52 protein-coding genes and 1 riboswitch (2 of these 53 running past the window's edge) are annotated in these 56,381 nt (G+C 72.8%); of the genes, 33 read left to right on the plus strand and 19 right to left on the minus strand.

Annotated elements, in window-relative coordinates:
• From ACIA8O_RS14655 to ACIA8O_RS14680, 6 genes are all read left to right on the plus strand, one after another.
• Positions 1-722: the 3' portion of a TauD/TfdA dioxygenase family protein gene (locus ACIA8O_RS14655; RefSeq protein WP_396294089.1), read on the plus strand. It extends 241 nt beyond the left edge of the window; only the last 722 of its 963 coding nucleotides appear in the window; its start codon lies off the left edge, out of view; it ends in the stop codon at positions 720-722.
• A gap of 114 nt (positions 723-836) precedes the next feature.
• Positions 837-2,399 (plus strand): ABC transporter substrate-binding protein, encoded by a 1,563-nt coding sequence (locus tag ACIA8O_RS14660; protein ID WP_396294090.1) that lies wholly within the window; start codon positions 837-839, stop codon positions 2,397-2,399.
• 3 nt (positions 2,400-2,402) lie between these two features.
• Positions 2,403-3,347, plus strand: coding sequence for an ABC transporter permease (locus tag ACIA8O_RS14665; protein ID WP_396294091.1), 945 nt, complete (start codon positions 2,403-2,405; stop codon positions 3,345-3,347).
• Between the two features lie 4 nt (positions 3,348-3,351).
• Complete coding sequence (locus tag ACIA8O_RS14670; RefSeq protein ID WP_396294092.1) at positions 3,352-4,188, plus strand: ABC transporter permease; 837 nt, start codon at positions 3,352-3,354, stop codon at positions 4,186-4,188.
• Positions 4,185-5,798 carry an ABC transporter ATP-binding protein gene (locus ACIA8O_RS14675; RefSeq protein WP_396294094.1) on the plus strand — a complete coding sequence of 538 codons (1,614 nt, stop codon included), beginning with the start codon at positions 4,185-4,187 and terminating at the stop codon, positions 5,796-5,798. The genes ACIA8O_RS14670 and ACIA8O_RS14675 overlap by 4 nt, the downstream gene beginning before the upstream one ends.
• On the plus strand, positions 5,795-8,116 hold the full coding sequence (locus ACIA8O_RS14680; RefSeq protein ID WP_396294095.1) for an arylsulfatase: 2,322 nt from the start codon (positions 5,795-5,797) through the stop codon (positions 8,114-8,116). Before ACIA8O_RS14675 ends, ACIA8O_RS14680 begins: the two co-directional genes overlap by 4 nt.
• A gap of 58 nt (positions 8,117-8,174) precedes the next feature.
• Here the strand turns inward: ACIA8O_RS14680 and ACIA8O_RS14685 are convergent, their stop codons facing one another.
• Entirely contained in the window at positions 8,175-8,504 is a 330-nt protein-coding gene (locus ACIA8O_RS14685) for a MoaF-related domain-containing protein (protein WP_396294096.1), read from the minus strand.
• A 102-nt stretch (positions 8,505-8,606) separates the two neighbouring features.
• Entirely contained in the window at positions 8,607-11,933 is a 3,327-nt protein-coding gene (locus ACIA8O_RS14690) for a carbohydrate binding domain-containing protein (protein WP_396294098.1), read from the minus strand.
• Between the two features lie 225 nt (positions 11,934-12,158).
• On the opposite strand from ACIA8O_RS14690, the gene ACIA8O_RS14695 reads away from it, so the two are divergent.
• Both ACIA8O_RS14695 and ACIA8O_RS14700 read left to right on the plus strand, forming a co-directional pair.
• Positions 12,159-12,599: a GNAT family N-acetyltransferase gene (locus tag ACIA8O_RS14695; protein ID WP_396294099.1), complete on the plus strand. Its 441-nt coding sequence runs from the start codon at positions 12,159-12,161 to the stop codon at positions 12,597-12,599.
• Positions 12,596-13,471 carry a hypothetical protein gene (locus ACIA8O_RS14700; protein WP_396294101.1) on the plus strand — a complete coding sequence of 292 codons (876 nt, stop codon included), beginning with the start codon at positions 12,596-12,598 and terminating at the stop codon, positions 13,469-13,471. Before ACIA8O_RS14695 ends, ACIA8O_RS14700 begins: the two co-directional genes overlap by 4 nt.
• A 58-nt stretch (positions 13,472-13,529) precedes the next feature.
• Here ACIA8O_RS14700 and ACIA8O_RS14705 read toward each other — a convergent pair whose 3' ends face one another.
• The gene (locus tag ACIA8O_RS14705) at positions 13,530-13,925 is read right to left on the minus strand and encodes a ribonuclease domain-containing protein (protein WP_396294102.1); all 396 of its coding nucleotides are present in this window, start codon (positions 13,923-13,925) and stop codon (positions 13,530-13,532) included.
• 203 nt (positions 13,926-14,128) lie between these two features.
• Between ACIA8O_RS14705 and ACIA8O_RS14710 the strand changes: the two genes are divergently transcribed.
• From ACIA8O_RS14710 to ACIA8O_RS14725, 4 genes are all read left to right on the plus strand, one after another.
• Positions 14,129-15,367, plus strand: a complete 1,239-nt coding sequence (locus ACIA8O_RS14710; protein ID WP_396294104.1) for an esterase/lipase family protein — start codon at positions 14,129-14,131, stop codon at positions 15,365-15,367.
• A 53-nt stretch (positions 15,368-15,420) separates the two neighbouring features.
• Positions 15,421-15,576 (plus strand): hypothetical protein, encoded by a 156-nt coding sequence (locus ACIA8O_RS14715; protein WP_396294105.1) that lies wholly within the window; start codon positions 15,421-15,423, stop codon positions 15,574-15,576.
• Entirely contained in the window at positions 15,576-16,037 is a 462-nt protein-coding gene (locus ACIA8O_RS14720) for a hypothetical protein (RefSeq protein WP_396294106.1), read from the plus strand. The genes ACIA8O_RS14715 and ACIA8O_RS14720 overlap by 1 nt, the downstream gene beginning before the upstream one ends.
• Before the next feature lie 187 nt (positions 16,038-16,224).
• Positions 16,225-16,392: riboswitch (cyclic di-AMP (ydaO/yuaA leader) on the plus strand.
• A 6-nt stretch (positions 16,393-16,398) separates the two neighbouring features.
• On the plus strand, positions 16,399-17,622 hold the full coding sequence (locus ACIA8O_RS14725) for a hypothetical protein (RefSeq protein ID WP_396294107.1): 1,224 nt from the start codon (positions 16,399-16,401) through the stop codon (positions 17,620-17,622).
• A gap of 1 nt (position 17,623) precedes the next feature.
• On the opposite strand, the gene ACIA8O_RS14730 is transcribed toward ACIA8O_RS14725, so the two are convergent.
• Positions 17,624-18,103, minus strand: a complete 480-nt coding sequence (locus tag ACIA8O_RS14730) for a hypothetical protein (RefSeq protein WP_396294108.1) — start codon at positions 18,101-18,103, stop codon at positions 17,624-17,626.
• 81 nt (positions 18,104-18,184) lie between these two features.
• On the opposite strand from ACIA8O_RS14730, the gene ACIA8O_RS14735 reads away from it, so the two are divergent.
• On the plus strand, positions 18,185-18,502 hold the full coding sequence (locus tag ACIA8O_RS14735; protein ID WP_396294109.1) for a hypothetical protein: 318 nt from the start codon (positions 18,185-18,187) through the stop codon (positions 18,500-18,502).
• 23 nt (positions 18,503-18,525) lie between these two features.
• On the opposite strand, the gene ACIA8O_RS14740 is transcribed toward ACIA8O_RS14735, so the two are convergent.
• Complete coding sequence (locus ACIA8O_RS14740) at positions 18,526-19,320, minus strand: IclR family transcriptional regulator (RefSeq protein ID WP_396294110.1); 795 nt, start codon at positions 19,318-19,320, stop codon at positions 18,526-18,528.
• A gap of 189 nt (positions 19,321-19,509) precedes the next feature.
• Here ACIA8O_RS14740 and aceB point away from each other — a divergent pair, with 189 nt between their 5' ends.
• The gene (aceB, locus tag ACIA8O_RS14745; RefSeq protein WP_396294111.1) at positions 19,510-21,162 is read left to right on the plus strand and encodes a malate synthase A; all 1,653 of its coding nucleotides are present in this window, start codon (positions 19,510-19,512) and stop codon (positions 21,160-21,162) included.
• Positions 21,163-21,296: 134 nt separating this feature from the next.
• A complete protein-coding gene (locus ACIA8O_RS14750; RefSeq protein WP_396294112.1) occupies positions 21,297-21,683 on the plus strand; it encodes a gamma-glutamylcyclotransferase in 387 nt (128 codons plus the stop codon).
• Here the strand turns inward: ACIA8O_RS14750 and ACIA8O_RS14755 are convergent.
• The 11 genes from ACIA8O_RS14755 to ACIA8O_RS14805 form a co-directional block, all read right to left on the minus strand.
• Positions 21,661-22,572 carry a hypothetical protein gene (locus ACIA8O_RS14755; protein WP_396294113.1) on the minus strand — a complete coding sequence of 304 codons (912 nt, stop codon included), beginning with the start codon at positions 22,570-22,572 and terminating at the stop codon, positions 21,661-21,663. The genes ACIA8O_RS14750 and ACIA8O_RS14755 overlap by 23 nt on opposite strands.
• A 24-nt stretch (positions 22,573-22,596) precedes the next feature.
• Complete coding sequence (locus ACIA8O_RS14760) at positions 22,597-24,906, minus strand: PE-PPE domain-containing protein (protein WP_396294115.1); 2,310 nt, start codon at positions 24,904-24,906, stop codon at positions 22,597-22,599.
• Positions 24,907-24,964: 58 nt separating this feature from the next.
• Positions 24,965-25,648, minus strand: a complete 684-nt coding sequence (locus ACIA8O_RS14765; protein WP_396294116.1) for a response regulator transcription factor — start codon at positions 25,646-25,648, stop codon at positions 24,965-24,967.
• A 9-nt stretch (positions 25,649-25,657) separates the two neighbouring features.
• On the minus strand, positions 25,658-27,172 hold the full coding sequence (locus tag ACIA8O_RS14770; RefSeq protein WP_396294117.1) for a sensor histidine kinase: 1,515 nt from the start codon (positions 27,170-27,172) through the stop codon (positions 25,658-25,660).
• A 153-nt stretch (positions 27,173-27,325) separates the two neighbouring features.
• Complete coding sequence (locus ACIA8O_RS14775) at positions 27,326-28,708, minus strand: 8-oxoguanine deaminase (RefSeq protein WP_396294118.1); 1,383 nt, start codon at positions 28,706-28,708, stop codon at positions 27,326-27,328.
• Positions 28,709-28,768: 60 nt separating this feature from the next.
• A complete protein-coding gene (locus tag ACIA8O_RS14780; protein WP_396294120.1) occupies positions 28,769-30,232 on the minus strand; it encodes a nucleobase:cation symporter-2 family protein in 1,464 nt (487 codons plus the stop codon).
• Between the two features lie 264 nt (positions 30,233-30,496).
• Entirely contained in the window at positions 30,497-31,417 is a 921-nt protein-coding gene (gene pucL / locus ACIA8O_RS14785) for a factor-independent urate hydroxylase (RefSeq protein WP_396294121.1), read from the minus strand.
• Positions 31,418-31,445: 28 nt separating this feature from the next.
• A complete protein-coding gene (gene uraH / locus ACIA8O_RS14790) occupies positions 31,446-31,781 on the minus strand; it encodes a hydroxyisourate hydrolase (protein ID WP_345280250.1) in 336 nt (111 codons plus the stop codon).
• 40 nt (positions 31,782-31,821) lie between these two features.
• On the minus strand, positions 31,822-32,334 hold the full coding sequence (gene uraD, locus ACIA8O_RS14795; RefSeq protein ID WP_396294123.1) for a 2-oxo-4-hydroxy-4-carboxy-5-ureidoimidazoline decarboxylase: 513 nt from the start codon (positions 32,332-32,334) through the stop codon (positions 31,822-31,824).
• Positions 32,335-32,551: 217 nt separating this feature from the next.
• Positions 32,552-32,929: a helix-turn-helix domain-containing protein gene (locus ACIA8O_RS14800; RefSeq protein ID WP_396294124.1), complete on the minus strand. Its 378-nt coding sequence runs from the start codon at positions 32,927-32,929 to the stop codon at positions 32,552-32,554.
• On the minus strand, positions 32,926-33,180 hold the full coding sequence (locus ACIA8O_RS14805; protein ID WP_396294263.1) for a thiamine-binding protein: 255 nt from the start codon (positions 33,178-33,180) through the stop codon (positions 32,926-32,928). The genes ACIA8O_RS14800 and ACIA8O_RS14805 overlap by 4 nt, the downstream gene beginning before the upstream one ends.
• Positions 33,181-33,630: 450 nt before the next feature.
• Between ACIA8O_RS14805 and ACIA8O_RS14810 the strand changes: the two genes are divergently transcribed.
• The 8 genes from ACIA8O_RS14810 to ACIA8O_RS14845 all read left to right on the plus strand — a co-directional run bounded on the left by ACIA8O_RS14810 (position 33,631) and on the right by ACIA8O_RS14845 (position 43,848).
• A complete protein-coding gene (locus tag ACIA8O_RS14810; RefSeq protein ID WP_396294125.1) occupies positions 33,631-34,467 on the plus strand; it encodes a TIM barrel protein in 837 nt (278 codons plus the stop codon).
• Between the two features lie 224 nt (positions 34,468-34,691).
• Positions 34,692-35,579 carry a 2-hydroxy-3-oxopropionate reductase gene (locus ACIA8O_RS14815; RefSeq protein WP_396294126.1) on the plus strand — a complete coding sequence of 296 codons (888 nt, stop codon included), beginning with the start codon at positions 34,692-34,694 and terminating at the stop codon, positions 35,577-35,579.
• 305 nt (positions 35,580-35,884) lie between these two features.
• Positions 35,885-37,009: a glycerate kinase gene (locus ACIA8O_RS14820; RefSeq protein ID WP_396294127.1), complete on the plus strand. Its 1,125-nt coding sequence runs from the start codon at positions 35,885-35,887 to the stop codon at positions 37,007-37,009.
• Positions 37,010-37,134: 125 nt separating this feature from the next.
• Complete coding sequence (gene allB / locus ACIA8O_RS14825; RefSeq protein ID WP_396294128.1) at positions 37,135-38,517, plus strand: allantoinase AllB; 1,383 nt, start codon at positions 37,135-37,137, stop codon at positions 38,515-38,517.
• Entirely contained in the window at positions 38,514-39,779 is a 1,266-nt protein-coding gene (gene alc / locus ACIA8O_RS14830) for an allantoicase (RefSeq protein ID WP_396294129.1), read from the plus strand. Before allB ends, alc begins: the two co-directional genes overlap by 4 nt.
• Before the next feature lie 152 nt (positions 39,780-39,931).
• Positions 39,932-41,395 (plus strand): catalase, encoded by a 1,464-nt coding sequence (locus tag ACIA8O_RS14835; protein WP_396294130.1) that lies wholly within the window; start codon positions 39,932-39,934, stop codon positions 41,393-41,395.
• A gap of 115 nt (positions 41,396-41,510) precedes the next feature.
• The gene (locus ACIA8O_RS14840; protein WP_396294131.1) at positions 41,511-42,617 is read left to right on the plus strand and encodes a hypothetical protein; all 1,107 of its coding nucleotides are present in this window, start codon (positions 41,511-41,513) and stop codon (positions 42,615-42,617) included.
• 28 nt (positions 42,618-42,645) lie between these two features.
• Positions 42,646-43,848 carry an Ig-like domain-containing protein gene (locus ACIA8O_RS14845; protein ID WP_396294132.1) on the plus strand — a complete coding sequence of 401 codons (1,203 nt, stop codon included), beginning with the start codon at positions 42,646-42,648 and terminating at the stop codon, positions 43,846-43,848.
• A 7-nt stretch (positions 43,849-43,855) separates the two neighbouring features.
• Here ACIA8O_RS14845 and ACIA8O_RS14850 read toward each other — a convergent pair whose 3' ends face one another.
• On the minus strand, positions 43,856-44,752 hold the full coding sequence (locus ACIA8O_RS14850) for a hypothetical protein (RefSeq protein ID WP_396294133.1): 897 nt from the start codon (positions 44,750-44,752) through the stop codon (positions 43,856-43,858).
• On the minus strand, positions 44,749-45,786 hold the full coding sequence (locus ACIA8O_RS14855) for an SPFH domain-containing protein (protein ID WP_396294134.1): 1,038 nt from the start codon (positions 45,784-45,786) through the stop codon (positions 44,749-44,751). Before ACIA8O_RS14855 ends, ACIA8O_RS14850 begins: the two co-directional genes overlap by 4 nt.
• Before the next feature lie 187 nt (positions 45,787-45,973).
• Between ACIA8O_RS14855 and ACIA8O_RS14860 the strand changes: the two genes are divergently transcribed.
• The 5 genes from ACIA8O_RS14860 to ACIA8O_RS14880 all read left to right on the plus strand — a co-directional run bounded on the left by ACIA8O_RS14860 (position 45,974) and on the right by ACIA8O_RS14880 (position 50,111).
• Positions 45,974-46,732 carry an IclR family transcriptional regulator gene (locus ACIA8O_RS14860; RefSeq protein WP_396294135.1) on the plus strand — a complete coding sequence of 253 codons (759 nt, stop codon included), beginning with the start codon at positions 45,974-45,976 and terminating at the stop codon, positions 46,730-46,732.
• Between the two features lie 166 nt (positions 46,733-46,898).
• Positions 46,899-47,438, plus strand: a complete 540-nt coding sequence (locus ACIA8O_RS14865; RefSeq protein WP_396294136.1) for an EF-hand domain-containing protein — start codon at positions 46,899-46,901, stop codon at positions 47,436-47,438.
• The gene (locus ACIA8O_RS14870; protein WP_396294137.1) at positions 47,435-48,538 is read left to right on the plus strand and encodes an isocitrate/isopropylmalate family dehydrogenase; all 1,104 of its coding nucleotides are present in this window, start codon (positions 47,435-47,437) and stop codon (positions 48,536-48,538) included. Before ACIA8O_RS14865 ends, ACIA8O_RS14870 begins: the two co-directional genes overlap by 4 nt.
• Positions 48,535-49,209, plus strand: a complete 675-nt coding sequence (locus tag ACIA8O_RS14875) for a cysteine hydrolase family protein (RefSeq protein ID WP_396294138.1) — start codon at positions 48,535-48,537, stop codon at positions 49,207-49,209. The genes ACIA8O_RS14870 and ACIA8O_RS14875 overlap by 4 nt, the downstream gene beginning before the upstream one ends.
• Positions 49,206-50,111: an SAM-dependent methyltransferase gene (locus ACIA8O_RS14880; RefSeq protein WP_396294139.1), complete on the plus strand. Its 906-nt coding sequence runs from the start codon at positions 49,206-49,208 to the stop codon at positions 50,109-50,111. Before ACIA8O_RS14875 ends, ACIA8O_RS14880 begins: the two co-directional genes overlap by 4 nt.
• 20 nt (positions 50,112-50,131) lie before the next feature.
• Here ACIA8O_RS14880 and ACIA8O_RS14885 read toward each other — a convergent pair whose 3' ends face one another.
• On the minus strand, positions 50,132-51,094 hold the full coding sequence (locus ACIA8O_RS14885) for a DUF6528 family protein (protein WP_396294140.1): 963 nt from the start codon (positions 51,092-51,094) through the stop codon (positions 50,132-50,134).
• A 205-nt stretch (positions 51,095-51,299) separates the two neighbouring features.
• Between ACIA8O_RS14885 and ACIA8O_RS14890 the strand changes: the two genes are divergently transcribed.
• The 5 genes from ACIA8O_RS14890 to ACIA8O_RS14910 form a co-directional block, all read left to right on the plus strand.
• Positions 51,300-52,193, plus strand: a complete 894-nt coding sequence (locus tag ACIA8O_RS14890) for a metal-dependent hydrolase (RefSeq protein ID WP_396294141.1) — start codon at positions 51,300-51,302, stop codon at positions 52,191-52,193.
• 301 nt (positions 52,194-52,494) lie between these two features.
• Positions 52,495-53,577, plus strand: coding sequence for a PDR/VanB family oxidoreductase (locus ACIA8O_RS14895; protein ID WP_396294143.1), 1,083 nt, complete (start codon positions 52,495-52,497; stop codon positions 53,575-53,577).
• Positions 53,574-54,431, plus strand: a complete 858-nt coding sequence (locus tag ACIA8O_RS14900; RefSeq protein ID WP_396294144.1) for a M24 family metallopeptidase — start codon at positions 53,574-53,576, stop codon at positions 54,429-54,431. The genes ACIA8O_RS14895 and ACIA8O_RS14900 overlap by 4 nt, the downstream gene beginning before the upstream one ends.
• Positions 54,428-56,143, plus strand: coding sequence for an SDR family oxidoreductase (locus tag ACIA8O_RS14905; protein ID WP_396294145.1), 1,716 nt, complete (start codon positions 54,428-54,430; stop codon positions 56,141-56,143). The genes ACIA8O_RS14900 and ACIA8O_RS14905 overlap by 4 nt, the downstream gene beginning before the upstream one ends.
• A 221-nt stretch (positions 56,144-56,364) precedes the next feature.
• Positions 56,365-56,381: the start of a hypothetical protein gene (locus tag ACIA8O_RS14910; protein ID WP_396294146.1), read on the plus strand. 535 nt of this gene lie beyond the right edge of the window; only the first 17 of its 552 coding nucleotides appear in the window; its start codon is at positions 56,365-56,367; the stop codon falls past the right edge of the window.

Raw genomic sequence — 56,381 nt, forward strand, 5'->3', positions numbered from 1 at the left:
CGGACGGCCGGTACATCTTCGAGCTGGACGCCACCAAGGGCGTGCGCGCCAACAACTGGCACACCGACGTCACCTTCGTGCCCTCCTACCCGAAGGCCTCCATCCTGCGCTCGCTGGAGCTGCCCCCGGCCGGCGGCTCCACCGTCTGGGCCAACACGGTGGCCGCGTACGAGGACCTGCCCGCCCCGCTGAAGGCGCTGGCCGAGAGCCTGCGGGCCGTCCACACCAACGACTACGACTACGCGGCCTCGCTGGCGCTCACCTCGGAGCTGGCGGACAACAAGGAGGTGGCCGAGCTGTTCCGCTCGGTCTTCGTCTCCACCGCCTTCAAGACCGAGCACCCGCTGGTGCGGGTCCACCCGGTGACGGGGGAGAAGGCCCTGCTGCTCGGCGCCTTCGCGCAGAAGATCGTCGGTGTCTCGGGTGCCGACAGCCGTGCGTTGATCACCCTCTTCCAGCGCTACGTCGAGCGCCTGGAGAACACCGTCCGCTGGGACTGGTCGGTCGGCGACGTGGTGATCTGGGACAACCGCGCCACCCAGCACTACGCCGTCAACGACTACGGCGACGAGCCGCGCCTGGTCCGCCGGATCACCCTGGACGGCGACCTGCCGGTCGGCCCGGACGGCGTGCCGAGCCGCCTGCTGGAGCCCGCCGACCCGCCGGCCGTGGCCGGTCTGGTCCCCGCCGAGCAGCTCGAAGCGGCCGCGCTCAAGTCCTGAACCCCACAAGGGTCCTGACGCCGTGACGGCGGCGGCTCCTGGCCGCCGTCGTTACTTTCGGCACCGAAAAAACAACCCCCCCACAAAGCCATCCCCAATGAAGGACATGGAACGATGACCACGCTCTCCCGCCGCTCCCTCCTGCGCGGCTCCGTCGCCGCGGCCGGCCTGCTCTCGCTGGCGGCCTGCCGCTCGGCGGCCGAGAGCGCGAGCACCGCCGCCTCCCCGTCGGGGGGTCCGCGCCGCGGCGGCACCCTCGCCATCGCCACCACCATCGACTTCACCCCGAGCCTGCTCTTCGCCCAGAGCGCCAACACCCTGGTGCAGCGCCTGGTCTTCAACACCCTGACCCGCTACGACGACCAGCTCAAGCCGCAGCCCGAGCTGGCCACCTCCTGGCAGCTGGCCGCCGACGGCAAGGGCATCACCTTCAAGCTCCGCGACGACGTCACCTTCCACAACGGCCGCAAGTTCACCGCCGACGACGTCATCTTCGCCGTCAAGAACCTCCAGAACCCGGTCCGCTCGGCCCAGTTGAGGAGCACGGCGGCCACCGTCACCGAGTTCACCAAGAACGGCGACCACGAGCTCACGCTCACCCTGGCCCACCCGGTCTCCAACCTCTTCGACCTCTTCGAGTTCATGATCATCACGGACTCGGCCACCGTCGAGGACGCCGTCGCGGGCAAGGCGCTGGTCGGCACCGGCCCGTTCGTCTTCGGCAAGCGAACCCCCGGCTCCTCGATCACCTTCACCCGCAACGAGAAGTACTGGAACCCGGGCCGCCCCTACCTGGACGGCGTGGAAATCCGGGTCATCCCGCAGGCCGACTCGCTGGTGGCCTCCCTGAAGACCGGTCAGAGCCACCTCTCCTACCACGTGCCCGGCAAGGACCTGGCCGCCCTCAAGGCCTCCGGCCAGTTCCAGCTCAAGCCCTACGACACCGGCTCCGGCGCCTACTACGTCGGCGTCAACGTCACCGCCGACCACGTGAAGGACAAGCGGGTCCGCCAGGCCATCTCCTGGGCGGTGGACCGCGAGCGGCTGGTCCAGCAGGCCCTCGGCGGCTACGGACTGCCCTCCGCGGCCCCGTGGCCCAAGTCCTCGCCCGCCTACAGCGACGCGAACGCCACCAAGTACCGCCACGACCCGGCGAAGGCCAAGGCGCTGCTCGCGGAGGCCGGGGTCTCCGGCATCACCCTGCCGTTCGCGCACTCCAACACCCCGGACGGCACCGCCTTCGCCCAGATCATCCAGCACGACCTCAAGCAGGTCGGCATCGAGACCGTGCTCCAGCCGACCGACTCACCGACCATGCAGAAGCAGCTGATCTCCCAGACCATGCCCGCGCTCTGGACCCTCGGCCACGGCTTCGCCCAGCTCCACCCCGCCACCCTGGCGGTCAGCGCCTACCCGTTCAACGAGGCCAAGAACAGCTCGCACTTCTCCTCGCCCGCCTACACCGACATCGTGCAGCGCGCCTGGAAGCGCCCCGACGCCGACAGCCCCGAGGCCAAGGCGCTCTACCAGCAGATCACCGACGTCCTGCTGGACGAGGAGTTCGTCATCGACCTGGCCATCGGCGGCCAGATCGAGGTGGCCGGACCCAAGGTGCGCGGCGCCACGCTCAACAAGTTCACCTACCTCAACCTCGACGACGCCTACCTGACGGCCTGACGGATGCGTACCTTCCTGCTGAGGCGGCTGCCCTCCGGGCTGCTGGTGCTGGCGGCCGCCTCCTTCCTGATCTTCTCCATCCTCCGGCTGATCCCCGGCGACCCGGCCACCAGCCTGGCCGGGCCGGACGCCGGCCCCGAGGCGGTCGCGGCCATCCGCGCCCGCCTCGGGCTGGACCAGCCCTTCCTCTCCCAGTACCTGAGCTGGCTCGGCGACCTGGTCACCGGCCACCTCGGCCCCAGCTACGCGATCGGCGGCGAGGTCGCCACCCTGATCGGCGACGGCCTCGGCGCCACCGTCGAACTCACCCTCGGCGCACTGCTGTTGGTCGCCCTGATCGGCCTGCCGCTCGGAGTGCTCGGCGCCACCGCGCGCCGCGGCCCGGTGGCCGCCGCGGTCCGGGCCTTCACCACCACGGTGCTGGCCGTGCCGCCCTTCGTCACCGGCGTGCTGCTGGTGCTGGTCTTCGCGGTGACGCTCCGCCTGCTCCCGGCCGGCGGCCACGAGTCGATCCTCGACCAGCCCGACATCGGCCTGCAGTACCTGCTGCTGCCCGCCCTCTGCCTCGCCCTGCCCAGCGCCGCCGTGCTGGCCCGCTACCTCAAGGACGGCCTGGAGCGGGCCCTGGCCGAGGACTACGTCCGCACCGCCACCGCGCTCGGCGTCTCCCGGCGCCGGATCGTCTGGCGGCACGCGCTGCCCAACGCCCTGCCGCCCGCCGTCACCGTGCTCGGCCTCCAGGTCGGCCAACTCCTCGGCGGCGCCGTCCTGGTGGAGGCCATCTTCGCCTGGCCCGGCCTCGGCCAGCTCGCCGAGCAGGGGGTGCTGCGCCGCGACTACCCCGTGGTGCAGGACCTGCTCCTGCTGCTCGTCGCCGTCTACGTCGCGGTCCAGCTGCTCACCGACCTGGTGTACACGTGGCTGGACCCCCGGATCAGGTGGGAGTGACCCGATGACCACCCTCTCCTTCGCGCCCCGCCGCAGCTTCCTCCCGGCGGGCCTGCACACCCTCCGGGGCGCCACCGGCCTCGCCCTGGTCGGGCTGGTCGTGCTGGCCGGGCTGCTGGCCCCGCTGCTCACCGACGCCGACCCGCTGGCCCAGAGCGGCCTGGCCCTGGCCGGGCCGAGCGGGGCCCATCCCTTCGGGACCGACGACCTCGGCCGGGACCTGTTCAGCCGGGTGCTGCACGGCATCCGGGCCGATCTGCTGATCAGTCTGATCGCCGTCCCGGCCGGCGCCGTGCTCGGCTGCTCGCTGGCCCTGCTGGCCGCCACCTCGCGCGGCGTCGACGTCGCCGTCCAGCGGGTCTTCGACCTGCTGCTCGCCTTCCCCGGCCTGATCCTGGCGCTGGCCGTCACGGCCGTCCTCGGCCCCGGCCGCTGGCCGGTGGTGATCGTCATCGCGCTGGCCGAGATCCCGGGCTTCGGACGGCAGTTGCGGGCCGGCATCCTGGTCCAGCGCGAGCGCGAGTACGCCCTGGCGGCCCGGCTCGGCGGCGCCTCGAAGGCCCGGGTTCTGCTGCGCCACGTCCTGCCCAACGCCACCGACCCGCTGATCGTGCAGGCGGCCATCGCCTTCTCGCTGGCGGTCTTCATCGAGGGCGCGATGAGCTTCCTCGGGGTGGGCCTGCGGCCCCCGGAGCCCTCGCTCGGCGGCATCCTCAGCCAGTCGATGGCCTACCTGTCCAGCCACCCGACCTTCGCCGCCGCGCCGTTGGTCGTGGTCACCGCCCTGGTGCTCGGCTTCACGCTGATCGCGGAGGCACTGAACGAAGGGATCCGACGATGACGGCGGTACTGCCGGAGACCACGGTCGCCACCGTGCTCCACGTCACCGACCTGCGGGTCGAGTTCGACGGGGCGGAGGCCGTCTCCGGGGTCTCCTTCGAGCTCGGGGCCGGGGAGACGCTCGGCATCGTCGGCGAGTCCGGCTCCGGGAAGTCCACCACCGCGCTGGCGCTGCTGCGGATGCTGCCCGCCGGCGGGCGGGTCTCCGGCGGCTCGATCGAACTGGGCGGGCAGGACCTGGCACAGCTGGACGAGCCGGAGCTGCGCGGGCTGCGCGGCCGCCGGATCGCGATGATCTTCCAGGATCCGATGTCCTCGCTCAACCCCGTGCTCACTGTGGGCCGCCAGCTGGACGAGGCCCTGCGGGCGCACGGCCGGTACACCGCGAAGGACCAACGGGCCTCCCGTGCGGCCGAGTTGCTCGACCTGGTCGGCATCCCGGACGCGGCCGGCCGGCTGCGCGACTTCCCGCACCAGTTCTCCGGCGGCCAGCGCCAGCGCATCATGATCGCCCTCGCGCTGGCCGGTGACCCCGAGGTGCTGGTGGCCGACGAGCCGACCACCGCCCTCGACCCCACCGTGCAGCGGCAGATCCTCCTCCTGTTGGAGCGGATCAACCGCGAGCGCGGCACCGTCCTGGTCCTGATCAGCCACGACCTCGGCGTGATCGCCCAGACCTGCCGCCGGGTCCTGGTGATGCACCGGGGCACGGTGGTCGAGCACGGCTCCACCGAGGAGGTCCTGAACCAGCCCCGACAGCCCTACACCCAGCAGCTGTTGGCAGCCGTCCCGCGTCTCGACGCCCCCTCCACCGCCGCCGCCAACTCCACCCCCGGCCCCGAGCCGCTGCTCACCGTCCGGGAGGTCACCAAGACCTACGGGCCGCGCCGCCGCCGGGCCACCGCCCTGGCCGGGGTCAGCCTGGAGCTGCACCCCGGCGAGACCCTCGGCCTGGTCGGCGAGTCCGGCTCCGGCAAGTCCACCCTGGCCCGGGCCCTGGTGCAGGCCCACGCGCCCAGCACCGGCACCATCACCTACCGCGGTGAGGAGCTGACCCGCTCCAGGGCCGCCCGCCGCGAGGTCCAACTGGTCTTCCAGGACCCGTACTCCTCGCTCAACCCCCGGATGACGGTCGGTCAGATCCTGGCCGAGCCGCTGATCGCGCACCGCCTCGGCACCGCCGCCGAACGGGCCGAGCGGGTGGGCGAGCTGCTCGCCCAGGTCGGGCTGGACCCCTCCGCCGCCGAGCGGCACCCGCGTGCCTTCTCCGGCGGCCAGCGCCAACGGATCGGCATCGCCCGGGCGTTGGCCCCCAACCCCTCGGTGCTGATCTGCGACGAACCGGTCTCCGCCCTGGACGTCTCGGTCCAGGCCCAGGTGCTGGAGCTGCTCTCCGGCCTCCAGCGCGAACTGGGCCTGGCCGTCCTCTTCATCGCCCACGACCTCGCCGTGGTGCGGCAGGTGAGCCACCGGATCGCCGTGATGCACCGGGGCCGGATCGTCGAGACCGGCCCCGCCGACCGGGTCGTCACCGACCCGCAGGACCCGTACACCGCCGAACTGCTCGCCGCCGTACCGCACCTGACCCACCATGACCGGAGTGCCGCATGACCACCACCCGCCGTGACCCGTACGCCGGCTTCCCCGGCACCGTCGGCCGCACCTTCGGCGAGTCCACCGCCGCCTGGCCGCCCCGCCGCAGGGCCCGCACCGGGGCGCCGAACGTCGTGGTCGTCCTGGTCGACGACCTCGGGTACAGCGACATCGGCCCGTTCGGCGCCGAGGTGCCCACCCCGACGCTGGACCGGCTGGCCGGGAACGGCGTCAAGCTGGCCAACTACCACACCATGCCGCTCTGCTCTCCGGCCCGCGCCGCGCTGCTCACCGGCCTCAATCCGCACCGGGTCGGCTACTCCTTCGTGGCCAATGCCGACCCGGGCTTCCCCGGCTACGGCATGGAGGTGGCCGGGGACATCCCCACCCTGGCCGAGCTGCTGCACGACAGCGGCTACGCCACCTACGCCGTCGGCAAGTGGCACCTCACCCGGGACTCCGCCTCCAACGCGGCGAACGACCGGTCCAACTGGCCGCTGCAGAAGGGATTCGACCAGTACTACGGCGTACTGGAGGGCCTGACCAGCCTGTTCCACCCGCACCAACTGGTGCGCGACAACAGCCCCCTGGACATCGACGAGTTCCCCGAGGGCTACTACTACACCGACGACATCACCGACCAGGCCATCTCGATGGTCAAGTCGCTGCGCGCCCACGACGCCGAGAAGCCCTTCTTCCTCTACCTGGCCCACAACGCCGTGCACGGCCCGCTCCAGGCCAAGCCCGAGGACCTGGCCCGCCACCGCGGCCGCTACGACCAGGGGTGGGACGAGCTGCGCGCCGAACGCTTCGCCCGGCAGCTGGCCGCCGGGCACTTCCCGGACGGAACCCGGCTGCCGGAGCGCAACGGCGAGGCCGGGTACGACGTCCGTCCGTGGGACGAACTGACCGAGCCGGAACGGAAGTTGTACGCCCGCTACATGGAGGTCTACGCGGCCATGGTCGACAACGTCGACCAGAACCTGGGCCGGCTCACCGATACCCTGGCCGCGCTCGGCGAGCTGGACAACACCATCATCCTGTTCACCTCCGACAACGGCGGCACCGGCGAGGGCGGCGCCGAGGGCACCCGCAGCTACTTCAGCCGCTTCGTCCACCACCCGGCCCTGCCGGCCGACTGGAACCCGGACGTGGAGCGGGAGGTGGAGCTGATCGGCGGCCCGCGGAGCCTGGTGCACTACCCGCGCGGCTGGGGCATGGCCTCCAACACCCCCTTCCGCCTCTACAAGGGCCAGACCCACGCCGGCGGCGTCCGGGTGCCCTTCGTGCTCTCCTGGCCGGCCGGGCTGCCCCGGGCCGAGGGCGACGGCGGCGTCCGGCAGCAGTACCAGTACGTCACCGACGTGCTGCCGACCATCCTCGAACTCGCGGGCGTGGAGCGGCCGGTGGAGCGTCACCGGCAGACCGTGCAGGAGTTGGACGGCGTCTCCTTCGCCTCCGTGCTGCGCACCCCGGAGGCGGACTCCACCCACACCGAGCAGTACTGCGAGATGACCGGGAACCGCAGCTACTACCGCGACGGCTGGAAGCTGGTCACCCTGCACCGCCCGGGCAGCCCGTACGACGACGGCGAGTGGGCGCTGTACGACCTGCGCACCGACCCGACCGAGACCACCGACGTGTCGGCCGAATACCCGGAGGTGGTCAAGGAGTTGGCCGAGGCCTGGGAGGACGCCGCCTGGCGCAACGGGGTCTTCCCGCTGGCCGACCGCTCCGGCGGCCTGGCCCTGCGCCATCCGGAGGACGCCGCGCTGCGCGCGCCGCTCACCCTGCTGGCCGGCACCCCCGAGCTGGAGCGCTACCGCTCCTCCCGGCTGATCGCCTTCCGCTCCTTCGAGGTGGCGGCCGAGCTCGCCGAGCACCGCGAGGGCGACCAGGGCGTCCTGGTCTCGCACGGCGACCAGGGCGGCGGCTACAGCCTCTACGTGGAGGACGGCTCGCTCCGGCTGGCCTACAACCAGTACGGCGAGCTGTTCGAAGCCGACGGCGGCCCGCTGGCGCCGGGCGCCCGGACGGTCGGTCTGCGGGCGCACGCCGTGGCCGACCTCAAGTGGGAGTTCGAGCTGCTGGTGGACGGCGAGGTGACGGGTCGTCTGGGCCCGGTCCACCAGCTGATCGGGATGGCCCCGTTCCAGGGCATCAGCGTCGGCGTCGACCGCAAGTCCCCGGTCTCCTGGCCGGTGTACGAGCGCCACCGCGGCTTCCGCTACAGCGGCCGGCTGCACGCGGTGACCTACCTGCCGGGTGCTCCGGCGCCCTACGACCCGGAGACGGTGGCCACCGCGCTCAAGGAGGCGGCCGCCGCCTTCGAGTGAGTCGGTCGGTGGGTCAGGACCCCGGGGTTCAGGAATCCAGAGATCAGGACCCCAGGGCTCAGGACTCCGGGGTGAGCGAGCCGGTGTGCAGCTCGCCGACCCGGCCGCCCTCGCCCTCGTAGGTCCAGAAGGCACGCACCGTCAGCCGCGCCAGGTCCATCACGTGGCTGACGGTGATGCCGCCCTTCTCGGTCCAGCTGACGAAGTAGACCGAGGGGGCCACCTCGGCCACGTGCAGGGCGACGTCCTCCCACTGGCCGGCCGACTCGCCGAGGCCCTCCCAGCGCAGCCGGGTGCCGTCCGCCGAGTACGTGTTGCGGAAGGCGGCGCCGTTGTCGACCTGGAACAGGTAGGTGTGTCCGGCGAAGGCGGGCAGGGGCGCGGTCATCTCGGGAGGCGTCCTCGTCTGGTGGTTACGGCTGACGGGTGGCTACGGACGGCGAGCCGTCCGTAGCCACCAACCTATCGGACCACCGGCCCGGAATGCCGACTACTTCAGGTACGGGCCGTCCGTGCCGACCTTCCCCGGAGCGGCGTTGGCCCCGCCCAGGTCCAGCACGTAGACCCGCAGGTTGCCCTTGCCGGAGGCGGCCACGGCGAGGGTGCCGTTGGTGACGTTCTTCACGTCCCCGGTGACGGCGTCCTTGTACGTGCCGTTCGGGATCCCGGTGAAGGTGGCGGCGTTGGTGACCGCGACCAGCGCGAAGCTGTCCGTGCCGTTCGCGGTGTACCGGCGCTTGAAGGCCATGTCCCCGGAGACCCCCTGGGTGGAGTACTGGCCCAGTTGGAGGGCGGGCACCGCGCGGCGGATCTGGTTCAGCCGCTGGAGCTGCTTGACCAGCGGCTGCTGCAGGGTGGTGGCCACCGGCCCGGAGGCGGAGGAGACCACCGAGAACTGGCTCGCCGTCACCTCACCGGCCACCTTGTCCCCGTAGTACGCCCGTCCGGTGCCGGCCAGCGGGCAGGTCGGGCCGCAGTCGATCTGCTTCCCGGCCTGGAACTCGATCTCCGAGCCGTAGTAGAGGGTGGGGATGCCCCGGAAGGTCCACATCAGCGCCATGTTCTCGGCCCAGGCGTCGGTGCCGCCGGCGTAGCGGGTGCTCGACTTGTTCGGGCCGAAGTCGTGGCTGTCCACGTAGACCACGTTGTAGGTGGCGTCGTTGGTGGAGTCGTCGCTGTCCTTGCCGTTGTTGAAGGCGTTGGACGCGTCACCGAAGTTCATGTGCATCCGCATGTCGATGATGTTCATGCCGGAGGACTTCGAGTGGTCGGGCGCGTGGTACTCGTTGCCGTTGAGCACCGCGTTCGTGGAGGTCGGCTGGTTGCCGGTGCCCATGGTGTTCTCGTAGGCGAACTGGTCGAGCGCGGCCTGCACGTCGTCCGAGGTGTACTCCCGGCGCTCCTTCCAGGTGAAGAACTGCGCCGAGTGGTTGACGGACCCCCGGTTCCACTTGTCGTTCACGAAGGCGCCGACCTCGCCGAAGACGAAGAAGTCGTTCGCCTTCTCCGGGCCGAACTTCCGCGCGACCCCCTCCTGGATGGCCGGCAGGAAGCGGCGGTTCCAGGTGACCCGGGGGATGTGCACGGCGGTGTCGATCCGGAAGCCGTCCACGCCCATGCCGATGTACTTGTCGTAGGCCCCGATCAGGTACTGCTGCACCACCGGGTTCTCGGTGTTGAAGTCGGCCAGGTCCTCGTGCAGCCAGCAGGAGCGGGAGTCCTCGCCCTCCCAGTTCCCGATCCAGCAGGCGTGGTAGAGCGCCTTGGGGAACATCCCGGTGGTGGCGCCCGGCCACTGGCAGGTGTAGATGGTGTAGCCCTCGGGGCTCTTGGCGCCGGTCGGCTTTCCCCAGTTGAGACAGGTGTTGCCGCTGGGCTCGGCCGTCGACCAGAGGTCGCCGTTGTAGTACGACTTCCCCGAGACCGGGTCGACGGTCAGACCGTCGTACTCGAAGCCGGAGTTGGGCGCGTCGTAGTACCAGCTCCACTGGCTGTCCCGGACGCCGTAGACGGTCGGGGTGAACAGGCCCTTGGCGCCCCAGCGGGAGCTGTGGTTGTAGACCACGTCCTGGTAGATCTTGATGCCCTTGGCGTGCGCGGCGTTGATCAGGTCCTGGTAGGAGGCGCCGGCCGACTCCAGCCGCGGGTCGACCTTGTAGAAGTCGTAGCCGTGGTACCCGTGGAAGTCGTAGTCGGAGCGGTTGAGCACCACCGGCGTGATCCAGATCGCCGAGAAGCCGAGCGCCTTGACGTAGTCCAGCTTCTGCACCAGGCCCTTGAAGTCGCCCCGGAACATCGGGTCGCCGTTGGCCGCGTTGCCCGACTTCACGTCCTGGCTGCCGCCCCGGTTGTTGGAGCTGTCGCCGTCGTTGAAGCGGGCGGTGAGCACGAAGTAGATCGGGTCCTTGCGCGGGTCCCCGCCGAGCGGGGAACCGGCGGCGGGGGCGGGCTCGGCGGTGCCGGTGGTGGCGCAGGCGGGCGGGGCGGAGGCGGCGGAGAGGTTGCCCGCCGCGTCCTTGGCCCTGACGGTCCAGCAGTAGGAGGTGGTGGGCTCCAGACCGCTCTGCGAGTACACCGTGGAGGTGGTGTCGACCACGGAGCTGCCCTTGGTGCCGCCGGTCCGGGTGACCTGGTACCCCGTCACCCCGCGGTCGTCGGTGGCCGGGCTCCAGGTGAGCACGGTGGCGGTGTTGGTGGCGGAGGCGCTGACGCCGGTGGGGGCGGAGGGCGCGGTGGTGTCGGGCGGGGTGGCGGCGCAGGGGTCGGCGGCGCCGGTGGTGACGGTCTGGTCCTTGACGGTGTTGTTGCCGCCGCGGAGCTGGTAGTTGACGCCGTTGTTGTTGTCCCAGACGCCGTTGCCGTTGTTGAACACCGCCTGCCAGGAGGTGGCGGGGCCGAGGCCGACGGTGCGCTTGACCCAGCCGGTGCAGGCCGCCGTCATGCCGGTGCCGGGGGAGGTGGTCCAGGTGCCGCCGGCGGGGGCCCAGTGCAGGTTGACGGTGGACCAGCCGACGCTGGTGGTCGAGTACCAGACGGTGGCCTCGGTGGCGGGCGTCGGGCTCGGGCTCGGCGTGGGCGTCGGCGTCGGCGTGGGTGTCGGCTCCGGGGTGGTGGTGCCGCAGGGGTCGGAGTGGGCGACGGCGCCGTCCTTGACGGTGATCGAGCCCGTCCCCAGCTGGTAGTTGGCGCCGCCGTTGTTGTCCCAGGTGCCGGAGCCGTTGGTGAAGGTCGCCTGCCAGGTGGCGGCGTACCCGAGGGCCACGGTCTGCTTCACCCAGCCGGTGCAGGCGGCGGTCATCGCCGTGCCGGGTGCGGTGGTCCAACTCCCGCCCGCGGGCGCCCAGTGCACGTAGTAGGCGGGCCAGTTGCGGCTGGTGGTGGAGTAGAACACGGTCGCCGTGGTGGGGGTGGCGGCCGCGCACGGGTCGGTGGTGGTGACGGTGCCGGACGAGACGGCGCTGATGCCGCCGGTGAGTTGGTAGTTGGCGCCGCCCCGGCTGTCCCAACTGCCCGAGCCGTTGGTGAAGGTGGCCTGGAGGCCGGTGGCGGCGCCGAGGTCGACGCTCTTCCTGAACCACCCGGAGCAGGCCGCCTCCATGGCGCTGCCGGGCGGGGTGGTCCAACTCCCGCCGGTGGGGGCCCAGTGCAGGTAGACGCTGCTCCAGGTGGTGGCGGGCTTGTAGTACACGGTCGCGGTGGTGGCCGCGTTGGCGGTGAGCGCCGGCAGCAGGGTGGCCAACAGCCCTGCCACGACGGCCAGTACGGCGGCCAGCGGACGGCGGGATCTCCGGCGGTGGCGTGCGACTTCACGGTCCACGGAGGGACTCCTCGAATGCCTGACGGGTGGGGGAGGAAGCGCCCCCTCCGGCGACGGCACAGGGGTGGGGCCCTGCGGCGCACGCCACCGCGCGGAGTTGACGCTCCGTCTTGCGCAAGGTTCTGCAAGATGTTTCAGGAGGGTACTCGTCTGTAAATCCCCCGTAAAGGCCCGACGTCAGGTCCGGCTTCCGGCGGGCGATGCCGCCGCGATAGCGTGCCGATCATGGTGGACTGGAGCCTTCGGCAGGCGTCGGTGTCGGACGTCGAGGCGGTGGCCGAGCTGCGCGCGACGGTGTTGCGGCCGGATCTGGAACGGCTCGGCCGGTACGACCCGCAGCGGGTCCGGCAGCGGCTCCGCGACGGATTCGACCCGGACCACACCTGGGTGGTCGAGGTGGACGGCGCGTTCGCCGGCTGCGTGGCCCTGCGCCCGGCCGAGGACTGCCACTGGCTGGAGCACTTCTACCTGGACCCGCACCACCAGGGGGCCGGCATCGGTTCGGGCGTGCTGCGGCGGCTCCTGGAGCGCTGCGACCGTACCCGTACTCCGGTCCGCCTGAACGTCCTGCAGGGCAGCCCGGCCCAACGGCTCTACGAGCGCCACGGGTTCACCGTCGAGGCCGAGGACCCGGTGGACGTCTTCATGGCGCGGGAGCTGCCGTGAACGCGTCGGTGCGGGGGTGGTGGGCCGAGGTGTGGCCGCAGGTGGCGGAGGTGTGGGTGCTGACGGGGGGCGAAGGGTCGGAGGTCGATGCGCCGGAGCGGGAGTTGCTCGCCGTGATCGAGGATCCGGTGGAGCTCGCGGAGCTGCGGAGGCTCACCACGGCCGGCCGGTTCGACGACGGCATCTGCCGGTGCCACGGCGGCCTGACGCTCGGTCTGCGCGGCGCCGACGGCGAGGGGTTGGGCCGGGCGAGCGTGCACGGGACCGACCGGATCTCCTGGGAGCGGTCCAGGTTCGGCGACGACCTGACGATCGGCGACCCGCTCGGCCTGGGGATGCTGCTGGCGCGGCACGGCCTCGGGGGCTGGCTGACGCACTTCGTCGGCGAGCTGGTCGGACCGCTGGGCCTTCGGGAGGGGCGTCCGCAGTACCGGCAGGCGGGCTCCGGGGCGAGCGGGTCGCGCCTGTTGGCCGCACGGCGGGTGCCGCCGTGCCTGCGGCCGTACTTGACGGGGGTCTCCGGCATCGAGGCCGGGAAGCTCCCCGAGGAGGAGGTCTCCCGGCTGCGGGCGGTCCTCGCCGCCGAGCATCCGGACGGTGGCGAACGGGCCCGGCTGCTCCTCGCCTGGCTGGGCCGGCTGACCTGGCCGATCGAGGCGGAGCACGGTGAGGGACTGCTGGTCCGCCGTCTGCTGGAGGGCCTGGATCCGGTCGCCGCCGCCGCCGCTGCCGATGCCGTAGTGGTGGCCGGCGGGACGGTGGACGGGTACACCGCGATGGGGTTGCTCTGCTGGGCCCGCGGGCGTCGTCACGTGGACGGGCTCGCCGGGCTGGTCGGTCCGGTCCTGGCCCGGTACCCGCGCCGCAGGTGACGCGCGGCCGTCCGCCCCCGGGGAAGTGGGGCGGACGGCCGTGGCGCGAACGTCCGTGTCAGCAGCCGAAGTTGACCTTGCGGAAGGTCGCGTAGTGGTCCGCGGTGTAGTAGTCCTCGTGGTAGACCCTGCCGGTGACGATGCGGCGGGCGCCGCGGGTCGAGGAGCCCGGCGTCTTCACGGTGTACTCGTGGTAGTAGCCGGTGGTCTGCTGGGGCAGGACGCCCTCGCGGTTCTGGAAGACGGTGCCGTCCTGGCTGTACGGGAACGGACCGCCCTGGTCGATCAGCTTGACGGTGGTGCGGCCCTCGGGCGGGAGGGCGGTGTAGCAGATGCTCCCGCTGACGGCGGCGGAGGCGTCGGTGGCGAACACGGCGGTGGGGGCGAGGGTGAGCAGACCGACGGCGGCGACGGAGGCGGCACGGGTCTTCAACGCGCGTAGAGTGATTCGCATGTCCTTCAGTCTGAGGGCTTGTCAGGTCCCGGAGGAAGCGCTGTGGAAACACTTCACTCGCAAGTAACTCCCCATGAACGCAGGTTACTTGTGGATTGACGCCATGCGGCGGACGTGCCGGATGTGTGACCGTCACATGGGGGCGCGGTACGGTCGGCCCTACGGTGGCCGGGCCGCATTCCCCCCACCCGCTGGAGACCGCCGTGAGACGTGTCCTCGTCCTGCTGCTCAGCTGCGCCGCACTGGCGCTGGGACTCGGTCCGGCGGTCGCCGCGACCCCCGCGTACCTGAGACTGGAGGCGACGTACACCGCCCCCGGCAACGGCTGGGCCAAGGTGGAGCGTTGGTACGACACCACCACCGGCTTCCGCGCCGAGCAGTTCCCCGCCGACGGCCGCGGTGACCAGGACGGCGCCCGGGTCACGTACTTCGGCGGGGTGAAGCGCCCCTCCTCGGCCCGCTTCCTGCTCTACTCCGCCTCCGGCTGGGACGGCGGCGCCAAGTCCGCCGTGCTGCTGGTGCACGGGGCCAACGACAACGCGGACCGGGCCTGGGCGAACCCCGCCGAGAGCGGCAACTGCGGTGCGGCGAGCTGTCCTTCGACCGGCCTGGCGCAGCAGCTGGCCGCCGCCGGCCACCGGGTCTTCGCGATCGGCTTCGCCCACAAGCACGGTGACAACCTGATGCAGGCACAGGCCGTCGGCGACGCGATCGCGGTGATCCGGGACCGCCTCGGGGTGGCGCAGGTCGACCTGGTGTCCTGGAGCAAGGGCGAGGTGGCGGCCCGGAGTTGGGTCTCCTCGGTCCGGCCGTCCTGGGGGCGGGCCTACCCCGGCGACGTCCGCCGCCTGGTCACCCTCGGCGGTCCGAACGGCGGCCTCGACTACGTCTACGCGCACGGCTGGAGCTTCTCGCTGGCCACCTGGCCCGCCTGCGGCGGCACGGCCAACGCGCCCTCCCCGCACCTCTGGATGACCTGCTACGGCACCTACACCTCCCAGCCCTGCCTGGGCGTGCTGCCGGTCAACGGCTCCGACTGCTTCCCCGGCCAGCGCCAACTGCTCGCCCGCTGGGACGGGAGGTACGGCGTGGACCAGCTCACCCAGGACTGGTGGACCACCTACTACGGCGGCCAGGGCTACTACACCTCCGGCCAGGGCATCCAGGCCGCGATCGACGCGGGCTCGCTGATCGCCCCGCTGCACGCCGCGGGCACCCCCGCCGCCGTCCCCGCCTACCTGCTGGCCGGCGGCTCCGCCGACCTCCCCGGCCTGCTCAACGAGAACCGCGGCCCGAGCGACGGCATCGTCCTCACCGCCAGCGCCCTGGACACCACCGGCATCCGAACGGTCGGCGGCACGAAACTGTTCACCGACCTGAACCACCTCGAACTCGGCTGGGCCCCGGCCGCCGCCACCCAGGTCGCCGCCTGGCTCGGCTGAAAAGCGATCCCGCCGGAATTCCCCCCACTGTTCGTGCTCTGTACGCGCAGGATGTGGAGCGGGCGATCTGCACCCCCGACGACAGCCGGTTCACCGAACTGACCGTCGACGGCGGTGCGGCGCTGAACAACGACGAACTGGGGCTGGTCCGCCGCCCTGCGATCATGACGAGCATGAGCATCGACATACCGACCCTTCCGGAGTGCTGATGGAGTACGTCGTCGCGGCCGCGGGCACGCACACGGTCGAGGTCTGCCGTGAGGCGCTCGGCGATCGGGCGGGGCTGGACTTCAGGGTGGGTTCGGTGGCCGATACCGGCTTCGACTGCGACGCCGTGATCCTCAGTTCCCCGCTGGCGCACGAGCGTTACGGGGGAGTACCGATACCCGGTTCGGCACAGCTCCTGGTCAACCACCGGGGTGACGGTGCTCCGCCGGTCGTCATCGCCACGCCGGTCGTTCCGTGGGAGGAACCGGCACGGCACCTCGCGGCAGCGGAGGCCGAGGTCCGGACGCACCGGATCCTCGCGGCGTGCGTCGACGCGTTCACGGCCGGACGGTCCGTGAACGCGCCCGGCCCTCGGATCCTGATCCATCTGGAGGGAGCAGGGATCGACCGGCCGGAGCTGTCCCCCACGATCGGGGGGATCGCCCGACTGCTGGCCGACTGATCGTCCGGCCACGAGTACGGAAGGGTTGCCCGCCGAACGATCGGCGGGCAACCCTTCCGCATGTCCGAGGGGCGTGTGAGGGAGGTCTCGTTGTCGCGGGGCGGGGGAGCTGCCTAGCCTGCATGGAGTTCGTGTAGCTGCGGACACCCGTCGGCGGGGCGCCGAGTCCTGCCTGCCCGTCGACGGTCACTCGACCACATCGAGTACGGGCAGGAGCGGGGGAACCAGGTCAGTACGTGACCCCTGCCCGCCCACTCGGCGCAGGGGCACTCGGGGTGAAGCCGCTCACGGGCGGCCGGGCGTTTCCTCACGCCCGAACCCGACAGCTCACCTCGCAGGCGTCGGAAGAGGACTCCTGCCCATGCGCATCTCCGTCACTCCGGCACGCCTCGGCGCGGCCGCCCTGGTGGCCGTCCCGCTGATCGCCGCCGCCCCGTTGGCCGGCCAGGCCGAGGCCGTCACCTACGTCACCCAGGACCGGCTCAGCCCGACCGCGATGTCGGCCGACGTCGCCGCCCGGGCCAGCCTGACCGTGCACTCGGGTTACTGCTTCACCGCCAAGACCCTCGGCGTCGGCGTCCGGGACGCCGCCGGCCGCAACCTCGACTTCCCCGGCAACGCGAGCAACGTGCGGATCTGCCCGGGCGGGGTGACCTTCACCAGCGGTGCCCGGGCACTGCCGGCCGGGACGTACACCCAGTTCGGCTTCTGGCAGGACCAGAACGGGGGCTGGCACAACCTGCCGTCCCGTCAGCTGACCGTCGGCGGTGGCTCGGTGACCCCGACCCCCACGCCGACGCCCACCCCCACTCCCACGCCGACCCCGACGCCGACCCCGACGCCCACGCCGACCCCGACGCCCACCCCCACGCCGACCCCGGCGCCGGGTGGTTCGCCCGTGCCGGGCAAGGCGCTGACCTGGTCGGAGGAGTTCGACGCGCCCGTCGCGCTCGGCAGCAAGTGGGTCAACGACCGCAGCAGCAGCTACCGTTACGGCAACCACAACCCCGACGACAACAAGCTGGACTGGCTGAACCCGTCCGGCGTCTCGGTCGCGAACGGTGTGGCCACCTTCACCGCCAAGCCCTCCGCGCACACCCTGGAGAACGGCAGGCAGGCCTGGGACACCGGGCTGCTCACCACCGAGTACTCCTCGCAGGGCTTCCAGGTGCGCACCGGCGACTACGCCGAGGCCCGGGTCAAGCTGCCCTCCGAGGCGGGTGCCTGGCCGGCGCTGTGGACCTGGAAGGACGGCAACGGGGAGATCGACACCTTCGAGTACCACCCGGACAACGCCGCGCTGCTGGAGCTGACCAACCACGTCAGGTCCGGCCAGAAGTACCACACCGACGCCTCGGCCGTCGGCCACGACAAGTGGGTCACCATCGGCACGTACTACGGCGCGAACTCCGTCGACTGGTACGTGAACGGCGTCAAGGTCTTCTCCGACAACCAGGGCGTCGGGTCCAGCTGGTCCGCCTACCTGATCCTCAACCTCTCGGTGGGTGCCGGGAAGTACCACCCGGGGCCGTCCGGCACCGCGCCGATCGACTTCGCCGCGGACTGGGTGCGGGTCTACCGCTGAGTCAGCTCACGGACAGCGTGAACGGCGTGGAGTTGTTCGTGCCGTCCGTGTCGTCCGCGCTGTACACCCTGACCTGCCCCTCGGCCTGCGTGCCGGGGGGCAGGTCCGCGTCCACCCGGACCGGGGCGATCGCGGTGGCGGTCCGGAGCGGGGCCAGCCCGGCCGGGAAGGTGCAGGTCAGGACGTGGTGGCCGGCCGTGGCCCGGCAGTCCGCCGGGAAGGTCGGGCTCTCGAAGGTGAAACCGGCGGGCAGCGTGATCGTCACCCGGAACGGGGAGGCGGTCCGGTCGGGCCCCCGGTTGGCGACGAAGCCGTGCGCGCTGGTGGTGCCGCCGGGCGGGGCCGGGTCCGCGTCGATCCGGACCACCTCCAGGTCGGAGTGCGAAGGGGCGGCGTTCGCGGGGGTGGTCGCCCCCAGCACCAGCGCCGCCGCCCCGGCCAGTACGGCCGTCAGCTTCCGTCCACCCGCGCGTCCACCCATGGTCCACTCCGTTCGCTCTCCGTCTCACTCCCTGCACAGAATGTATCGGCGTAGCGTGGAAGAGAGGCGGAGGTGAGGACGGTGTCCGGACAGGTGTTGAGTGAGGTCTCCGGGGTGGTCGGCCCCGACAGGGAGGCCCAACTGGTGACGTCCTACCGGGAGTTGGTGGCGGGTGAGCTGCCCCGGGGGTTGATCAGGACGGAGCTGCTGCGAGGGCCGGGTGGCCGATGGCGGGTGCAGAGCCTGTGGCGGGACAAGGCCTCGCTGGAGGCCGTCCGGGCGGATCCGAAGCTGGCCGCCGCACCCCGGCTGTTCCGCGAGGTGGGCGTCGAGCCGGAGCTGACGGTCTTCCAGCTGACGGCGGCCCAGGTCGGGCCGCCCGACCTCGAAACGGACTGAGGCCGGGCGTCCCTGACCTGACGTCAGGGGGCCAGGACCTGACCGAGTCGGGCCGCGATCTGCCGCATCACGGGGACCAGTGAGCTCTCCCCGTCCTGCGCCTCCAGGGCCCGGATGCGGGCCTCCGGGCCGGAGACCGAGAGGGCGGTCGGGGTGGGCGCGCCGGGGACGGCGACGGCGATGCAGCGCACGCCGATCTCCTGCTCCTGGTCGTCCACCACGTAGCCCGAGGCCCGGGCGTGGGCCAGCTGGGCGAAGAGCTCGTCCGGGTCGGTGACGGTGTACGGGGTGTGCGACTGGAGCGGCTGGGTGCCGAGCACCGCGCGGGCCTCGGGCTCGTCCAGCTGGGCCAGCAGGGCCTTGCCCACGCCGGTGCAGTGCGGCTGCACCCGGCGGCCGACCTCGGTGAACATCCGCATCGAACGGCGGGACTGCACCTGCCCGACGTAGACCACCTCGCCGCCCTCCAGCACCGCCAGGTTGGCGGTCTCGCCGGTGGCCTCCATCAGCTCGGCCAGGTACGGGCGGGCCCAGCTGCCGAGCAGGCGGCCGGAGGTCTCGCCCAGGCGGATCAGCCGCGGGCCGAGGGTGTAGCGGCGGGCGGTGTCCTGGCGGACATAGCCCTGCTGCACGAGGGTACGGATCAGGCGGTGGATGGTCGGCATCGGCAGGCCGGAGCTGCCGGAGAGCTCGCTCAGGGTCGCGATGCCGCCGGAGTCGGCGAGTGCTTCGAGCAGCTGGAAGGCGCGCTCGACGGACTGGACGCCGCCGCCGGCTCGCTCGGCCCCGGACGGTGCTGCTGCGGGGGTGGTGGCCACCGGCGTTCCCTTCTGCTGTGGAGGAGGAGTAGAGTCCCGGCGATCTACCTCAACAAACCGTTGAAATTCTGTATCGCGGAAACTAGTCTCCACCTTACAGAACCGAACCCGCCAGTAGGTGGGTCGGTATCGAGGAGGCTCCCACCGGAGCCTCCCTGCTGGCTCAACTGTCCAAGGAGTGTTCTGCCCATGGCTGCAGACCAGGACCCCGTCGGCGCCCCCTCCGCCGCTCCGGTCGTCACTGTCGCCGGTCCGCGCGTCCCCCGCAGCGAGGAGGTGCTCACTCCCGAGGCGGTCTCCTTCGTGGTCGGCCTCCACCGCGCCTTCGAAGGCCGCCGGCAGGAGCTGCTGGCCCGCCGCAAGACCCGCCGTGCCGAGATCGCGGCCGCGGGCACCCTCGACTTCCTCCCGGAGACCGCCGAGGTCCGGGCCGGTGACTGGAAGGTCGCCCCCGCCCCCCGCGCGCTCCAGGACCGCCGGGTCGAGATCACCGGCCCGACCGACCGCAAGATGGTCATCAACGCGCTGAACTCCGGTGCCAAGGTCTGGCTCGCCGACTTCGAGGACGCCACCGCCCCCACCTGGGAGAACGTGGTCAGCGGTCAGATCAACCTGATCGACGCCTACGAGGGCCGGATCGACTTCACCACCGAGGCCGGCAAGTCCTACGCGCTCAAGCCCGCCGCCGAGCTGGCCACCGTGGTGGTCCGCCCCCGCGGCTGGCACCTGGACGAGACCCACCTGCTGGTCGACGGCGTGCCGGTCTCCGGCGGTCTCTTCGACTTCGGCCTGTACTTCTTCCACAACGCGGCCCGGCTGATCGCCAAGGGCGAGGCGGACCCGAACTCGGGCCCGTACTTCTACCTGCCGAAGACCGAGAGCCACCTGGAAGCCCGGCTCTGGAACGAGGTCTTCACCCACGCCCAGGCCGCGCTCGGCATCCCGCACGGCACCATCCGCGCCACGGTGCTGATCGAGACCATCACCGCCGCGTTCGAGATGGACGAGATCCTCTACGAACTCCGGGACCACGCCGCCGGGTTGAACGCCGGCCGGTGGGACTACCTGTTCTCCATCGTGAAGAACTTCCGGGACGCCGGGGAGCACTACATCCTCCCGGACCGGAACACCGTCACCATGGCCGCCCCGTTCATGGCCGCCTACACCCGCCTGCTGGTGCAGACCTGCCACAAGCGCGGTGCCCACGCGATCGGCGGCATGGCCGCGTTCATCCCCTCCCGCCGCGACCCCGAGGTCAACGCCGCCGCGCTGGCCAAGGTCAAGGCCGACAAGGACCGCGAGGCCGGCAACGGCTTCGACGGCTCCTGGGTCGCCCACCCCGACCTGGTCCCGGTCGCCCGGGCCTCCTTCGACGCGGTGCTCGGTGACGAGCCGAACCAGAAGCAGAACCCCGGCCCCGCCGAGCCGGTGACGGCGGCCCAACTGCTCGACATCGCCGGTGCGGGCGGCAGCTGCACCGAGGCCGGGCTGCACAACGCCGTCCAGGTCGGCGTCCGCTACATCGAGGCCTGGCTGCGCGGGCTCGGCGCGGTCGGCATCTTCAACATGATGGAGGACGCCGCCACCGCGGAGATCTCCCGCTCGCAGATCTGGCAGTGGATCCGCAACGACGTGGTCCTCGCCGACACCGGCGAGAAGGCCAGTGCCGACCTGGTCCGCCGGCTGGTGGCCGAGGAACTGGACGCGCTGAAGGCCGAGTTGGGCGAGGCCGCGTACGCCGGTGGGCGCTGGGCCGAGGCCGCCCGGCTGTTCGAGCAGGTCTCGCTGGCCGAGGAGTTCGTCGACTTCCTCACCCTGCCCGCGCTGCCGCTGCTCGACTGACCACCAATCTAGCGAGGCGCGGCCACCCTGCCGCCTGCCGTGCTGGAGCACTGGCCGCGCCGATTACTCCGAACCGTACGGCCACCCTCTGGGCAGGGTGGCCGTACGGCCTTGCGACGGAAGGAAGTTCACAGATGGCTCGCATCTTCTTCAACGGCCAGGCCATGGTCGGCGGCCCGTTCCACGCCTCGGTGGCCGACGCGCTGGTCGGCCCCGTCACCACCGCCCCGGGCTACCGCTTCTTCTCCATCCGCGACGAGTGCCCCGGCCTGCTGGCCGACCCGGCGGTGGACACCGCGATCGAGGGCGAGCTCTACGACGTCGACCTGGCCCACCTGCGGGACGTCATCCTCCCCGGCGAGCCCGCCGAACTGGAGTTCGGCGTCATCGAGTTGGCCGACGGCTCGGCCTGCCTCTCGATGGTGCTGGCCCGCGGTGAGCTGGAGCGCGGCGTGCACAAGGAGATCACCGGGTTCGGTGGCTGGCGCGCCTACCTGGCTACGCTGGGCCGCACCGCCTGACCGGGCCGTCCAGCAGCCAACTGCCGTCGCCCAGCGGGGTGACGTCGTAGGAGTGCGTGCTCCCGGAGGGGAAGGGGCTGACGGCGCCGGTGGTCAGGTCGACCAGGTGGTCCCGGTGCCACTCCTCCTCGGTCTCCTCGTCCTCGCCTGCGATGGTGACCACCGCGGTGGAGTCGGTCAGGTAGCCGCCGTTCCACTCCACGACGGCCTCCTCGAGGACGGGCTCGAAGGCGTCGACGGTCAGGGTGAGCAGCTCCTCGCCACCGGGGTAGCGGTGGAAGGTGACGTCGGTCTGGTCGTGGGCCACCGTCATGAACTGCGTGCCGTCGGGGGACAGCTCGATCAGGCAGCGGTCGTGCCACGGGTACCGGAACACCTCCAACCGGCCGTCCACCAGGGCCCCGCGGAAGGTGATCACTCCGTCCTGGCCCTCGCCCACCTCCAGCAGGACGTGGCCGTCGGCGGGGTGGAAGTACTGGCTGCCTCCGTGCGCGGTGGTGTCCAGCCCGGCCCGGTCCAGCAGCTCGCCCGTTTCGGCGTCCAGCACCTCCCAGTGGTCCGGCAGGCCGTGGCCGCCCATGGCGTCGGGCCGGAAGACCCAGAGCGTCCGCTGGTCCGGCGCCAGCTCGCAGCTCGGGCTGCGGACGTAGTTGCGGAGGGGGAGGGGCTCCAGGGGGCGTCGCCAGAGCTCGGCGCCCCCGGCCGAGACGCAGACCACGGCGTCCAGGGTGGTGTAGCAGAGCCGGCGGAGGTCCGAGCTGACACTGGACGACACGGGCTCGTCCCCGGCCACCGGGGTGAACGTGGCGACCCCGGTCAGCTCGCCCGGGCCGGTGGTCAGGTCGTACACGTGGATGACGCCCTTGGCGTGGCGCGTGGTGTGCTTCACGTCCGGCAGGCTACCGACGCCCCCTCAGGGGCCGGTCAGGCGGGTGGTCTCGTCGTCCAGGTGGGTGGTGAACTCGGACTGGCGGACGTAGCCGCGGTGGTGGTGGCCGCGGACGACGGGGAGGTCGCTGCCCGGGCGGCGTTCGGCGGTGGGCGGGTCGGGGAGCCAGACGTCGGTGATGCCGGGGGTGGTGAGGGGCTGGCCGCCGAAGGGATCGGTGGCGCGGTGGAAGTTGACCCAGCGGGGTGGTTCCGGGAAGCCGGCCAGGCGGGCGGCGGTCGCGGCGTCGGCCAGGTGGCGGGGGAACCAGCGGCGGTAGAGGCGGGGGACGGGGTTGCCGTAGGTGACCACCGAGAGGCGGGCGCCGGCTTCCGGGGCGGTGCCGGCCAGCCGGGCCACCGTGGCGGTGACGATGACCGCGCCCTGGCTGTGGCCGAGCAGCACCACCGAGCCGCCCCGGGAGGTCAGGTGCCGTACCCGCTCCGCGAGTTGGGGAACCGCCTGCTCCGCGTAGCTGGGCGGCGCGTACGGGTGGAAGGCCCGCGGCCAGAAGGTGGCGACGTCCCAGACGATGCCGACCACCCGGCGGGTGTTCTGGTCGGCCAGCGACTGGCGGACCAGCAGGAGCAGCAGCACCGGCCCGAGCACCAGGATCGTCCCGGCCAGCGCCGCACTGGGGGCGGGGACGCCGGTCCAGATCCGGGTCGGGTCCGGTTTGGGCCCGCCGCTCCAGGCCAGCCCGTAGCTGATGCCGAAGGCGATGGCCGAGGCCCCGAGCAGCACGGCCGCGCCGGAGGTCAGCCCCTCCATCCGGCGCAGCAGCAGCTCGCCGTTGCGCTTGCGGCGCAGCACCTCGGCCAGCCAGAGCCCGCGCGGGCTCTCCGGGTGCGGGGCCGGGGCGCGCAGCCGCAGGGCGGGGCCGCGCCGCTCCCAGATGTCCAACTCCTCGTCCAGGCCGACCGGGTGGCGCAGCCGGTGCCAGAACCAGACCAGGCCGAACCAGGCCACCAGCAGCACCATCCCGTCGATGCTGAAGCGGGCCAGCACCTCGGAGCCGGGCAGGATCTGCACCTGGGTGACCGCCGCCGCGCCCTTCTCCCCGGGCGGGCTGAGCCAGTGCGCGGCGGAGAGCGCCACGCCCGACCAGATGGCGAACAGCAGGCCGCTGCTGACCGCGACGGTGGTGAAGGAGGGCGGCAGCCGGGGCAGTCCGCGCTGCCCGGCGGATCTCTTGGCCCACCAGGCACAGGCCAGCATGGCCAGCGCGGCGGCGTAGAGCACGAACAGCAGCAGGTTGAAGACCTCCAGCAGGTCCGGGATGCCGATCGCGGCCCCGCTCACCCCGGCCGCGCCCTCCCGCCGGGAGCTCGGCTGGACGGCGCAGAGCAGCACCGCGGCGCCCAGCAGTACGGTGGTGGCGGTGCAGGCCACCCGCCGGGAGATCCGTCCGCCGGCCAGCCAGGCCCTGGGGCGGTCGCCGAGCGCGGCGGCGGCGAACAGCAACAGGCCCAGCAGGGTGAGCAGTTCGAGCCCCATCAGCAGGCCGGTGGCGCGGCCGCCGGTGCGTGCGGTGCGCAGCAGCACCAGGGTGAGCAGCAGCAGGGCCGAGCAGGTGTGCACCGTGCGGTAGCGGGTGGAGTAGGCGCCGCCCTCCCAGAAACCGGGGTCGGTGAGCTCGGCGCGGGCCAGGTCGCTGTGGACGGGGCGGTCGTTCTCCCCGCCGGTGCCGCTCCCGCCGGTGGCGTCCCCGCCGGTGCCGTCCCCGGCCTCCCAGCGGCGGTTGGGGCTGGTGCCGAGGTGCAGCAGCAGCACCAGCAGGGCGGGCAGCAGCGAGGCCACCGCGACCGCGACGTAGGGGCGGTCCTGGAGCTGGAGGGCGTGCCAGAACGGCTGGGCCCGGCAGTTGGCGACCGCCAGGCACTGCCAGGCGGCCTGGTCGACCAGGACGTGGGTGAGGAAGAGCAGGTAGGTGGCGGTGACGCAGAGCGCGATGATCCTCACCATGGCCTGCTGGAACCGGACTTGGCGCGGCCCGCCGTGGGCCATCCAGCCGGCCGTGTTCACGAAGGCGAAGGGCAGCAGCAGGAACCAGAGCGCGGTGGCCCAGGAGCGCGAGGTCAGCCCGCCCCAGGAGTACACCTCGCGGTGCCGCCCGGACGGCTGCGCGTCCCGCCCGCGCCAGATCCCGGCCAGCTTGGAGCCGGTCACCTGCCGGGCCTCCGGGTCGTCCAGCACCTCGGCCGGCCCCGAGCCGCCGACCCCGTGGACGACCAGTTCGGTGACCCCGCCCTCGTCCACGTCGGTCGGGTAGTCGTGGTCCTCCCCGCCGCCCATGCCGCACCCCCCGGAGATCGCCGTGCTGCTGGAACTCTCGGTCAGTGCCGGGGAGTTGTCAATGGAGTTCCCGGCGGTCGGCCAGTCGGTAGCCGACGCCCCGGACGGTGTCGATGCCGCAGCGGGCACCGGCGGCCAGCAGCTTGCGGCGCAGCGCGGCCACGTACACCTCGACGATGTTCAGGTCGCCCCGGTAGGCGTGGTCCCAGACCGCGTCCAGGATCTCGGTCTTCGGCACCGCCAGCCCGGCCCGGTGGGCCAGGCACTCCAGCACGCCGAACTCCTTGGTGGTGAAGTGCAGTTCGGCCCCGCCGACCCGGCAGCGCCGGGCCGCCGGGTCCACCGTGAGGTCACCGACGGTCAGGACGGCCGGGCGCCCGGCCGCGCCCCGGCGGATCAGCGCCCGCAGCCGGGCGGTGAGCACCACGTAGGAGAAGGGCTTGCCGAGGAAGTCGTCCGCCCCGCTGTCCAGCGCCTCGGCCTCGTCGTACTCGCCGTTCTTGGCGGTCAGGATCAGCACCGGGACGGTGGAGCCCCGTTCGCGCAGCCGGCGGCAGATCCGGAAGCCGTTCAGCCCGGGCAGCATCAGGTCCAGCACCACGGCCGCGTAGCCGCCGCTCTCGGCCAGGGCCAGCCCCTCCAGGCCGTCGCCGGCCACGTCGACCGTGTAGCCCTCGGCCCGGAGCCCGTTGCCCAGCGAGCGGGCCAGCTCGTCCTCGTCCTCCACCAACAGCAGCCGCATCGGGTCAGCCTAGGCCGTGTACGAGCGGGCGCCGCCAGCGGGCGGGACGGGGATGCTGACGAGCAGTTCGGCGCCGTGCCCGGTGGCGGGGGCCACGGCGGTGGCGGTCCCGCCCAGCCCTTCGGCGATGCCGCGCACCAGGGCGAGACCGAGGCCCGAGCCGCCGTGCAGGCGGTCCCGCGACTCGTCGAGCCTGACGAAGCGTTCGAAGACCCGCTCCCGGTCGGCCGCGGCGATCCCGGGGCCGTCGTCGGCCACGGTCAGCTCGGCCGTCCCGCCGGTGGCCCGCAGGGCCAGGGTGATCCGTGAGGCGGCGTAACGCTCGGCGTTGTCCAGCAGGTTGCCCACCAGCCGCCCGAGCAGCGACTCCCCGGCGGGGAGCAGTACCTCGTCCAGCGCGAGCACCTCGACCGGGGGCCGCCCGAGGAAGGCCCGCTCGGCCACCTGCTCGGTGATCAGGTCGTGCAGCGGGGTCAGCCGGTCCGGGCCGGCCCGTTCGTCGACCCGGTGCAGCAGCAGGAGGTCACCGGTGAGCCGCTCCAGCCGCTCGGCCCCGGTCACGGCGGTGCGGGCCACCGACGGCCAGTCGGCCCGCTCGGGGTGGGCCAGCGCCACGTCCAGCGAACCGCGCAGCACCGCGACCGGGGTGCGCAGCTCGTGCGAGGCGTCGGCGACCAGTCGGCGCTGCTCGGCGAGCGCGTCCGCCAGCCGGTCCAGGGTCTCGTTGGTGGTGGCGGCCAGCCGGCCGATCTGGTCCCGGGCGGGCGGTACGGGCACCCGCTCGTGCAGGTCGCCGCCGCCGATCCGGGCCATCTGACGGCGGATCGCCTCCACCGGCCGGAGTGCGAAGCCGACCACCAGCCAGGCGACCAAGGCCACGAACAGCGATCCGAACGGCAGCACGTAGCGGAGCAGGATGCCGGTGAGCCGGGCGGCCTGGGCCCGTGGACCGGCGTCGTCCACCAGGACGTAGACGGTCACCTGCTGGGCCGGCAGGCCGGGTCGGCCGGTCAGGGCCTCGAGCGCCTTGTCGTCCCAGGTCCGTCCCTGGTAGCGGACGAAGGTCACGTCAGGGTCGGGCGGGCTGAAGTCCGGGGAGTCGGCCATCCGCAGGAAGACGTGCGGCGGTGCGGTGATCGAGACGTCCGTGCTCCGGGCGAGGTACTGCGAGGGGCCGGCGTCCGGCGCGAGGTCGGGCATCGGGGGCGGCGGCGGCAGCAGGGCGGTGAGCTCGTCGAGGTTCCCGATGATGTCGGTGCGGGCCACGGTGCCGTCGGCCAGCAGGAGGACGTAGGACGCCAGCGGGCGATCCCGCCACCCGAGGGCGTCCTCCCAATTCGGCGCCGGCACCGCGTCGTCCAGCCGGAGGGCGGTCTTCAGGGCGGTGTGCCGTGCGGTCGGCAGCTCCTGACGGTACGCCTGGTCGCCGATCCACCAGGCGGAGACGCCGAGCACCGCGGCGGTGGCCAGGGCTGCGGCGAGGGCCGCGCGGATCCGGATCGGGAGCAGACGCAGGAGTCGCATGGGGCCGTCAGCCTGGCACGGCCCGGCGGGCGGTGGCAACGTGGGGGTACGGGACGGCCCCGGACTCTCGCCGTGAGTCCGGGGCCGCCTCCACCCCGAGGGGTGGATCCGGGTGACGCACCGTCCCTGATGCGGCCCGGAGTTGAGGGAGGATCAGCCGCGCGAGGCCAGCTCGCGGGCCGCGCGGGCCGCGTTCTGCGCGATCTTGTCCTCGTTGACCGTGGTGAGCAGGCCCTTCTCGACCACCGCGTTGCCGTTGACCAGCAGCAGGGCCAGCGGGGGCAGGGCGCCGAAGGTGAGGGCGGCCACCGGGTCGGCGATCGAGGAGTGCATCACGCCGTCGACCTTCCACAGCGCCAGGTCGGCGAGCTTGCCCACCTCGATGGAGCCGATCTCGTTCTGACGGCCCAGCACCCGGGCGCCGCCCATGGTGCCCAGGCGCAGCGCCGAGCGGGCGGTGAGCGCCTTCGGGCTGCCGTGCAGACGGTTGATCAGCAGCGCGTTGCGCAGCTCGGTGCCCAGCTCGCCGGACTCGTTGGAGGCGGTGCCGTCCACGCCGAGGCCGACCGGGACGCCGGCCTGCAGCATGTCCGGGACGCGGGCGATGCCGGCCGCCAGACGGGCGTTGGAGGACGGGCAGTGCGCGACACCGGTGCCGGTCTCGGCGAACTTGGCGATGTCGGAGTCGTTCATGTGGACGCAGTGCGCCATCCAGACGTCCTCGCCCAGCCAGCCGGTGGACTCGAAGTAGTCCGTCGGGCCCATGCCGAAGAGCTGCTTGCAGAACTCCTCCTCCTCGGCCGTCTCCGAGCCGTGGGTGTGCAGCCGTACGCCCTTGCGGCGGGCCAGCTCGGCGGACTGCTTGAGGAGTTCGGTGGAGACCGAGAAGGGCGAACAGGGCGCGATGGCCACGTGCAGCATCGAGCCGAAGGAGGAGTCGTGCCACTTGTCCACGGCCGCCTCGGAGGCGATCAGGATGTCCTCGGTCTTCTCCACCGCGTGGTCCGGCGGCAGGCCGCCGTCCTTCTGCGAGCGGTCCATCGAGCCGCGCAGCGCGGTGAAGCGCATGCCGAGCTCCTGGACGGCCTCGATCGAGGCGCCGAGGATGTCGCCGCCGCCCTGCGGGAAGACGTAGTGGTGGTCCGAGGCGGTGGTGCAGCCGGACTTGAGCAGCGCGGCGGTGGAGCCCTGGGCGGCCGCGTGCACCAGCCGGTCGTCGATCCGGGCCCAGGTCGGGTAGAGCGCCACCAGCCAGTCGAAGAGGATGTTGTCCTGGGCCAGGCCCCGGGTGATCCACTGGTAGAAGTGGTGGTGGGTGTTGACCAGGCCCGGCGTGACCAGGTGGCCCTCGCCGTTGACCCGGCGCACCACGTTGTCCAGCCACTTGGGGGCGGGGCCGTCGCCGACCGACTCGATCACGTTGCCGCGGACCACGACGTGGCCGCGGGCGTACTCGGTGTCGTTGGCGTCGACCGTCGCGATCGCGACGTTCTCGATCACGATCCGCTGGTCGGCGGGCGGGGGCTGGACTGCCATGGTGTCTCCTATGGGGGGAGGGTGCGGGGCGCGCAGTGAGCGCTGTGCGCCCCGCACCGGTCAGGACGGCGTCGCCGTTGACGCCGCCGCGCCGTGCGGACCGCCGTGCGGCGCACGGTGGTTCGCACCGACGTGGTGGAAGAGCAGGTTGAGCAGTACGGCGAGGACGCAGCCGGCGGATATGCCGGAGTGCATCAGCGTGCGGACGGCCTCCGGGAAGGCGTCGTAGAAGGTGGGGGCGGCGATCGGGATGATGCCGACCCCGAGCGAGACCGAGACCAGGATGGTGTTGGCGCTGGACTGCATGCCCGCCTCGGCCAGGGTCCGGATGCCGCTGGCCGCGACCGTGCCGAAGAGCACGATCCCGGCGCCGCCGAGCACCGGCGAGGGCACCAGCGAGACCAGCGAGCCGAGCACCGGGAAGAGCCCGAGCAGGATCAGGATCCCGCCGCCGGCCGCGACCACGAAGCGGCTGCGGATGTTGGTCAGCGCCACCAGCCCGATGTTCTGGGCGAAGGCGCTGGCCGCGAAGCCGTTGAAGACCGGGCTGATCGCGGTGGCCAGCCCGTCGGCCCGCAGGCCGGCGGCCAGGGTGGGCTCGTCCGCCTCGCGCTCCACGATCCGGCCCAGGGCCAGCATGTCGGCGGTGGACTCGGTCATCGAGACGACCATCACGATGCAGATCGAGACGATCGCGGTGACCTCGAAGACCGGGGCACCGAAGTGGAACGGCGAGGGCAGGGCGAAGACCTCGGCCTGGGAGACCGCCCCGAAGTCGGCCAGCCCGAGGGGGAAGGCCAGCGCGGTGCCGATCGCGAGCCCGATCAGCAGCGAGAGCTGCTGCCAGAACCCGCGGAGCAGCTTGTTGCAGAGCACCACCGCGGCGAGGGTGAACGCGGCGAGGCCGATGGCCTTCACTGAGCCGTAGCCGGGGGCACCGGGGGTGCCGCCGCGGGCCCAGTTGACCGCCACCGGCAGCAGCGACACCCCGATGAGGGTGATCACGGTGCCCTGCACGACCGGTGGGAAGAACCTGATGAGCTTGCAGAAGTACGGTGCCGCGAGGAAGCACAGGATCCCCGCGACGATCACCGCGCCGAAGATCACCGGGAGCGCGTCCTGCGGACCGTGCTCCTTGGCGATGGCCAGCATCGGCGCGACGCCGGCGAACGAGACGCCGTTCACGAACGGCAGCCGGGCCCCGATCCTCCAGACTCCGAGGGTCTGCAGGAGGGTGGCCAGGCCCGCGGTGAACAGGCTGGCCGAGATGAGCAGGGCGAGCTCGGTGGGGGACAGGCCCACACCGGCGCCGACGATCAGCGGGGGTGCGACCACGCCCGCGTACATCGCGGCGACGTGCTGGAGCCCGGTGGTGAAGAGCTTCACCGTGGGCAGCAGCTCGTCCACGGGGTGGACCGGGCGGCCGGCCGGGTCGTCGGGGAGGTTCGGTGACGCTCCGTCCGGCCGCTCGGGTCCGTCTGGGGTGGAACCGCCGTCAGTGGTTCGGGTGTTGGGGAGTGCCATGTCGAGCCCCTCTTGTGCTCGTGACTCCCGGCGTGCCCGTGGCGCTGGAGAATGCCCGAGGGCGGGACGGCGGTGCAAGGGTCCCTCGGGGTGTTCCTCCGGCTCCCCGGGCCGGCCGCCGCGAGGCGAGCACGATCTCCGGTAGGTGGGGGTGGAGAAACAGGTGGAGCGGGCGGAGCGTGCCGTCCGGCACCGTCCGGCCGGGTGCGGCCGGGGGGTGCTGCGGTGCGGGACGGCGGTCATGACGGTGCCTCAGCTCGGCGATCAGGCGACCGGGATGACCGGGGTGACGCCCTCGCGGTGCACGGTGCCCTCGATCAGGCCGTACATCCGGTCGGCGGCGTAGTAGACCTCGTTCTCGTTCTTCAGGCCGAAGGGCGAGAGGTCCACCAGGAAGTGGTGCTTGTTCGGGAGCTCCAGGCGGACCTCGTCCACCTCGGCCCGGTTGTTCAGCACCCGGGTGCCCATCCCGTGCAGCGTCTGCTGCAGCGAGTAGGAGTAGGTCTCCGCGAACGCCTCCAGCAGGTGGCGCTTGACGTGCTGGTACGAGCGGTTCCAGTTCGGCTCGGCCGAGCCCTCGGTGCCGTCGAAGGAGTACTTCCACCGGGCCGTCACCTGGGTGGCGAGGATCCGGTCGTACGCCTCCTGGAGGGTGGTGTACTTGTCCTTGATGTAGCCCCAGAACTCCGAGTTGGTGGAGTTCAGGACGGTGAGGTCCTTGAGGCCGGAGATCACCGAGACGGTGGTGCCGTCGTAGACGATCTCACTGGTGCGCACCTCGCCGCCGTTGCGGACGAAGGAGTGGCCGACCTCCTCGGAGCCGATGAAGCGGGCCGAGTTGTCCGGGGTCTTGATCCGGTCCCAGGTGTACTCCTCGATCCGGATCCGGGCGCTGTGCACCACGCCGCGCTCGGTGTTGTCCACGAAGTGGCGGGCCAGCTGGATGCCGAAGGCCTCCGCCGACTCGATGCCGTACTCCTTGGCGAAGGCGTACACGGTGTTCTTGGTGGTGTCGGTGGGCAGGCAGTTCGCGTTCGAGCCGGTGAGGTGGACGTCGTCGAACTCACCGCGCAGGGAGACCGAGACGTTCAGGTCCTTGATCTCGTGACGGGTGGAGTCACGGTAGACCCGGACGATGCGGTTCTCCGCCTTGCCGTACTGGTTCTGACCGAGCACGTGGGCCATGACGGCTCCTAGGGGTTCCAGCGGTCTACTAGCTTCCGCGGTAGACCGAGTATCCGAACGGGTTGAGCAGCAACGGCACGTGGTAGTGGTGCTGCGCGGGCGCGACCGTGAAGACGATCGAGACCTCGGGGAAGAACGGCGGCTCCTCGGACTTCTTCGCGTAGTAGGCGGAGGTGTCGAAGAGCAGCCGGACGACCGAGCCCGCCTCCACGGCCGGCAGGTCCTTGGCCCGGCCGTCGGAGTCCGTGGCGGAGGTGCCGAGCACCTGCCAGCCACCCTCGGTGTGCAGTGCGAGCTCGACCGGGACCCCCTCGGCCGGGCGGCCGAGGCTGGTGTCGAGCACGTGCGTGGAGATGCCAGTCATGGGTTGAATGACCTTACTGATGGCAGGAGTTGACGTGCTGTCAGGAGTTCGCGGACTCGTCCAGCAGTCGGTTGATCCGGATGTCGTTGATCTTGCGCAGCTCGCCCCGGACGATCTCCGCCTCGGTGGCGGCGTCGTTCGGGAAGCGCTCGCGGAGTGCGGTGAGCATGGTGTCGGCCGTGCGGCCGGTCGCGCAGATCAGGAACACGTGGCCGAACTTCGCCTCGTAGGCGGCGTTCGCCTCGTGCAGCTCGTCGAGGAGTGCGGAGTCGACTCCCCGGATGCCGGCCTGTTCCCGCTCGGAGGTGGCGTCGCCCGCCTTGGGCTTGCCGATCCGGGCGTGGCCGGCCATCGCGTCGTTCAGGTCCTCGACCGTCAGCTTCGCCATCGCCGCCTCGTTGGCGGCGAGCAGCTCGGCCCGGTCGGACCACGGCCGGGAGTCCGCCACGAGGGCGGCCCAGCTGGGGCTGGAGCAGATCTCCAGCAGGGTCTCCGTCAGCTCGGCGGCGGGGGCCGCCGCCAGAGCGTCAAGAGCGTCGATGGGGCTGGTCACGGGTGGGCCTCCTGAAGAGTGGTGCCACCCGGAAAAGCTAGATCCGCCACCCGTAGCCGTCAACACTTTGTTGAACTGTTGGTGGTTACGTTTTGGGCCAGGTGCTCTGACCGGCCCTTTTGGTGTGCGATTCGCCAAGTGTGCCCGGCCCGTCGTGTCGGAAAGACTGGGCCGGTCGCCCCGGCCGCAGCCAGTGGACGGGGCGGACAGCGTCAGGTCAGCCCTTCGAACCGTCCTGTCGGTTCAGGTAGTTGTACACCGTGAACCGGCTGACGCCGAGGGCACCGGCGACCGTCTCCACTCCGTGTCGGACGGTGAAGGCGCCGCGCTCCTCCAGGAGGGCGACCACGCGCTGCTTCTCGTACCGGTCCAGCTCGGCCAACGGGCGGCCGTCGAACTGACGGGTCATCTCGGCCAGCAGACGGTCCAGTGCACTGCTCAGGTGCGGCAGGCGGACGGCGATCGCCGCCCGGCCCTCCCACTCCAGCACCACATCGTCCGGACGGGCCTCGTCGAGCGCGACCTCGGTCGCGCCGACGGCCTCCAGCAGCGGCTTTATCGCCGATGCCAGCGGGTGCTCCAGGGCCTCGCTCACGCGCTACCCCCTCCTTCCACTTCCTGGTCCAGCACGCTGACCTGGACGGAGATCCGGGTCGCGCCGGCCGCCAGGGTCTCGCGCAGCAGCGCGGTCACGGCGCCGACCACGTCCTCGGCCTCACCCCTGGCGTCGGTCCCGAAGGGGCCGACCGCCACCTCGAGTCCGGCGTCGGTCACCGCCTTCAGGGCAGCCTCGGCGTGCTCGGGGAACGTGTCCCGCTCGAACGGTTCTGTCGTGAACTCCACCATCAATCGCACCCGATCACTCTATCGACGGGGGGCGGGGGCGGCGGAAGGGACGGAGCCGATTCCGATTCCGCCTCCGGCGGTGCGCGGGCCCTGGAGCGGGACCGCCTCCGGCGGGGCGTGCCCGCCCGAGGGGCTTCTCGCCTCCGGCGGGGGCGTCGGCGGAGCCGAGCGGGCTGGGGCGGCATCCGGGGCCGGGAGGGCTGCGCCCACTTCCGCCTCCGGCGGTGTGGGCTCGCCCGCAGGGCTTCTCGCCTCCGGCGGGAGGGGCTGTGCCCGCTGCTGCTCCTGGCGGGGCGGACCGCCCGCAGGGCATTCCACCAGGGTGCCCGGCCGGCTTCAACAAAATGTTGCGAGTGGTCTTGACGGTCCGTCGAACGGCAAGGCAAACTTCCATCAAGCAGAATCCGTCTTCCGGATCGTGGAAGTCTCGGATCGGAAGAGTGAAAGGTGATGGGCGTGACTGCCGCTTCCCAGCACAGCTACACGGTCAACCTGTCGATCCTGTTCAGCGAGCTCCCGCTCCTGGAGCGCCCCGCCGCCGCCGCGGCCGCCGGCTTCACCGCCGCCGAGCTGTGGTGGCCCTTCGGGGAGAACCACACGCCGTCCGAGGCGGAGCTGGACGCGCTGCGCAAGGCGTTCACCGACGCGGGCGTGCAGCTCACCGGCCTCAACTTCCTGGACGACCTGACCAAGGGCGCCCGCGGCACCGTCTCCGTCCCGGCCGAGCGCGAGCGCTTCCGGGAGAACCTGCCGGTGACCGTCGCGCTCGCCGAGTCCCTCGGCACCAAGGCGCTCAACGCGCTCTACGGCAACCGGGTGGCGGGCGTCGACGCCGCCGAGCAGGACGAGCTCGCGCTGGAGAACCTCGCCCTCGCCGCCCAGGCCGCCCACTCGATCGGCGCGGTCCTCCTGATCGAGACCCTGAACAAGGTCGAGTCCCCGGACTACGCGCTGCTCTCCGCGGAGGCCGCGATCGAGGTGGTGGACAAGGTGAACGCCGCCACCGGCCTCGGGAACGCGAAGTTCCTCTGCGACCTCTACCACCTGGCCCGCAACGGCGAGGACCTGGCCGAGGTGATCACGAAGTACGCCGACCGGATCGGCCACGTGCAGATCGCCGACACCCCGGCGCGCAACGAGCCCGGCACCGGCGAGCTGGACTTCGAGGACCTGTTCGCCCGCCTCACCGCCGCCGGCTACACCGGCCGCATCGGCCTGGAGTACAAGCCGTCGACCGGCGTCTCCGCCGACAGCTTCGAGTGGCTCCCGCGCGAGCTCCGCTCCTAGAGCGACTGGCGGTTGGGGGGCGGCGTCGCGGCGCCGGGGCACGCACCTCGCCGGCTTCTCGTCGGTCGCCGATGCTCCGCATGGACTCTCCCCCAGCCTTCGGCCGGGAGGGGCCCCCTTCTCGGCGCCGCCGAGGCACGCACCCCAACGCCGCTCCTTCTCCCACCCCCCAACCGCCAGTCGCTCAGACCCTCATTCCTCCCCGCACCAAAGGACGTATCGCGATGAGCCGCAAGATCGCCTTCATCGGCCTCGGCATCATGGGCAGCCCGATGGCCGCCAACCTGGTCAAGGCCGGCCACCACGTGACCGGCTTCAACCTGACCCAGCCCCAGATCGACGCCCTGGTGGCCGCGGGCGGCCACGGCGCCACCTCGATCGCCGACGCGGTGAAGGACGCCGAGGTCGTCATCACGATGGTGCCGGCCGACCCGCAGGTCGAGCAGGTCATCCTCGGCGAGGGCGGCGTGCTGGAGAACGTGGCCGAGGGCACCCTGGTCATCGACATGTCCAGCATCACCCCGCAGACCTCGATCAAGGTCGAGGCCGCCGCCAAGGCGAAGGGCGTGCGCACCCTGGACGCCCCGGTCTCCGGCGGCGAGGCCGGCGCCATCGAGGCCGTGCTCTCCATCATGGTCGGCGGCGACGCGGCCGACTTCGCCGAGGCCAAGCCGCTGCTCGACGCGCTCGGCACCACCGTCATCCACGTCGGCCCGGCCGGTGCCGGCCAGACCGTGAAGGCGGCCAACCAGCTGATCGTGGCGGTCAACATCCAGGTGCTGGCCGAGGCCGTGGTCTTCCTGGAGAACGCGGGCGTGGACCTGCCGGCCGCGCTCGACGTGCTCGGCGGCGGTCTGGCCGGTTCCACCGTGCTGAACCGCAAGAAGGCCAACATGATCGACCGTCAGTTCGCCCCGGGCTTCCGGATCGACCTGCACCACAAGGACATGGGCATCGTCACCGACGCCGCCCGCGCCGTCGGTGCGGCCCTCCCGGTCGGCGCCGTGGTGGCCCAGCTGGTCGCCTCGGCCCGCGCCAACGGCGACGGCTCGCTGGACCACTCGGCCCTGCTCCGGGGCGTCGAGCGCCTCTCGGGCCGCGAGGTCAAGTAACCCCATAGCTCCCCCTGGCGGCGTGTACCTGTCCGGTCGTGCCCGCGCCGCCAGGGGGCCACAGTTCGGTCGGCCGACGGGTCCGGTGCTCATCCACCCGTCCGCCGACCGTGCCAAGCCGGCGGTGCGCTCGGTTCTTCGGTCGTTCCGAGCATCAGCGCCGCCCGGCCCCCTCCCCGCCGAGGGGAGCCCCCCGTACGTCGGAAGCGGAGCGGGGGGAACGGCGGGGAGGGGGTCGCACCCCGGTCCATCCGGGCAGATGATCGGCCTGACGACGTATCGAGCGCGAGCAACGGAGAGTCCCCATGGGTCACATCGTGGTAGCCCCTGACAAGTTCAAGGGCACCCTGGAGGGCGCCGAGGTCGCCGCCAGGATCGCGGCCGGCATCCGCCGGGTGGCCCCCGGTGCGGACATCCGTGAGCTCCCGGTCGCCGACGGCGGCGAGGGCACCCTGGCCGCCGCGCTGGCCGCCGGTTTCAAGAAGGTCGCCGTCAAGGTGGCCGGTCCGACCGGCCTGCCGGTGGACGCCGCGATCGCCCTGCGCGGGGACACCGCCGTGGTCGAGCTGGCCCAGGCCAGCGGCCTGGCCCGGCTCCCCGGCGGCCGCACCGCGCCGCTCGCGGCCGGCTCCTACGGGGTCGGCACCCTGATCGGACGGGCCGTCAGCCTCGGCGCCAGGCGGATCGTGCTGGGTCTGGGCGGCAGCGCCTGCACCGACGGCGGGGCCGGCATGGTCCAGGCCCTCGGGGTCGGCCTCTACGACGCCGACGGCCTCGAGCTCGCCCCCGGCGGCGCCGCGCTGCGCAAGCTGGACCGGATCGACCCGGGCGCGCTGGCCGACACCCTGAAGGGCGTTCAGGTCGTGGTCGCCTGCGACGTGGACAACCCGCTGCTCGGCCCGCGCGGCGCGACCGCCGTCTACGGCCCGCAGAAGGGCGCCGACGGCGACGACCTGGTGATCCTCGAGGAGGGCCTGACCCGCTGGGCGGACGTCGTCCGCCAGGTCAGCGGCAAGGACTTCCGTGACGCCCCCGGCGCCGGGGCGGCAGGAGGGGTCGGCTTCGCCGCCCTGGCCCTGCTCGGCGCCACCATGCGACCCGGCATCGAGCTGCTGCTCGAACTGCTGGGCTTCGACGAGGCCGTGCGTGGGGCACGACTCGTCGTGACCGGTGAGGGATGCCTGGACGCGCAGACGCTCCACGGCAAGGCCCCCGCCGGTGTCGCCGCGGCGGCCACTCGGGCGGGGGTTCGGGTGGCTGCCGTGGCCGGACGGCTGGAGCTCTCGGAGCCCCAGTGGCGGGCGGCCGGCTTCGTCGCGGCGTACGCGCTGACCGACCTGGCCGAGCAGCCGGGGGACTCCATGACCAAGGCGGGGGAGCTGGCCGAGGTCGCGGGGGAGCGGCTGGCGGGCGAGCTGCTGCGCGGCTGATCCATCGTACTTTCCTACATTGACGTTTTGTTGAAGGCGGGCCTAGGCTCCGAGCAATAGCAGCTGGCGACCCGGTGAACGGGCCCCAATTGCCTTGTCCGCCTTCGCTATTCCCGGAGGTCCCCATGCCCATCAGCGAGACGCCCGCGAGCACGGCGGTGATCCGCTCCCGCCGCGTGGTCCTGCCGGACGGCGAGCGCCCCGCTGACGTGCTGGTCCGGGACGGCCGGATCGAGCAGATCGCCGAGCACGGCTCGCTGCTCGTCGGCGACGCCCACCTCACCGACCTCGGCGACACCGCCCTGCTGCCCGGCCTGGTCGACACCCACGTGCACGTCAACGAGCCCGGCCGCACCGAGTGGGAGGGCTTCGCCACCGCCACCAAGGCGGCCGCCACCGGCGGCGTCACCACGATCATCGACATGCCGCTCAACTCCGTCCCGCCGACCACCACGGTCGAGGGCCTGGAGGCCAAGCGGAAGACCGCCGAGGGCCAGGCCTGGGTCGACCTCGGCTTCTGGGGCGGGGCGATCCCCGGCAACGTGGCCGACCTCGAACCCCTGCACCGCGCGGGCGTGTTCGGCTTCAAGAGCTTCCTCGCCCCCTCCGGGGTGGACGAGTTCCCGCACGTCGAGCAGGAGGACCTGGAGGCCGCGCTGGCCGAGCAGGCCCGGATCGGCGCGCTGGCCATCATCCACGCCGAGGACCCGGCCGTGCTGGACGCCGCCCCGCAGCACCCGGGCGTGCACTACCGCGACTTCCTGGCCTCCCGGCCCGACGACGCCGAGGCGGCCGCGGTGGCTCGGCTGCTGGACACCGCCCGCCGCACCGGCGCCCGGGTCCACATCCTGCACGTCTCCTCGGCCGCCGTGCTGCCGCTGCTGCGCCAGGCCCGCGAGGACGGCGTCCGGGTGACCGCCGAGACCTGCCCGCACTACCTCACCCTCGCGGCCGAGGAGGTGCCGGACGGCGACACCGCCTTCAAGTGCTGCCCGCCGATCCGCGACGAGTCCAACCGGGACCAGCTCTGGGCGGCCCTGGCGGCCGGCGAGTTCATCGCCGTGGTCTCCGACCACTCGCCCTCCACCCCGGACCTCAAGCTCCTCCAGCGCTACGGCGGCAGCGGCGACTTCGCCGCCGCCTGGGGCGGCATCGCCTCCCTCCAGCTCGGCCTGCCGGCCGTCTGGACCGAGGCCCGCCGCCGCGGCCACACCCTGGCGGACCTGGTCCGCTGGATGAGCAGCGGCCCCGCCGAGCTGGTCGGCCTGACCGGTACCAAGGGCGCCATCGCCGTCGGCTACGACGCCGACCTGGTCGCCTTCGACCCCGACGCCGAGTTCGCCGTGGTCGCCGAGGACCTTCACCACCGCAACCCCGTGACGCCGTACGCGGGCAGGACCCTGAGCGGCTCCGTCCGCACCACCTGGCTGCGCGGCCGGGTGGTGGACGTCGAGGCCGCCCCGTTCGGCCGTCAGATCCGTAACCACGAAGAAGGAGACCTCAGTTGAGTACCGGTCAGACCCCGAGCGCTCCGTTCACCGAGCTGGTCAACCTGGCCTCCCGCCTGCTGGGCGCGGGCGTCGTCGACACCAACGAGGACACCTTCGCGGACGCGGAGAACCTGCTGGTCGCCAAGCCGGCCGAGTTCCGCCCGCACACCTTCGGCCACAAGGGCCAGATCATGGACGGCTGGGAGTCCAAGCGCCGCCGCGGCGTCTCGGCCGAGCAGCCGCACCCCACCGACGAGGACCACGACTGGGCGATAGTCCGGCTCGGCGTGGCCGGCGTGATCCGCGGCGTGGTGGTGGACACCGCCTTCTTCACCGGCAACTACCCGGAGACCGGCTCCGTCCAGGGCGCCTCCGTCCCCGGCCACCCCTCCCCGGAGGAGCTAGCCGCCGCCGAGTGGACCGACCTGGTGCCGCGCACCGCCCTCCAGGGCAACACCGCCCACGAGTTCGAGGTCACCGACCCGACCCGCTACACCCACGTCCGGCTGAACATCTGGCCCGACGGCGGCGTGGCCCGCCTGCGGGTGCACGGCGAGGTGCTGCCCGACCCGCGCGAGCTGGACGGCCTCAGCTTCGACCTGGCCGCCCAGGAGTTCGGCGGCGTGGCCGAGGCCGCCTCCGACCGCTACTTCTCCTCCCCGCACAACCTGAACGCTCCCGGCCGCGCCTCCGTCATGGGCGACGGTTGGGAGACCCGGCGTCGGCGCGACAAGGCCAACGACTGGGTGCAGATCGCCCTGGCCGGGGGCGGCGAGGTCCTGGCGGCGGAGGTGGACACCTCCTACTTCGTCGCCAACGCCCCTGGCTGGGCCGACCTGGTCGGCTACGACGCCACCACCGGCGGCGACCCCTCCACCGACGCGGACGGCTGGTTCGAGCTGCTGCCCCGCACCCGCCTCCAGCCCGACACCCGGCACCGCTTCCGGCTCGCCGCCGGACGGACCGCTACCCACGTGCGGATCAACGTCTACCCGGACGGCGGCCTGGCCCGCCTGCGCCTCACCGGCAGGCTCACCGAGGCCGGCCGCGCCGCCCTCGCGCTCCGCTGGTTCAACGCCGTCCCCGCCACCGAGGCCGAGCAGGCCCTCGCCGAGGCCGGCCTCACCCCGGCGGAGGCCACCGCGCTGACCGCCGCCCGCCCGCTCGCGGACGCCGCCGCGACCACCGCCGCCGTCGCTGCCCTGCAGCCGACCGACGGCCCCGACGGCGAGCAGTCCTCCCGCCGCCGCTCGGCCATCTGGCGCCTGCTCGGCGTCTAGCACGAAGGTGCGCCCCGTCAGGGGCGCGAGCCTCTGCTGATCTGCGGCTCCGCCGCGGGGCGCGCCCAGCCACCCACGGCCCGCACTTCCGCTCCCGCCTGTCGTTGCCGCCCCGCAAATCACCTCGCACCGCTGCTACTTGAAGGACCCTCATGTCGAAGATCCTCACCACCGAGTCCGGCGCCCCGGTCGCCGACAACCAGAACTCCGCCTCCGCCGGCGAGTACGGCCCGCTGCTGATCCAGGACCAGCAGCTGCTGGAGAAGCTGGCCCGCTTCAACCGCGAGCGCATCCCGGAGCGCGTCGTGCACGCCCGCGGCTCCGGCGCCTACGGCTACTTCGAGGTCACCGACGAGGTCTCGCAGTACACCAAGGCCGACTTCCTCTCCGCCGTCGGCCAGCGGACCGAGGTCTTCCTCCGCTTCTCCACCGTCGCCGGCGCCCTCGGCTCCTCGGACGCCGTCCGCGACCCCCGCGGCTTCGCGCTGAAGTTCTACACCCGCGAGGGCAACTACGACCTGGTCGGCAACAACACCCCGGTGTTCTTCATCAAGGACCCGATCAAGTTCCCCGACTTCATCCACTCGCAGAAGCGCGACCCGTACACCGGCGTCCAGGAAGCCGACAACGTCTGGGACTTCTGGGCCCACTCGCCGGCCTCCACCCACCAGATCACCTGGCTCTTCGGCGACCGCGGCATCCCGGCCTCGTACCGCCACATGAACGGCTACGGCTCCCACACCTACCAGTGGACCAACGAGCAGGGCGAGTCGTTCTGGGTGAAGTACCACTTCAAGACCAACCAGGGCATCCGCTCCCTCGACGGCGGTCAGTCCGCCGAGGTGCTCGGCGCCGACGCCGACTCGCACCAGCGCGACCTGCACCAGGCGATCGAGCGGGGCGTCTTCCCGTCCTGGACCCTGTACGTCCAGCTGATGCCGGTGGCCGAGGCCGCCGACTACCGCTTCAACCCCTTCGACCTGACCAAGGTCTGGCCGCACGCGGACTACCCGCTGGTCAAGGTCGGCCGCCTGGTGCTGAACCGGAACCCCGACAACGTCTTCGCCGAGGTCGAGCAGTCCGCGTTCTCGCCGAACAACTTCGTGCCGGGCATCGGCGCCTCCCCGGACAAGATGCTCCAGGGCCGCCTGTTCGCCTACGCGGACGCCCAGCGCTACCGTCTCGGCGTCAACCACACCCTGCTCGCGGTCAACGCCCCCAAGGCCACCACCGCGCAGAACTACGGCCAGGACGGCTTCTCCGCCGTGGCCCGTAACGGCAAGGACGCCAAGAACTACGAGCCCAACTCGTACGACGGCCCGTCCCAGACCGACGCCCCGCTCGCGGCCCCCGTCGCGGTCACCGGCCACACCGGCACCTACGTGACGCCGCAGCACACCAAGGACGACGACTTCTTCCAGGCCGGTGAGCTCTACCGCCTGATGTCGGCCGGCGAGAAGACCCGCCTGATCGACAACATCGCGGGCTTCCTCTCCCAGGTCACCCGCGACGACATCGTCGAGAAGAACCTCGCCCACTTCCACGCGGCCGACGAGGAGTACGGCGCCCGCCTGGAGGCCGCCGTCACCAAGCTCCGCGCGGGCAACGACAACTGAGGCACCCGAACCACCTGACCCACCCTCACGGGCCGGGTCCCTCCCCCTCGGGCAGTGGGGGAGGGACCCGGCCCGCAGGGCGTTCGAGGGGAACACGGGTGCGAGGATGTGGGCCATGGTCGGTTATGCGGTGTGCTTCCTGCTCGGACTGGTGCTGGGTGTGGCCGGCCTGAAGGTCCGTCAACGCCGGTCGGCGATGCCCCGGCCGTCGACGGACGGGCCACCGCTCGTGGAACTGCCCGCCGCGGTGCGCGAGTCGGTGACCCTCTTCGGGGAGGAGCTGGCCGCCCTGGACCTCGGTGCCGACGTGGTGGACGCGCCCCCGGCCGCCCTGGAGGAGTACCGGGCCGCGTTGGCGGCGTACGACCGGGCCGGCTCGGCCCGCACGGAACCCGACGCGCTGGCCGCCCTGCGCGACGGCCGGGCAGCCGTGATCCGGCTCGCGGCCCGGCGCGACGGGCGGCCCGTCCCGATCGACGCACTCCCGCCGGTCGCCGCCCTCGACCGTCCGCCGGTGGCGGTCGGAGCCGGCGAGCGCCACGTGTCGACGGGTTCCGGGCCCGGGACGGTCGAGGTGCTCATCGACCGCCACGAGCCGGGCGGTGTCACCCTCGCGGAGATCGAGGCCGTCGGCGACGGCCACTTCGTCGTCGAGCTCGTGACGCGGACCGAGGACCTGGTCAGCACCGGGTCCACGCTGCTCTCGGTGATCGACGACTACCGTGGCCGGCGTCTCCTGCCGGCGGAGGCCACCCATCTGCGCGTCACCGTGAACTCCCACCACGAGGACCACCGCTGGTCGATCCGGACCGTGCCGCCGGCGGACGCGACCGCGCTCGCGCCCGAACACCGCGGCCGGCACGACGACGTGCTCCGCCATGACGGCGGCCCCGCGGTGGTGACGGTCCAGTTCCAGGGCGAAGGGCGCTGGGACGTCGACTACCTGTGCCAGTGCCTCCGCCGGTTTCCCGGGTGCGACTGCCCCCACCCGGCTTGGCCCGCGGACACACCCGGTGACTGGTCCTACTCGGCGCACGGCTCCGGCGACGGACGCCGCCCGATGCGACTGCCCCGGCCCGGCTACCTGATCGTCAGACAGGACGAGGGCCGTTCCTCCTGGTACCTGACCACCCGTCCGGTGGACGTCGTGCCCCCGCGCCGTGCGGCCGGGCGCCCCGCTGCCGGACCGGGTGCAACCTTCGGCCCGGGTCGGAGCGTATAGAGCGTGGACCATGAACGAGGGGGAGCACGTGAAGTACGTTCGGGCGGCCGAGGTGGCCGTGGTGATGGGCAGTGTGCTGGTGCTGGGGACGGCGTGCAGCGGCGGCGGTGCGGGGGAGCCGGCTCCGGTGGTCGCCTCCGGGGCGGCGAGCCCGTCCGCGGAGGTGCTGCCGAAGAGCTCGGCGGCGGTGCTGCGGGTGAGTCCGGCGAACGGGGCCAAGGACGTCCGGCTGGACGGGGCGCTCAAGGTCGAGGTGGACGGCGGGACGCTGTCCGAGGTGGTGGTGACGGACAAGGACGGGAAGAAGGTCGCCGGCACCACCACCGCGGACGGCCGTGGGTGGACGCCGGAGGGAGGCCTGGTGGCCGGCACCGGATACACCGTCAGCGCCCAGGCCAAGGACGGGCAGGGGCTGGTGTCGGCGGTGAGCAGCAGCTTCACCACGCTGGTGCCCGCGGGCAAGGTGTCGGTCAGGGACAACATCGGCAACGGCGAGACCTACGGCGTCGGGATGATCGTCTCGGTGAACTTCGGCAAGCAGGTGAAGGACAAGGAGGCCGTCCGGAAGGCGGTCACCGTGCAGGGCAGCGACGGCACCGTCGCCCGCGGCCACTGGTTGGAGGACGACACCCGGCTGGACTTCCGTCCGGAGGACTACTGGAAGCCGGGCACCAAGGTCACCGTCAGGCACCACCTGAAGAGCATCGAGATCGCCCCCGGCCTGTACGGCGACAAGGACGCCGAGGAGACCTTCACCGTCGGTGAGAAGCGGATCAGCACGGTGGACGCCAAGACCCACCGGATGACCGTCACCACGGCGGCCGGCTCCCGGGAGGTCCGGATCTCGGCGGGCAGCGACGACAACCCGTCCTGGAACGGCAAGATGGTCATCTTCTCCAAGGAGCGGGTGACCCGGATGAACTCGGCCACCGTCCCCGGCGTCAGGGGCGAGCCGTACGACCTGGCAGCCGTCCCGCACGCCATGAAGCTGACGGACAGCGGCACCTACGTGCACGGCAACTCCTGGAACCCGAACATCGGCCGGGGGAACTACAGCCACGGCTGCGTCGGCCTGTTCGACACGGAGAGCGGCAGCAGGACCTCCGACGCGGGCAAGTTCTACGAGGAGTCCCGGATCGGCGACGTGGTCGAGATCGTCAACTCCAAGGGCGAGACGGTCGAGCCGGAGAACGGCCTGAGCGGCTGGACCGTCCCGTGGAGCAAGTGGTAGCAGGCGCTCACAGCAGCCGCAGGCGCTGGGCGGCGACGCCGATCCGGACGGTCTGGCCCCAGCCGAGGCTGAGGGTGTCGGCCTCGACGCCGTCGCCGAAGGCGACCAGCTCGTCCGACTCGACGGTCAGGGACAGGGACTGACCCTCCGTCAGCAGGCCCTGGACCTGGGAGGTGCCGGTGGTCGGCGAGGGCCAGGCCTCCCGGACGAACCAGGCCAGGCCCGCCGCGTCCGGCCCCGGCAGCGGGAGGGTGCTGCGGCTGGCCTGCCAGACCGACCGGCACCACCCCGTCGCACCCGTCCCGGTGCCGACCAGCACGCCCGAGGAGGCCTGCGCCTCCTCGGGCGCCTCCGGGGCGGCCAGCCGGTAGCGGGCCGTCTGGTGGCCCCGCTGGCCGAGGTAGACCTCGTTGAGGGCCAGCAGCCGCTGGGTGTCGTCGGCCACCGCCTCCACCATGGTGCGCTGCTCCAGGCGGCGGTCGGCCCCCGCCCCGACCGCCGCCCGCAGCAACTGCCCGGCCCGCTCGGGACGGTGGCGGACCAGCACGCCCGGGTTGCGGCCCGGATCGGCGTCCACCCCGATCACCGGCTGGCCGGCCAGGTACTTGGCGGTGTTGGCCACCAGCCCGTCCTGGCCGACCACGACCACCACGTCCTCGGGGGTGAAGAGGAAGCGGTCCAGGTCGGCCCGCTCCACCCGGCTGCGCCGCCAGTCCAGCGGGACGGCGGCCGAGACCTCGGCCAGCGCCGCGGCCGTCCGCTCGTGCCGCCGCTCGGCCTCGGCCAGCGAGCGGCCACGCGAGGCGAGGAAGAAGGAGGCCTGTCCGCGCGAGCCGTGCCGGGCGAGCAGCTCCTCGTACTCGGTGCGGCGGTGCACCAGCACCACCCGGGGGGTGAGCGTCACGACGACTGCCCGCCGCCCAGCCTGGTCAGCAGCCCGGTGAGCACGTCCGGGGTCAGGGTGACGCTGTCGATCTTCGGCAGGTGCTCGGCCAGCCGGATCAGCGCGAGTGCCTTGAGCACCTCGGGCCCGGCCTCCTGGTGCGCGGCCAGCCAGGCCGCCTCGCCGGCCGCCCGCGCCTCGCCCAGCGCGCGGTCGCTCTCGGCCTTGGCGGTGGCCAGGATGGTGGCGGCCTCCGCCTCGGCGGCGGCCAGCCGGGTGCGGCGGACCGCCTCGGCCTCGGCCCGGATGCCGTCGTCGGCGGCCGCCTGCTCGGCCTGGCGGCGGGCGTTGGCGCCCTGCTGCTGGATCAACTCCTCCTCGCGGCGGGCCAGTTCGATCTGGTTGGCGAGCTCGTTCTCGGCGATCGCGCGCTCCCGCTCGACCGCGACGGCGCGCCGCTCGTAGGTGGCCCGGTCGGCCTCCTGCTGGACCTGCTCGCGGGCGGGGGTGCGCAGGGCCCGTTCGAGCTCGGCCTCGGGGCGCAGGGCGGTGATCCGGACCGCGATCACCGCGAGCCCGGTCTCGGCGAGGCGCTCGTCGCCGCCCAGGCCCTCGCCGATCCGCTGCCGGAGCAGGGTGATGCCGTCGGCCAGGGCGGCGGCCAGGGTGGTGCGGGCGATCAGTTCGAGGGCGTGCTGCTGGGCGGTCTCGGTGAGCAGCCCGCCGATCTGGTCCAGCGGCTCGGCCCGCCAGCGGCCGGTGGTCAGGTCGATGCCGAAGTCCACCCGGGTGGCCGCGACCGCCGGTTCGGTGATCCGGTAGGTGACGGTGGCCTGCACGGTGAGGTCCTGGAAGTCGGCCGTGCGGGCGTGGAAGAGCAGCGTCAACTCCCGGTCGTCCGCCGGGACTTCGGAGATGGTGGCGGCCAGCGGGCGGAACCAGAAGGCCAGCCCGGCGCCCTCCCGGCGGAGCTTGCCGCGCTCCAGGTGCCGGACGTACGAGGTGGGCGCGGCCCGCAGGTGCCGGTAGCCGAACCGCCTGGTGATGTCTGCCATGACTCTCTCCTTTATCGTCATGAAGACGATAAGGCGTTCCGGCCATTGTCGTCAAGGTGACGAGATGATCATCCGCCCGAGGTGACGGAGCTGCTGACGACCTGTCGGGCAATCCCGGCGGTGGCCCGTACCCGAACGCTCCCTGGGGATACGCTGGGAGCGGCCGGTGCGTACGGAGGGGGTCGCCATGTCGGTACGGGGTTTGCCGGTCTCGGCCGGGCCGTTCGGAGTGCTGCGGCGGGCGCTGCGGGTGCTGGAGGCGGTGGACCGCCACCCGGCGGGAGTGCCCGAGGCGGCGCTGGCCCGCGAACTCGGGATACCGCCGGCCACCGTGCGGGAGCTGGCCGAGGCGCTCGAACTGGAGGGCTACCTGGCCCGGGCGGACGGGCTCTGGGTGCTCGGCGGCGCGGTCGCGGTGCTCGGGCAGCACAACCGCGAGCAGATGGTGCGGGCCCGGCTGGAGCAGCGGCTGGCCGAGCTGCGCGACGAGTTGGGCGCCGCCGTCTACTTCAGCCGGTACCACGACGGCGAGCTGACGGTGGAGGCGGTGGCCGCCGACGACCACGCCCCCGCGGTGCTGGAGTGGGTGGACTTCCGGGCCACCGCGCACGCCAGCGCGATCGGCAAGTGCCTGCTCAGCCAGCTCGACCACGACGGCCGCCGGGACCACCTCGCCCGCCACCCCGCCGCCCGGCTGACCGCCCGCACCATCACCGACCAGCAGCAGCTGATGCACCGTCTGGAGCGCCAGCCCGCCACCGTCCCGGTGCTGGACATCCAGGAGTACTCGCTCGGCACGGTATGCGCCGCCGTCCCGGTCTCGGCCGGCTCCACGGTCGGCTGCCTGGCCACCTCCATGCCGGTCGAGCAGGTCCACCGGCTGCGCGCCGCCGCCGAGTTGCTCGCCGAGCGGGCGGCCCCGCTGATGCTGGCGATGGCGGTCTGACGCCGTCCCGTCCCCGCTTCGGGGGCGGATTCCCTCGTTCGGGTGCAAAGACGGGCCGGAGCCCGATTGCGATCATCCGGCGCCCGGCGGAGCTGGATACTGGGTCGGCGGCCAGGCCATGATCACCGGCCGCCTCCCCCTCCTTCGCTCCGAGAGGTACTCCGTCATGCCCACTTCCGAGGCCAGTGACCGCGTCGGACTCGTGTTCTCGCTCTTCGACGCCGACGGCAACGGCGTCCTGGAGTCCGACGACTTCGACCTGATGACCCGTCGGGTCACCGACGCCCTGCCGCAGGCCGGTGCCGCGGCGAAGGACCGGCTGGCCGCCGCGCTGGGCCGCTACTGGGAGACCCTGGTCGGCGAGCTGGACGTGGACGGCGACGGCCGGATCAGCCCCGAGGAGTTCGAGGCCGTGGTGCTCGACCCGCAGCGCTTCGACGCCGTGGTGGACGAGTTCGCCGAGGCGCTGACCGGGCTCGCCGACGCGGACGGCGACAAGCTGGTCACCCGGCCCGACTTCCTGGCCGTGATGACCGCGATCGGCTTCGAACTCCCCAACATCCAGGCGCTGTTCGACGCCCTCGGTCCGGTGGACGGCGACCGGGTCGAGGCGCCGGTCTGGGCCGAGGCCATCCGCGACTACTACCGGCCCGAGAAGGCCGGCATCGCGGGTGACCGGCTGCTCTCCGGCGCGGCGGCCCGGTGAGCACGGTCGTCCGTCAGGCAGGTGCCCCGGCCGGGACCGCGCCCGTGATCGGGCTCGCGGTCGGCCGGGGCACCGGTCCGGAGCTCTCCGCCGTCTTCGAGCGGGTGCTGGCCGCGCTCACCGCCGGCCACCCGGGCGGGGTGGAGCTGGTCCGCTCCGACCGCCTCTACCACTCGTACGTCTCGCTGCGCACCGAGGGCGACCCGGCCCGGATCCAGGAGCTGACGGCCCGGGACGCCGAGCACTACGAGCGGTTCTGCCGGGCCCTGGCGGCCCGGGGGGCCACCGCGGTCTTCCGCACCGCGATCAACGCCCAGTCGCTCTACCTGGTGCGGCAGCGCCTGCGGGCGGTCAAGGTCGACCTGCTGCGGGATGAAGGAACGTCACTGCTGCTGGTCCGTGACCAGGCCCAGGGCTTCTACACCGGGGAGAACGAGCACGCCCCGGGCCGGCTCACCCGCACCCTGACGTTCAGCCAGGAGATCACCGAGGCGGTGATCGGCCACGCACTGCGGCGGGCCCGGCGGGAGTGGCCGGACGGGCGGATCGACCGCATCGTGATGGCCTACAAGTTCCACCTGCTGGACGGGGCCTTCGACCACTGGGTGGCCGGCGCGGCCGAGCGGCTGGGCGTGCGGATCGAGGTGTACCAGCCCGACACCGTCAACCGGAACCTGATCGCCCACGGCCTGCCCGAGCGGACCCTGCTGATCGCGGGCAACGAGTGGGCCGACATCATGCACGTCGTCCTGCTGGACCGCTTCGGCTCCGAGCGGCAGGAGAATCGTTGCACCGAGAACGTCTGCCTGGACCCCGGCGCGGACGGCCTGGTCGAGTACCAGACGGTGCACGGATCCGCCGACGACCTGGCCGGCCGCGACCTGGTCAACCCGGTCGCCACCGTCCGGGCCGCCGCGCTGGTGGCCGAACGGCACGTCGGCGTCCCGGGCGCGGTGGAGAGGGTCGAGGACGCCCTGGCCGAGCTGGAGCGGGACGGGGTGGGGACCGCCGACCTCGGGGGGAGGCACTCCACCACCGAGGTCGGGTACGCGTTGGTGGCGCAGCTGGCCCGCACCCCGGCCCTGGCCCGGCGCTCATGACGGATACTCAGGCCGCGGCGGCCGTCGGCCCGGCGACCGTCACCGGGACGGCGACCGCGCTGGTGGTGGTGGACCTGCAGAACGACTTCTGCGTCGGCCCGGTCGCCACCGCCCGGTTCGCCGGGGACCCGACGGTGCTGGAGCGGGTGGCGGAGGGCAGCGCGCTGGCGGTGGACGAGGCCCGGCGACGGGACGTGGAGGCGGTGTTCGTCCGCTTCCTCGGCGACCCCGCCCACCAGGGGCCCGCCTGGCGGGCGCGCGACCTGCGCCGCGGGCGGCCGCCCAAGTGCGCGGAGGGGAGCTGGGGAGCGGAGTTCCACCGGGTCTCGCCCGCCCCGGGCGAGCGGATCTTCACCAAGAGGGCCTGCTTCGACGCCTTCCTGGCCGAGGGCTTCGAGGAGCACCTGCGGGCCCGGGGCATCGGCCACCTGGTCCTCGCGGGCCTGTTCGCCGACGTGTGCGTGGACTCCACGGCCCGCACCGCCTTCCAGAAGGGCCACCACATCACCGTCCTGGCGGACTGCACCACCTCGCTCCACCTGCCCCACGAGCAGGTGCTGCGCTTCGCCGGCACGCTGTACGGCGCCCGGACGCTGCCCCGGGAGGACCCGGCGGTCTGGGCCTGGCCGGAGCGGCCGGAGCCGGAGCGGCCGGGGGAGGGGCGGCCGTGACCGGGCTGCTGACCAGGGACGGCGGCGGGGTCTCCGTCGGCGTGGGCCGCACCGCGCTGCTGGTGGCGGCGGCCCGCGCCGTCGAGACCCACCGCCCGGACGCGCTGGCCCGCGATCCGCTGGCCGGGCACTTCGTCCGGGCGGCCGCCGCCCCGGGCGACTGGCCCGTCCACCCCGACCAGGTCCCCGGTGGCGACGCCGATCCGCTCTGGGGCCGGCTCGGCCGCTACTTCGGCCTGCGGACCCGGGTGTTGGACGACCACCTGCTCCACTCCGCGCGGGCCGGTGCGCGGCAGGTGGTGCTGCTCGGGGCCGGCCTGGACAGCCGGGCCTTCCGGCTCGACTGGCCGCCCGGCTGCACCGTCCACGAGGTCGACACCGAGCGGGTGCTGACGTTCAAGCAGACGGTGCTGGACGCGGTCGGCGCGCACCCCGTGGCGGAGCGCCGGACGGTCGCGGCCGACCTGCGGGGGGACTGGGCCGCGGCACTCACCGCGGCGGGCTTCGACCCGACGGTGCCGACCGCCTGGCTGGCCGAAGGGCTGCTGCTCTACCTGCCGCCCGACGCGGAGCGCCGCCTGCTCGCCCGCCTGGACGGACTGAGCGCCCCGGGCAGCACCCTGGCGTACGAGGTGAAGGAGGTGGACGCCGAGTCCCCGGCGATCCGCTCCTCCCCGGTGTACGCCGCCGCGCGGGACCGGCTCGGCATCGACCTGCTCGCCCTGTTCGCCACCGGTGCCCGCCCCGACTCGGCCGCCGGGCTGCGCACCCGGGGCTGGCGGGTGGCGGTGCGCAGCCCGTACCAGTTCAGCGCGCTGCACGGCCGCGGCCCGCGGCCCGAGCCGGACGACGCGCTGGCGGCCAACCGCTGGGTCTTCGCCGAGCGGCCCGGCGCCTCCTGACGGCGCCTCCTGACGGTGCTTCAGCGGTCGGAGGGGTACCACCAGCGGGCCTTGTAGAAGCGCAGGCCCGCCAGCTCGCGGCGGCCGTCCGGCCGACGCAGGGTCAGAGTCGAGCTGCACCAGGGGCAGGCGGCGTCCGGGTCGGGGGAGACGGTCATCACCTGGCCGGTGACGGGGTCGTCGTCCACGCTCTTGACCGGCCCGCCGCCCTCGGGGAGTTCGAAGGGCGCGAAGGTGCCGTCGTCCGGGTCGTACTGCCAGACCCGGTCCCGGGCCGCGACCCAGAGCCGCCCCGGTGCGCCCGCCACCGGGGCCAGGTCGTGGCCGCCGGGGCCGGGCAGCGGGACGGTCCGGACGGTGCTGAGGGTCGGCGCGGCCGGCGTTCCGCCGGGGCGCAGGGCCGTCAGCTCGGTGCTGCCGAGGGCCCAGAGCAGTCCGCGCGCGCCGTCCCAGTGCACCCCGTGCGCCCCGGGCAGCGGGTGCCAGGTGTAGTGGTCGCTGCGCGGTCCCTGGGAGGCGGTGTAGAGCCGGAGCTGACCGGAGGCGCTGCTCGCCACCGCCACGTTGCCGTCCGGCAGCAGTTCGATGCTGTGCGGGTTGCCGCCCCCGGTGTCGACCGCCCAGCGGACCGTGCGGGAGCGCTGCTCGACCACGGCGGCCAGACCGCCGGAGGCGGTGGCGATCAGGTAGCGGTGGCCGTGCCACCGGCGGGACTTGGCCTCGGTGAGCCCCCAGGTGGAGGCCCGCAGGGCGGTCAGTTCGGGTGCCCGTTCGGGGCTCCAGGACCAGGTCACCGGTGGTCGGCGCCCGCCGAGCTGCGGCAGCGGCCCGGCCAGCACCAGGACGGAGGAGGAGAGCTGGTCCGTCAGCACGACCGGGGTGACGGCGGGGTGTGAGGCCTTGGCCTCGGTCGCCCCGGTGAGCACCGAGACGCACAGGGCCAGGGCGAGGAGCGAACGGGGCGGGCGGCGGAGGCTGCTCACAGTTCGTCAGGTTAACCGCTGATAGGTGATCGTCCGGGGCGGAACCGCCGGTCCGGCGGGGCGGGCCGGAACGTCACCCGAAAGCTATTAGACACGTTGTCGATAAGAATGGTCGAAACCCTTGTGGGCCGCCATACCCGCGAGTAGTTTGCCTGGGGTCGAGCCGTCGTCATCCCCTCGTCCACCCGCCGGTCAGGAGGCCCCCGTGTCCCGTCCCGCTGTGCCCCCCGCCGTCCACGACTCCCTGGTGCTGGAGCCCCGCGACGTCCACTTCGACTGGGCCGCGCTGCCGCTGCACTGGATCCCCGACGAGCCGATGGCCACCCACACGGTGAACGTGCTGCACCTGCTGCTCCCCGAGGGCGAGCGCTGGTTCGTCGAGCTCTTCAAGGAAGCGCTGCCGCTGATCACCGACGACCAGCTGCGCGAGGAGGTGCTCGGCTTCATCGGCCAGGAGGCCATCCACGCCGAGGCGCACCAGGAGGTGCTGGACCACCTGCTCGGCCAGGGCCTGGACCCGCGCCCGTACGTCCGCCAGGTGACCTGGCTGTTCCACCGCATCCTCGGGCCCCGCCCCGGCCAGTCCCCGCTCCAGCGGCGCGAGTACCTGATCGAGCGGGTCGCCTTCGTCGCGGCGATCGAGCACTTCACCGCCTTCCTGGGCAACTGGGTGCTCAACTCCCCGGGGCTGGACCGGGCCAAGGCCGACCCCACCATGCTCGACCTGCTGCGCTGGCACGGCGCGGAGGAGGTGGAGCACCGCAGCGTGGCCTACGACCTGATGGTCCACCTGGACCCGGGCTACCTGCGCCGCCTGCGCGGCATGGCCATCGCCGGGCCGACCCTGGTCCACCTCTGGGTGCGGGGCGTCCGCTTCCTGCTGGCCGCCGACCCCTCGCTGCGCGGCACCGTCCGGCCCACCTGGCGGGAGGCCCAGCAGATCGCCCGGCGCGGCCTGCTCCCCGAGCCGGTGAAGGCCCTGCGCTCGGCGCTGCGCTACTTCCGCCCGGGCTACCACCCGACCCAGGAGGGCTCCTCCTCCCAGGCCCTCGCCTACCTGGCCGCCTCCCCGGCCGCCCGCGCCGCCGCCACCCACTGACGGGGGCGGGGCGGAGCCGGGGGAGCCGATCGGGCCGAACCGCGCCGGTCGTCGCTCTGACGGACGGTCAGGCCGAGCGGAGACGGGAAGCAGCCACGGCAGCCGCACCGACCCCTGCCGAGCCCCTCCGGCTCCCCCGGGCCCGGCGCCCGGCCGGGCGCCCGGGAGCCGAAACGCGGTCGGCGGAGCCGCAGGTGCTCCGCCCGCTCGCCTGCTTCGCCCGCCTGCTCCGCCCGTTCCGATCGCCCCACCTCCACCCCCCCATGCCCCACCGTTCCTGCACCGAGAGGACCCCGTCCGGATGGACCTGGACCTGCCGCCCGACCTCTACGGCCGTCCCCGGGCGGACCGGTACCTGAGCCGGCTGACGGCCTTCGCCGACTGGCTCGACCCGCGCTTCGGCGGCCCCGGGCTGCGTCGCAACCCCAAGCGGCCGGCCGCCCGCCCGGTGCCCCCGCTCCACCTGGTGGTCGCCTCGCACCGGTCGATCGCCGAGGGCGTGGCCGAGCTGCGCCTCGCCGACCCGGGCGGCTCCCCGCTGCCCGGCTGGCAGCCCGGCGCCCGGCTCGAACTCACCCTCCCCTCCGGCCTGGTCCGGCACTACTCGCTCTGCGGCGACCCGTCCGACCGCCGCTCCTACCGGATCGCCGTACGCCGCATCGACGGGGGCGGCGGCGGCTCCGTCGAGGTCCACGACGCGCTCCACCCGGGCGTGCGCCTCACCGCCCGCCGTCCGCGCAACGGCTTCGCGTTCTGCGCCGAGCCCACCGTGCTGCTGCTGGCCGGCGGCATCGGCGTCACGCCGATCCTCCCGATGGCCCACCAGGCCGAACAGCTGGGCCTGGACTGGAAGTTGGTCTACGCGGGCCGGGACGAGGCGTCCATGCCCTTCCTCTCCGAGCTGCGCGCCCTGGGGGCCGGCTCCGACCGGGTCGAGGTGCTCACCGGAGCGCCCACCCCGGCCGAGGAGCTGCTCGCCCGGGCCCGCCCCGGCTCCGCCGTCTACTGCTGCGGCCCGACCCCCATGCTGGCCGCGGTCCAGCGGGCGCTGGAGGCCTCCCCGGCCGCCTCGCTGCACTTCGAACGCTTCGGCGCCGCCCCGATCGCCGACGGCAGGCCGTTCACCGTCCGCCTCGGCGACGGCCCGGAGCTGGAGGTCCCCGCCGACCGCTCCGCGCTGGACGTGCTGCGCGAGCGGAACCCCGCCCTGGCCTACTCCTGCCACCAGGGCTTCTGCGGCACCTGCCGGCTGCGCGTCACCTCCGGCACGCCCGAGCACCGGGACCGCCGCCTCACCCCCGAGGACCGCGCCGCCGGTGCCTTCCTGCCCTGCGTCTCCCGCGCCCCCGAGGGGGAGCACCTCACCCTTACGGAGGACCGATGAGCACCGGCGTCCCGAAGGCCGCAGTGTTCGGCTACACCGAGCAGGACCTCACCCGCTTCCGGGAGACCCAGCAGCTCGCCTACCACTGCGCCGAGCAGGTGGCGGCCTGGATCGAGCCGGGCGTGACGGAGCGTCAGGCCACCCTCAAGCTGCGCCAGTGCCTGGTCAGGGCGGGGGTGCAGGACTTCTTCCACGTGCCGTTCGCCTGGTTCGGCGACCGCACCGCCTTCCGGCACTTCCACACCCCGCTCCAGTTCTTCGCGGGCAAGCGCAAGCTCGAGGAGGGCATGCCGTACGTGCTGGACTGCGCGCCCGTGGTGGACGGCTACACCGCCGACATCGGTTACGGCGGCAAGGTCGGCGAGAACCCGATCTGGGACCGGCTGGCCGCCGACCTCAAGGTCTACCGGGAGCTGATCCTGCGTGAGGTGCGGGCCCGCAAGCCGCTGAACGAGATCTACCGGGCCGTCGACGCCCAGATCGCCGCGCACGGCTACGACAACCGCCACCAGGTCTACCCGGGCCGGGTGATCGGCCACCAGGTGACCAGGAACACCGCCCGCGGACCGGCCGGGGTGAACCTCTTCGGCTTCGGCGTGCGTACACTCCAGACGCTCGGCCGGGAGCTGATCAGCGAGCGGCTGCACGGCCGCTCGCCGCTCTGGGCCGACGGCCGCTCCTCCCGGCACGCGCCGACGCCGGGGATCTGGGCGGTGGAGCCGCACATCGGCTTCCGCGAGGTCGGCATCAAGTTCGAGGAGCTGTTGGTGGTCACCGACGACGACGCCTACTGGCTCGACGACGACCTGCCGCACGTCCGCCGCTGGACCACCACCGAGGGGGCCGCCCGATGATCCGCCGCCGTACCGTCCACTCCCACGGCCTGCCGCTGGCCGTCTTCGAGCAGGGCGACCCGTCGCACCCCACCGTGATCCTGGTGCACGGCTACCCCGACACCCACGTGGTCTGGGACGACATCGCCGCGGACCTCGCGACCGACCACCACGTGGTCCGCTACGACGTCCGCGGGGCCGGCGACTCCGGCGTCCCGGCCGACCGCTCCGGGTACCGGCTGGAGCTGCTGGGCGCCGACCTGTTCGCCGTCGCGGACGCCGTCAGCCCCGACCGTCCGGTGCACGTGGTGGCCCACGACTGGGGCTCGGTGCAGTCCTGGGAGGCCGTCACCGGGCCCGGCTCCGAACAGCGGATCGCCTCCTACACCTCGATGTCCGGCCCCTGCCTGGACCACATGGGCTTCTGGATGCGCAAGCGCTTCCGCCGTCCGACGCCCCGTCACCTGCGCCAGCTGCTGGTGCAGGGCGCGCACTCCTGGTACATCACCGCCTTCCACCTGCCGCTGCTCGCCCCCGCCACCTGGCGGCTCTGGCTGGCCCGGGCCTGGCCCCGGGTGCTGCACGACCTGGAGGCCGTCAACCCGCGCCCCGGCCACCCGCAGCCCACCCTCAAGCAGGACGCGGTGCGCGGCATCGAGCTCTACCGGGCCAACATGCGCCCGGCGGTGCGCAACCCGCGCGAGCGCTACACCGAGGTCCCCGTCCAACTGCTCACCCTCGACCGGGACCACTACGTGGAGCCCTTCCTCTCCGAGGGCCTGGAGCACTGGGCGCCCAAGCTCACCCGGCGCACCGTCCACGGCACCCACTGGTCCGCCCTGCTGGAGCACGGCGCGGTGGTGGCCGGGCACGTCCGGGAGTTCACCGCCGCGGTCTCCGCCGGGCAGGACCGCGGCCCGGCCGCACCCGGCGAGCTGGTGGTGGTCACCGGCGCGGGCAGCGGCATCGGCCGGGCCACCGCGCTGGCCTTCGCCGCCGAGGGCGCCCGGGTCGTCGTCGCCGACCTGGACCTCGAATCCGCCGCCCGCACCGCCGAGTTGTGCACCCTGAGCGGCGGCAGCGGCCACGCCTACCGGCTGGACGTCAGCGACGGCCCGGCCGTGGACGCCTTCGCCAAGCAGGTCGCCGCCGACCACGGCGTACCGGACGTACTGGTCAACAACGCCGGCATCGGCCACTCCGGCACCTTCCTGCAGACCACCGAGCAGGAGTGGCAGCGGGTCCTGGACGTCAACCTCTGGGGCGTCATCCACGGCTGCCGCGCCTTCGGCACCCTGATGGCCGAGCGCGGCCACGGCGGACACATCGTCAACCTCGCCTCGGCCGCCGCCTACCTGCCCTCCAAGGCCCTGGCCGCGTACGCCACCAGCAAGGCCGCGGTGAAGATGCTCTCCGACTGCCTGCGGGCCGAACTGGCCGCCTCCGGCGTCGGCGTCTCGGCGATCTGCCCGGGCCTGGTGAACACCAACATCACCCGCACCTCCACCTTCTCCGCCACCACCGAGGCCGAGCAGGCGGCCAAGCAGGAGCGCGCCTCCAAGCTCTACGCCCGGCGCAACTTCCCGCCGGAGAAGGTGGCCGCCGAGATCCTCAAGGCCGTCCGCACCGGCAAGGCCGTCGTCCCCGTCACCCCCGAGGCCAAGGGCGCCTACCTGCTCAGCCGCTTCGCCCCCGGCCTGCTCCGGCTGGCCGCCCGGCTCAACGTGACCTGAGCCCGGGCCCGATCGCCCCGGGCCCGTTCGTGCCGGTCCCGTTCGTACCGGGACACACCCGGGACCCCGGCCTCATCCGTCCGGGACCCCCTCCACCGCAGACTGGGGAGGACGCACGGCCCGGCCCGTTCCGACGCACCGTCAGAACGGGCCGGGCCGACCGCCGTCCAGCCGCCCACCCGGCGAACCCGTCGCCGACCGGGCGAAGCGGAGGACCGACCATGACCACCACCCCCAC

This window comes from Kitasatospora sp. NPDC051853 (assembly GCF_044452665.1).
In the GTDB taxonomy this organism is placed as follows: domain Bacteria; phylum Actinomycetota; class Actinomycetes; order Streptomycetales; family Streptomycetaceae; genus Kitasatospora.

What these genes read in the sequence shown, in the direction of transcription:
- ACIA8O_RS14770 (WP_396294117.1), bottom strand. Translation starts at nt 27,172, where the DNA reads ATGCGACTCCTGCGTCTGCTCCCGATCCGGATCCGCGCGGCCCTCGCC.
- allB (WP_396294128.1), top strand. Translation starts at nt 37,135, where the DNA reads ATGCCCATCAGCGAGACGCCCGCGAGCACGGCGGTGATCCGCTCCCGC.
- ACIA8O_RS14665 (WP_396294091.1), top strand. Translation starts at nt 2,403, where the DNA reads ATGCGTACCTTCCTGCTGAGGCGGCTGCCCTCCGGGCTGCTGGTGCTG.
- ACIA8O_RS14780 (WP_396294120.1), bottom strand. Translation starts at nt 30,232, where the DNA reads ATGGCACTCCCCAACACCCGAACCACTGACGGCGGTTCCACCCCAGAC.
- ACIA8O_RS14705 (WP_396294102.1), bottom strand. Translation starts at nt 13,925, where the DNA reads ATGCGAATCACTCTACGCGCGTTGAAGACCCGTGCCGCCTCCGTCGCC.
- ACIA8O_RS14875 (WP_396294138.1), top strand. Translation starts at nt 48,535, where the DNA reads ATGACGGATACTCAGGCCGCGGCGGCCGTCGGCCCGGCGACCGTCACC.
- ACIA8O_RS14835 (WP_396294130.1), top strand. Translation starts at nt 39,932, where the DNA reads ATGTCGAAGATCCTCACCACCGAGTCCGGCGCCCCGGTCGCCGACAAC.
- ACIA8O_RS14675 (WP_396294094.1), top strand. Translation starts at nt 4,185, where the DNA reads ATGACGGCGGTACTGCCGGAGACCACGGTCGCCACCGTGCTCCACGTC.
- pucL (WP_396294121.1), bottom strand. Translation starts at nt 31,417, where the DNA reads ATGGCCCACGTGCTCGGTCAGAACCAGTACGGCAAGGCGGAGAACCGC.
- ACIA8O_RS14670 (WP_396294092.1), top strand. Translation starts at nt 3,352, where the DNA reads ATGACCACCCTCTCCTTCGCGCCCCGCCGCAGCTTCCTCCCGGCGGGC.
- ACIA8O_RS14820 (WP_396294127.1), top strand. Translation starts at nt 35,885, where the DNA reads ATGGGTCACATCGTGGTAGCCCCTGACAAGTTCAAGGGCACCCTGGAG.
- ACIA8O_RS14775 (WP_396294118.1), bottom strand. Translation starts at nt 28,708, where the DNA reads ATGGCAGTCCAGCCCCCGCCCGCCGACCAGCGGATCGTGATCGAGAAC.
- aceB (WP_396294111.1), top strand. Translation starts at nt 19,510, where the DNA reads ATGGCTGCAGACCAGGACCCCGTCGGCGCCCCCTCCGCCGCTCCGGTC.
- ACIA8O_RS14855 (WP_396294134.1), bottom strand. Translation starts at nt 45,786, where the DNA reads ATGGCAGACATCACCAGGCGGTTCGGCTACCGGCACCTGCGGGCCGCG.
- uraH (WP_345280250.1), bottom strand. Translation starts at nt 31,781, where the DNA reads ATGACTGGCATCTCCACGCACGTGCTCGACACCAGCCTCGGCCGCCCG.
- ACIA8O_RS14725 (WP_396294107.1), top strand. Translation starts at nt 16,399, where the DNA reads ATGCGCATCTCCGTCACTCCGGCACGCCTCGGCGCGGCCGCCCTGGTG.
- ACIA8O_RS14685 (WP_396294096.1), bottom strand. Translation starts at nt 8,504, where the DNA reads ATGACCGCGCCCCTGCCCGCCTTCGCCGGACACACCTACCTGTTCCAG.
- ACIA8O_RS14730 (WP_396294108.1), bottom strand. Translation starts at nt 18,103, where the DNA reads ATGGGTGGACGCGCGGGTGGACGGAAGCTGACGGCCGTACTGGCCGGG.
- ACIA8O_RS14680 (WP_396294095.1), top strand. Translation starts at nt 5,795, where the DNA reads ATGACCACCACCCGCCGTGACCCGTACGCCGGCTTCCCCGGCACCGTC.
- ACIA8O_RS14900 (WP_396294144.1), top strand. Translation starts at nt 53,574, where the DNA reads ATGAGCACCGGCGTCCCGAAGGCCGCAGTGTTCGGCTACACCGAGCAG.
- ACIA8O_RS14895 (WP_396294143.1), top strand. Translation starts at nt 52,495, where the DNA reads ATGGACCTGGACCTGCCGCCCGACCTCTACGGCCGTCCCCGGGCGGAC.
- ACIA8O_RS14695 (WP_396294099.1), top strand. Translation starts at nt 12,159, where the DNA reads ATGGTGGACTGGAGCCTTCGGCAGGCGTCGGTGTCGGACGTCGAGGCG.
- ACIA8O_RS14765 (WP_396294116.1), bottom strand. Translation starts at nt 25,648, where the DNA reads ATGCGGCTGCTGTTGGTGGAGGACGAGGACGAGCTGGCCCGCTCGCTG.
- ACIA8O_RS14750 (WP_396294112.1), top strand. Translation starts at nt 21,297, where the DNA reads ATGGCTCGCATCTTCTTCAACGGCCAGGCCATGGTCGGCGGCCCGTTC.
- ACIA8O_RS14905 (WP_396294145.1), top strand. Translation starts at nt 54,428, where the DNA reads ATGATCCGCCGCCGTACCGTCCACTCCCACGGCCTGCCGCTGGCCGTC.
- ACIA8O_RS14760 (WP_396294115.1), bottom strand. Translation starts at nt 24,906, where the DNA reads ATGGGCGGCGGGGAGGACCACGACTACCCGACCGACGTGGACGAGGGC.
- ACIA8O_RS14815 (WP_396294126.1), top strand. Translation starts at nt 34,692, where the DNA reads ATGAGCCGCAAGATCGCCTTCATCGGCCTCGGCATCATGGGCAGCCCG.
- ACIA8O_RS14805 (WP_396294263.1), bottom strand. Translation starts at nt 33,180, where the DNA reads ATGGTGGAGTTCACGACAGAACCGTTCGAGCGGGACACGTTCCCCGAG.
- ACIA8O_RS14860 (WP_396294135.1), top strand. Translation starts at nt 45,974, where the DNA reads ATGTCGGTACGGGGTTTGCCGGTCTCGGCCGGGCCGTTCGGAGTGCTG.
- ACIA8O_RS14660 (WP_396294090.1), top strand. Translation starts at nt 837, where the DNA reads ATGACCACGCTCTCCCGCCGCTCCCTCCTGCGCGGCTCCGTCGCCGCG.
- ACIA8O_RS14840 (WP_396294131.1), top strand. Translation starts at nt 41,511, where the DNA reads ATGGTCGGTTATGCGGTGTGCTTCCTGCTCGGACTGGTGCTGGGTGTG.
- ACIA8O_RS14865 (WP_396294136.1), top strand. Translation starts at nt 46,899, where the DNA reads ATGCCCACTTCCGAGGCCAGTGACCGCGTCGGACTCGTGTTCTCGCTC.
- ACIA8O_RS14810 (WP_396294125.1), top strand. Translation starts at nt 33,631, where the DNA reads ATGGGCGTGACTGCCGCTTCCCAGCACAGCTACACGGTCAACCTGTCG.
- ACIA8O_RS14720 (WP_396294106.1), top strand. Translation starts at nt 15,576, where the DNA reads ATGGAGTACGTCGTCGCGGCCGCGGGCACGCACACGGTCGAGGTCTGC.